Raw genomic sequence first — 45576 nt, 5'->3', positions numbered from 1 at the left:
CAGCGTTATCCAGCCAAAAGGACACTTGACGCATAACCTAAAATATGCATCCTCTCGATCAGTTCCGCGCCTTCCAGACCTTCCGGGACCAGGGCATGAGCGAGGAAGACATCGCCGCGCGCTTCTTCGTCTCGGTCAACACCGTCAAGCAGCGCCTCAAGCTCGCTTCGGTGTCGGAAAAGCTCCTCGACCTCTATGCCGAGGACGCCATGACGCTCGATCAGTTGATGGCCTTCACGGTTTCCACCGACCATGCCCGACAGGAACAGGTCTGGGAGGCCATCGAGCATAGCTGGTCGAAGGAACCCTATCAGATCCGTCGCATGCTAACCGAGAATACCGTTCGGGCCTCGGATCGGCGCGTGCGCTTCGTCACCATCGAAGCCTATGAAGAGGCCGGCGGCACCGTCCTGCGCGACCTCTTCCAGGACGATGACGGGGGCTGGATCGAGGACGTCGCTCTGCTCGAACGGCTGGTCAGCGCGAAGCTCACTTCCGAGGCGGAGACCATCGCCGAGGAGGGCTGGAAATGGATCTCGGTCGCAGCCGATTTCCCCTATGGCCATACCAACGGTTTGCGGGCGCTTACCGGCACGCCAGTCGATCTGACCGACGAGGAACGGGCCGCGCGCGAATCCCTGCGCGAGGAATTCGACCGTCTGGAAGCCGAATATGCCGAGGCCGACGAATTACCCGACGAAGTGGATGAACGGCTCGGCGAGATCGAGGTGGTGCTCGACGCCTTCGAGGATCGCCCGAAGCAATACGATCCTGCCGAGATCGGCCGCGCCGGTTCGTTCGTCAGCATCCGGCACGATGGCCAGCTTTCCGTCGAGCGCGGCTATGTCCGTCCCGAGGATGAAGTGCCCGAGGGCGACGATGACGCGGGAAGCGAAAGCGATGCGGCAACCGGTTCCGGCGCCGTGCAACGCACCGTCATTTCCGTGGGTGGTGAACCCGAGCCGCAGGACGACGAGGACGATGCGATCAAGCCGCTGCCCGAGCGGCTGGTGATCGAACTGACGGCGCATCGCTCCCTGGCGCTGCGTGATGCGCTGGCCGACAACCCCTCCGTCGCCATGACCGCGCTGATCCACAAGCTGGTACGTGACGCCTTCCAGCATGTCTCGTCACCGGGATGCCTGGAGGCATCGGTTCGGCAGGTCTATTTCCCGGTGCAGGGCGATGACCTGAAAGACAGCGCTGCCGCCAAGACCGTCGATGACCGGCATGAGGCCTGGAAGGCAGATTTGCCCCTCGAAGACGACGAGGCGCTCTGGGCCAAGATCGACGGTCTCGACGATGCGAGCCGCATGGCGCTCCTCGCCCATTGCGTCTCCTTCGGCGTCAACGCGCTCTACGAAAAGGCCAATCCCTATGGCGCGGGGCCGACCGCGGGTGGCGTTCGGCAGCGCATCCACGAGGCGGACCGGCTCGCCCGTGCCGTCGGGCTCGACATGGTGGAAACCGGATGGCGGCCGACGGTCGACAATTATTTCGGCCGGGTGACCAAGCCCCGCATCCTCGAAGCGGTGCGCGAAGCCAAGGGCGAGGAAACCGCGCAGCTCATCGACCATCTGAAGAAGCCGGACATGGCGAAGGAGGCCGAACGGCTGCTCGCCGACAGCGGCTGGTTGCCCGAACCGCTGCGCCTGCCCGTCATCGACGACGGCACCACCTCGGATGCACAGGGCGACGACGCCGAAGCCCTGCCAGCCTTCCTCTCCGACGAAGACGAAGACGAAGGTGAGGAAGACCCTGTCGACGCGCCGCAAACCGTACCCGCCGAATAGCACTCTGCGGGGCGGCCCAGGCCGCCCCGCATCTCCCACCATCAGTCTCATCTCGGCCCGGTCACCGCACCGGGCCGTTTCATTTCAGGAGCCCGACATGGCTGACTATTTCACGCGCTTCTCTTGCGTCCTCGACGTCGGAACACCCGAGAACGCGGCGCGCGCGCTCGATCTCTACAACCGCCTGTCCGAAGAAAACGGATCGGAAGACCCGCCATCGGAAGGCTTCGATCTTTCGATCGTGCCCGAGCACGGCGGCACCTGTCTTTGGATGCGCGATGATGGCACCGGTGATCCGGAACACGCTATCCAGTTCGTCAAACGATGCGCCGCAGCGTTCGCACTGACCGGCCGGTGGGGCTTTCAGTACGCCAATACCTGTTCGCGGCCACGTGTCGATGCGTTCGGTGGCGGCGCCCATGTCCTCGACCTTACCACCGGCGAGACCGTGGCGTGGACCTATACCGGCGAATGGCTCGCCGACACGCTGGCGGGAGGCCAGTCATGAGCATTCCCGAGCATGCCCGCGCCAATTTCCAGACGCTGTTGCGCGCCGCCGCCGACGGCAATCTCGCCCTGCTCGAATGCGCCGACACCGAGACCGGCGCGGCGCGCTATGTGATCTGCGCGGTCGGCCGGGATGGCGGCGAGTTCCTCTTCACGCCTTTCGGTCATCTTGCCGACGGCAATCCCTACGAGGCCTATCGGCCGCCCGAGCCATGAGAGGGAGAGGGTTGCCGGGACGGGTATGAGCCGGTGCGGTCCAGAGAGAGCGCTGCCCGGCTTGCCCCGTTCCTGCTCTCCCGAGGTTCTCCCCCATGACAGAGATCGTTCCCGGGGCGGCGCTCACCCGCGCCGCCCATCAACTCCTTCCGCTTCTCGAACAAGGCCACCGCATCGACGCGCCCGCGCTCCGGATCGTGATGGACGCCGCCTTCGGCGGCTCCGATACCGATGGCGCCTGGGACTGGAAGACCGCCTATGACGTCTGCGAAGGCGCCGTCGTCCTGTTTCTGCGCAAATACGGAAAAGCGCTTCTGCGCAAAGCCGGATCTCCGGCGGGCGCGTTGCCATTGCTCACCAGGATCGCAGGCCTTCAGCCCTCGCAGACCCGCCGCTCAGAAGAGAGCGAAGCCTTCCAGCAATTCTCGACACCGATCCCCCTGGGCTTCGCCGCGGCGACCGCCGCCGCGATCACCACGGATGACATCGTGCTGGAACCGTCGGCCGGCACCGGCCTGCTCGCAATATTCGCGGAGATTGCCGGAGGCCGGCTCCATCTCAACGAACTGGCCGAGGCGCGCGGCGCGTTTCTCTCTTCCCTCTTTCCGGCTCTTTCGGTCACACGCTTCGATGCTGCCCAGATCGACGACTATCTGGACACCAGTGCCGTTCCCAGCGTCGTGCTGATGAACCCGCCATTCTCGGTGATGGTCAATGTCTCCGGGCGCATGGCCGACGCCGCCTATCGTCATGTCAACTCCGCGCTGGCTCGCCTGGCGCCCGGTGGACGCTTCGTCACCATCACCGGCGCCAATTTCGCACCAGACACCCCAAAGTGGCGGGATTCCTTCGCACGCCTGCAAGAACATGGGCGCGTCGTCTTCACCGCTGCGATCGACGGCGCGGTCTATACGCGCCATGGCACCACCATCGACACCCGGGTGACGGTGATCGACAAGATCGCAGCCGATGATCCCAACGCATTTCCAGCATCGCGAGATATCGCCCCTGATGTCGCGACTTTGCTTGGCTGGATCGAGGCGGACCTGCCGCCCCGCCAGCCGGTCTCCCTGCCGGCGGTCTCCGCACAGCGGGTCACCCCGTCGCGTTCGACCTCAGCCGCGCCACGCAATCGCGGTGGTGTCAGCATCGCATCGTCCATTTCCGACCCGACCGGCGAAGAGCTCAGCTACGAGACGGTCGACTGGACCCCGCCGCCGGGCGGGCATCTCACCGATGCGATCTATGAGGAATACGCGCTTCAGTCGATCCGTATTCCCGGCTCTCGGGCGCATCCCACCAGGCTCGTCCAGTCCGCCGCCATGGCCTCTGTCGCGCCGCCGAAGCCGGACTATCGCCCGCATCTGCCAACGGCGCTCGTAGCCGATGGCACTCTCTCCGACGCCCAACTCGAAAGCGTGATCTATGCCGGCGAAGCCCATGCCCAGCATCTCGCCGGCGCCTGGACCGTCGATGAGACCTGCAATGTCGTCACCGCCGCAGCGGAAGACGCCGACGACGTTGTCCGTTTCCGGCGTGGCTGGTTTCTCGGCGACGGCACCGGCGCGGGCAAAGGCCGCCAGGTCGCCGGCATCCTCCTCGACAACTGGCTGAAAGGCCGCCGTCGCGCCGTCTGGGTCTCCAAATCCGACAAGCTGCTCGAGGACGCACAGCGCGACTGGTCAGCGCTCGGTCAGGAACGGCTGCTGGTCACGCCGCTGTCGCGTTTTCGCCAGGGCACGCCCATCCGTCTGCCGCAGGGCATCCTATTCACCACCTATGCCACGCTGCGCTCCGACGAGCGCGGATCGAAGGTTTCGCGTGTCCAACAGATCGTCGATTGGTTGGGGGAGGATTTCGATGGAGTGATCATTTTCGACGAAAGCCACGCCATGCAGAACGCCGCCGGATCGAAGGGCGAACGTGGCGACCAGGCCGCCTCGCAGCAGGGCCGCGCGGGACTGCGCCTGCAGCACGCGCTCCCCGACGCGCGCGTCGTCTACGTCTCGGCGACCGGCGCCACGACGGTCCACAATCTCGCCTATGCCCAGCGGCTTGGTCTCTGGGGTGGCGAGGATTTCCCCTTCGCCACCCGCGCCGAGTTCGTCGAGGCGATCGAGGATGGCGGGGTCGCCGCCATGGAGGTGCTGGCGCGTGACCTGAAAGCGCTCGGCCTCTATCAGGCCCGTTCGCTTTCCTATGAAGGTGTCGAATACGAGCTGGTCGAGCACCAACTCACCGACGAGCAGCGGCGCATCTACGACGCCTATGCCGGCGCCTTCGCGATCATTCACAACAATCTCGACGCCGCCATGCAGGCGACCAACGTCACCGGCAGCGAGGGCACTCTGAACCGGCAGGCCAAATCGGCCGCACGGTCCGCCTTCGAGAGCGCCAAGCAGCGCTTCTTCAACCACCTCATCACGGCGATGAAGACGCCGTCGCTGATCCGCGCCATCGATGCCGATCTCGAAGCCGGCCACGCCGCCGTCATCCAGATCGTCTCCACGGGCGAAGCCCTGATGGAGCGGCGGCTCGCAGACATCCCCACCGAAGAATGGAACGACGTCCAGGTCGACATCACGCCGCGCGAATATGTGCTCGACTACCTGGCTCACTCCTTCCCTGTGCAGCTCCACGAGCCCTTCACCGACTCCGAGGGCAATCTGTGTTCCCGCCCGGTAACTCGCGATGGTCAGCCCGTCGAAAGCCGCGAAGCCATCGCAAGGCGAGACAGGCTAATCGAAAAGCTCGCCTCTCTGCCGGCGGTTCCCGGCGCGCTCGACCAGATCATCCAGCGCTTCGGCACCGACATGGTGGCCGAGGTCACGGGCCGTTCGCGCCGCATCGTTCGCAAGCCGGGTGCCGGCGCCACCGCTGATCGCCTCGCCGTCGAAGGCCGTGCTATCTCGGCAAACCTCGCCGAAACCCAGGCGTTCATGGATGACCTCAAGCGCATTCTCGTCTTCTCGGACGCGGGTGGCACAGGACGCTCCTACCATGCCGACCTTGCGGCGAAGAACCGGCGGCTGCGCGTCCACTATCTGCTGGAACCGGGCTGGAAGGCGGACGCCGCGATCCAGGGCCTCGGGCGCACCAACCGCACCAATCAGGCGCAACCGCCGCTGTTCCGGCCGGTCGCAACCGACGTGAAGGCGGAAAAGCGCTTCCTTTCCACCATCGCCCGCCGCCTCGACACGCTCGGCGCGATCACCCGCGGCCAGCGCCAGACCGGCGGCCAGGGCCTGTTCCGCGCCGAGGACAATCTCGAAAGCGCCTATGCGCGCGATGCATTGCGCCGGCTCTATCTGATGATCGTCGGCGGCAAGGTCGAAGGTTGCCCGCTTCAGGCCTTCGAAACGTCGACGGGGCTGAAGCTCGTGGACGATACCGGCATCAAGGACGAGTTGCCGCCGATCACCACCTTCCTCAACCGGCTCCTGGCACTCACCATTGATCTGCAGAACATCCTGTTCACGCATTTCGAGCAGATCCTGACCGCCCGGATCGAGGGTGCCATCGCCAGCGGCACATATGATGTCGGGCTGGAAACGCTGAGGGGCGAGCAGTTCACGGTCACCGACCGGCAGGTGATCCACACCCATCCCGCGACCGGGGCGGAGACCACGCTCCTCACCGTCGCGCAGCGCGAACGCAACCATCCCGTCGCGCTGGACGAGGCGCTCGACCATCTCGCCGATCCGCGTGCCGCCCTGCTGGTCAACGAGCGGTCAGGCCGGGCCGCGGTGCGTGTCCCGACCACCAGCGTGATCGACGACGACGGTGTCGTCGAACGCCGTGTGCGCCTGATCCGGCCGATGGAATCCACCAAGGTGCCCGTTGCCATGATGGGCGACACGCACTGGGTCGAAACCGACCGCGATACCTTTGCGCGCATCTGGGACACCGAAGTGGCAGCGGTTCCGGAATACACAGACAGCACCGTCCACATCGTTTCCGGCTTGCTTTTGCCGATCTGGAAACGCCTGCCCAATGAATCGACGCGGGTCTACCGGCTTCAGACAGACGACGGAGAGCGGATCATCGGCCGCAAGGTTTCACCGGCCTGGGCCGCGAACGCGTCGACCACAGGCACCGCCAGCCTTTCGGCGGACGACGCCTTCACCGCGCTCACCGAGGGCCGCACGATCCTCGACCTCGCCGAAGGGCTTCAGCTTCGCCGCGCCCGCGTCATGGGCGCGAACCGCATCGAGCTCACCGGCTTCACCGACACAATGCGAGACCGCCTCAAGGCCTATGGCCTGTTCGGCGAGATCATCTCGTGGAAGTTCCGGCTGTTCGTCCCGACCGATGCATCCGGCGCTGCCGTCCTCGCCAGACTGCTGGAGCGGTTTCCGGTCGAGCGCATCGCCGAGCGGGAGGCTGCATGATGACCCGCGATGCTTCAGACCTTGCACATCGTCTCGGCCGGCAGGCCGAGGCCGTGTGCCGCGAATATCTCTCGAACGGGCGGCGCGAGGGCCGCTACTGGATGGTCGGCGATGCCCGCAACACCAAGGGTCGCTCGATGTTCGTGCGCCTGACCGGCCCTGAATCCGGCAAGGGCGCGGCGGGCAAATGGACCGACGCAGCGACCGGTGAGCATGGCGACTTGCTCGACGTCATCCGGGAAAGCTGCGGTTTGACCGAGTTCCGGGACGTCGCCGACGAGGCGCGGCGGTTTCTCAGCCTGCCGCATCCCGACCCGGAGCCGGCATCTTCATCCGGACGCAATTCGCCGGCGCCGACCGGTTCGCCACTCGCGGCCAAGCGCCTCTTCTCGATGGCGCAGCCGATTGCAGGCACACTGGCGGAATCGTATTTCCGTAGACGCGGCATTACGGCATTGCGCGGAACCGGATCGCTGCGGTTTCATCCGCGCTGCTACTACCGGCCCGACGAGCACAGCTCGACCGAGACCTGGCCCGCGCTGATTGCGTCGGTTACCGATCACAACGGACACCAGACCGGTGCCCATCGCACATGGCTCGATCCGAGCGGATTCAGCGAGGCGACACTCGGCAAGGCTCCGATCGAGACGCCGCGACGGGCATTGGGCGACCTGCTCGGCCATGCCGTCCGGTTCGGCGCGGCGGGCGAGGTCATGGCGGCAGGCGAAGGCATCGAAACCATGCTGTCGCTGCGATGTGTCTTGCCCGAGATGCCCATGGCAGCCGCGCTCTCCGCAGCTCATCTTGCCGCCATCCTGTTCCCCGACACGCTGCGTCGGCTCTATATCGTGCGCGATAACGATCCGGCGGGAGATGGCGCAAGGGATACGCTGGTCGAACGGGCCGATGCGCTCGGCATCGAAGCGCTGCCGCTCTCGCCGATGCTGGGCGATCTCAACGAGGATCTGCGCCTTCGTGGTCTCGACGCCTTCCGGGCCTCGATCCGGGTCCAGCTCGCCCCGCAGGATGTCGCCAGGTTCATGGAGACCGTCCTGTCCGCCTGAACGGGGCAGCGGTGCGGGCTATGGCGGTGACGTCGGAGCCTTCGTCAACGGCTCCCCATGGATGTCGGCGAGGGCCGCGCCCCGGCCTTCTTCAGAGGGCGACCGGACAGCAGGCGCCCCGGTCCGGCAATGGCTGCGGCCAACGATTTTCCGGCGGCCCTGCGGGCCTTTCCATCGCGAAACAAAATCGCCGGCCTCCGTCATCCTCCGCTGACGCTCCGGTCCTTGCGCTGACGCTCCAGGATGCAGGTCCGATCCGCCCGCCGTCTTGTCTGCCCATGAAGGCCGCGGCGGGCGCGGCCAACCGACAAAGGGAGCCACCCGATGACACTCGACGACGACACCTTCGAACCCCATCACGAATCCTCGCCGACCGAGCACGCGCTGAACGAACTGGAACTCCACGGCTACCGTCACGACGGGCACGGTCCGGATCCACGCCTCGTCCCGGAGGACAACGTCATCGCCGGCGCCGTCTCCGACATCTTCGACGCCCTGATCGCCACCATGGCGGATACCGCGCTCGATGGCGAACTCGAGGATCTGCTCTGGTCGACGGTCAACATGTTCCACCGCGCCGCCGACCGGCTCGAACGCAAGCTCGACGACAACGAGCAGGCCCAGAAGCGCGGGCAGCGCGAACAGGATGGTTCCGAAATCAAGGCCGTCGAGCTCGAACGCCTCATCGAGACCGGACAGGGCCTCATCGAACGACGCGACAGCCTGGAGGTCTTCCGCGACAGCGCCGCCGAGCACTATCTGCGCACCACAGGATCGCCGTGGTCACCGCGCACCGGCTCGCAGGTCAACCATCGTGCCCTGACATCGGCGATGATCGACAGCCGGGACTTCATCGCCGAGCGCAAACGCGCCAACCGCGAAGTGCTCCTTCCAGTAGGCCCGAAGGTCGCCGTCTCCGGAGGCGCCGACTACAACGATCACAAGCTGATCTGGGACAAGCTCGACCAGGTGCATGCAAAGCACCCCGACATGGTGCTGATGCATGGCAAGTCGCCTAAAGGCGCCGAGAAGATCGCCGCCCGCTGGGCCGATCACCGCAACGTCACCCAGATCGGCTTCGCGCCGGACTGGACGAAGCATGGCCGCGCCGCGCCATTCAAGCGCAACGACCAGATGCTCGATGTCCTGCCGATCGGGGTCATGGTGTTCCCTGGCACCGGCATTCAGGAGAACCTCACCGACAAGGCCAGGAAGCTCGGCATTCCGGTCTGGCGGTTCGAATGAACCGCCACGCCCCAAACGACAATGTTCGCGTCCGCATCAGTCGGTTTCACCGACGCGGCACGTTGACCTGCAAAGGTCCGAGCGATATGTATTTATACAACGTATAAATAAGGAGATCGAGATGATCACCGGACACGTTTTCATCGCGACCAGTCTGGATGGTTTCATCGCCCGCAAGGACGGCGACATTGTCTGGTTGCTGGAGCGCGACGATCCGGCAGAGGATCACGGATATGACGCCTTCATCGAGAAGATCGACATCATCCTGATGGGCCGCGGCACGTTCGAAAAAATGCGCGATGAACGCCCATGGTTCTACACACGCCCGGTACTTGTCCTCTCAGAGTCGCTGAAAGACCAGGACATACCGGCAGACCTTGCTGGCAAGGTCCGAATTTCAGACAAATCGCCTGGACAAGCGATGGAGATGCTCGAAGCCGAGGGGCATCGGCGCGTCTATGTGGACGGCGGAAAGGTGATCCAGTCGTTCCTGCGCGCGGGGCTAATCGCCGACATGACCATCACGCAGGTCCCGGTACTGCTTGGCGAGGGGCGCAGTCTTTTCGGCGCGACATCGTCGGACATACCGCTCACGCACCAGGACACGAAAAGCTTTGCCTCCGGTCTCGTCCAGTCACGCTACCGGATCGCCACATGACTCGTCCGCGAGGACGTCCGCATCGGGACAAGGCACCTGCCTCGCGCGATCAGATTCTGACGGCCGCGCTCGAACTATTGGATACCGGCGGTATCGAGGCCTTCACAATGCGGGCGCTTGCGGATCGCCTTCAGGTCAATCCGATGACCATCTACCATCATTTCGGGGATCGCGACGGGTTAATCGACGCCTTGTCTGAACACGTCTACGCTGAAGTGACCGCGCCAGCCTCGGGTACGTTTCAAGACCGGTTACGATCGCTTTTGAATGCCTATCATGACCGGGTGATAAGCCACCCTGGCCTTACATTGCTCATCTTCAGGCAGCCCGCAGTTTTTCCCCGGCAGGCACAGCGGATAACCGATGACATTGACCAACTCCTAGTTGAAGCGGGATTGCCGTCGGAACGATCCCATCATTGGCTAAATATTCTCGTCGATTTCACCCACGGCGCGGCGATCGCAGCCGCGATGGGCGATAGGTCAAACTCCGCCGTCTCCGGCGCGAAGAACGACTACGACAATACGCTCACGGAGTTGCTCAAAGGAATTGAGAACTGATTGTGACAAATGCAGCTCAACCGCGATGGCTGGGTGCTGGACATCCTGCCGACCGGCGTGATGGTCTTACTCGCACGGGGTTCAGGAGAACCTCGCCAACGTGGCAAGTAACTTGGCATTCCGAGCTGGGCTGCCCTGCCATCGACCGCGGCACGAACCAACCCAACGTCTTCTTCGACCCGAAGTCGTCGGAGAGCTTCACGCCGCATTTCTCGCGGGGATGGCGCGACGACGCGATCCAGCGCGCCTATCTCGAGGCGATCTATCTCTGGTGGGGTGAGGCCGCGAACAACCCGGTGTCATCGGTCTACGGCGGCCGGATGGTTCATGTGCCCGAATGCGCCGCCTGGACCTGGGACGCGCGGCCCTATCCGTTCTTTCCGGCGCTGACCGACGTCTGGGCGGACGGGGCGAACTGGCGGCTCGGCCACTGGCTGACCGGGCGGCTCGGCGCGGTGTCGCTGGCGGCCCTCGTGCGGCACCTCTGCCTGCGCGCCGAGATGCCCGAGTCGAGGATCGACGTCTCCGGCCTCTGGGGCGCGGTCGAGGGCTACGCCATCACCGCGCTCGAAAGCCCGCGCGCCTCGATCACGACGCTGGCGCGGCATTTCGGCTTCGACGCCGTCGAGACCGAGGGGGTGATCCGCTTCGTCATGCGCGGCCGAGCGTCGGTTGCCACCCTCGCATCCGACGATCTGGTGGCCGCCCGCGAGGGCGACGTGCTGGAACTGACGCGCGGCCAGGAGACCGAACTGCCGCAGGCGCTGAAATGGCAGGTCGCGCGTGCCGACGAGGATTACGACGCGGCCCTCGTCGAGGCGCGGCGCATCACCGTGGACACGACGCGCATCGCTTCCGAGTCCTTCCCCATGGCGGTGCCGCCCGAGGAAGCCGAGCGGCGCTGCCGCCGCGCGCTGATGGAGGCATGGGTGGGCCGCGAGACGGCGGCGTTCCGTCTGCCGCCCTCGCGGCTCGCGCTCGATCCTGCCGACGCGATCCGGCTGGAGCATGACGGGCGGCTGGTCGCCCTGCGGCTCGTCTCCATCGCCGATGCCGAGGCGCGCGGCATCGAGGCGGTCCGCCAGGACCGCGCGACCTACAACCTGCCGCCCGGCGATCCCCGCGCGGCGTCGCTGACGCGGGCTGTCGTGTTCGGCGCGCCGGACGCGGTGCTGATGGACCTGCCGCAGCTCACCGAGGACCAGCCCGCGCATCGGCCATTCGTGGCGGCACACGCCGTGCCCTGGCCAGGCGAGATGGGTGTTCCGCAGCCCGTCGACCGATGGCTTCGAGTTGTTGACCACGGCTCAGTCCCGCGCCCGGATCGGGGCGCTGGTCTCGGACTTCCACGCGGGCCCCAGCTCGCGCTTCGACTTCGGCAATGCGCTTGTGGTCGACTTGCTGACCGGCACGCTGGAAAGCGTCACCGACCTGACGCTGTTCGGCGGGGCGAACGCGCTCGCTATCGAGAGCACGTCCGGCGTCTGGGAGATCGTGCAGGCGGGCGCGGCCGAACTGCTTGCGCCCGGCCGGTATCGCCTGACCCGGCTCCTGCGCGGCCAGCGCGGCACCGAGGGTGCCATGGGCAATCCGGCGCCTGCGGGCGCGCGAGTGGTGGTGCTCGACGAAAGCCTCGCATCCCTCCCACTCGCCGAGGCCGATCTTGGCATCCCGTGGAACTGGCGCATCGGCCCCGCGAGCCGTCCGGTCAGCGACGAGACCTACGTCGGGCACGCCTTCACGCCTGCAGGCGTCGGGCTGCGGACGTTCTCCGTCGCTCATGTCGAGCAGCCGTGGCGTCGCCCACGCACGCCCGGCGACCTGACGATCCGCTGGACGCGCCGGTCGCGCGCACTTTCCGCCGACAGCTGGGGTGGGCTCGAGGTGCCGCTGGCCGAGGAACTGGAAGCCTACGAGGTGGAGATCCTCGACGGCGCCACTGTGAAGCGGGTGCTGAGCACGGCCACCACCAGCGCGGTCTACACCGCCGCCCAGCAGACCGCAGACTGGGGCGAGCTACTCGCCCCCGGCGACACGCTCGACATCCGCATCTACCAGCTCTCCGCCCTTGTCGGGCGGGGTGCGCCCAAGGCTGTAACGCTGAGCTTCTGAGGTAGCGCAATGAGTTCTGGCACTATGCGCGATCGGCGTCGTAGGCTCGGGCCATGCGCCCCGAGCACGAAGACCGGATTGCCGCCAAGCTTGCCAGAGTGATGGCCGTTGCCTGCGTGCGAAACACGCAGCTCGAGACCCTGCATGCCGGCCTTACGCCCGTTTCGCACACGGGTGATGGCAGCGACGTCATCGTGGAGGACGCCGTGGGCCGACGCATACCCTGGTCCGAGGTCTCGCGGATCAATGACGACGAGATGCGCGCGTTGATGCGCGAGATCGTGGATCGCCTCTACACCTTTCATCTGCGGATCGACGATCCGGCCTTCCGGGCCGAGATCGATCGCTGGGCCGCAATGACCGCGAAGTGGGACGCGCCCAAGCCCGATCCGGTTCTCTCGGCCATTCCGGCGGAGACGCCCGAGCGCGGGTAGCTCGCCATCGCCGATCACCGCGCCATTGTCCGCCGCCTGCCATGCAGGCGGCGTTCTTCGTTCTGGAGACCGCCCATGTCCGACGCCACGACCCATCTGCTGCTGCCCTACATCCTCGCGGCGCAGGCCCAGAAGCATGTCACCCACAATGAGGCGCTGCGGATCCTCGACGGGCTCGTCCAGCTCTCGGTTCTCGACCGCGATCTGGAAGCACCCCCGGCGAGCCCCGCCGACGGCGATCGCTACATCGTCGCTTCGGGCGCGACGGGCGACTGGGCGGGCTGGGACCTTAACGTGGCACTCTGGACGGACGGGGCATGGCTGCGCATGCCGCCGCGGACGGGGTGGCGCGCATGGGTCGAGGACGAGGGGCTGCTGCTGGTCTACGACGGCGCGGGCTGGGTCGGCACCACACCGGCGGCGCTGCAGAACATGGCGCTGCTCGGGGTCGGCACCACAGCGGATGCGTCGAACCCGTTCTCGGCCAAGCTGAACGCCGCGCTCTGGACCGCCAAGACGGTGGCCGAAGGCGGCACCGGCGATCTGTTCTACACCATGAACAAGGAGGCCGCCGGCGACGATCTCGGCCTGACGCTGCAGACCAACTTCGTGACCAAGGCGCTGGTGGGGCTCTTCGGCTCGGACCGGTTCCGGCTCGCAGTCTCGGCCGACGGCAGCACCTTCTTCGATGGGCTCAGCGTCGACAACGCCACCGGCATCGTGGACCAGCCCCGTCTGCCGCGCTTCAAGGCGTACACCAACTACGACAATTATGTCGGCGTCGGGACCTGGACGAAGATCGGCCTCAACAACACCGACACCAACGATCGTGGCGCGTTCGACGCCGCGAACAACCGGTTCGTGGCGCCCGTGGACGGCACGTACCTCTTCGGCGCGACGCTCATGTACAAGGTCAACGCCAGTACCACCGCGCGCATGCGGGGGCGGCTCGTCCTGAACGACACGACCGAAATCCGCGGCTCGCTCGGCGAGATCTCCGCCACTCATGTCTCGCTCGCCACCGCGATCTGGCTGCAGACGATGGTGCCGCTGACAGCCGGCGATACCGTCGAGCTGCAGGGGTATTTCCGGGTCGCGGACGGCTACTTCGCCGCCGATCACACGTCCTTCTGGGGCTGCAAGATCGGCTGAGCGGCGCAAGGAGGATCCGATGACACCACCCCGATCCGAGGGCTTCGTGCGCATGCCCGACGCCGAGTTCGAGGCGATCCTGACGCGGGCCGCAGAGGAAGGCGCGAAGCGCGCACTGGCCGACGTCGGGCTCGACGGCGACGAGGCCGCGCTCGACATCCGCGATCTGCGCTCCTTGGTGGACTGCATCCGGCTGGTGCGCCGCACCGCCATGCAGACCGCCGTCCGCATGATCACCACCGGCGTGATGCTGGCGCTGCTCGCGGGCATCGCCATCAAGCTCAAGATCTTCGGCGGCGGCCCGTAGCCGCTCCCCATCCCCATTCATCAGCCCGCAATGACCCGCCCTCGTGGCGGGGTGAGCCGTGGTCTGCCTGACAGGCAGACGGGAAGGTCCGGTGGACCTTCCCGAACGGCGAACGCGCCGAGCCCCTGCGAGGGGCCGGAAACTCGTTTCGGAGGACCCCATGACGAATACCTTCCACAGCCACTGGCGCGACGTGCCCGAGGGCACCTGGCACTGGCCGAATTTCAGCCCGGCCGAGATCGCCTGCCGGGGCACCGGCAAGCTGCTCATCAACGAACCCGCGCTCGACAAGCTGCAGGCGCTGCGCGACCGGCTCGGCAAGCCGCTGATCGTCCGCTCCGCCTATCGCAGCCCTGAGCACAATCGCGCCGTGGGCGGCGCGACCCGCTCCAAGCACCTCGACGGCGCCGCCTTTGATATCGCCATGGCGAACCACGACCCGGTGGTGTTCGAGGCCGCGGCGCGGGAGGTCGGGTTCCTCGGCTTGGGCTTCTACCCGAGATCGGGGTTCATCCATGTCGACCTCGGGCCCGCACGGCAGTGGGGCGAGCGGTTCCCGGTCCGGGCGACTGCCTTCACCGAAGAAACGCCACCAGCGCGCGAAGTTCTGGCCCACAGCCGCACCATGAGGGGCGGCGGGGCTGCCGGAGCGGCGACGCTGGGCGCAGCCGGGGTCGAGGTGGCGCAGAGTGTCCTCGCCGAGACCCAATCCGCCATCCTGCCGCTGGTGCCGTACCTCGACACCCTGCGCTGGGTGTTCATTGCGGTGGCACTCGGTGGCATCGCGGTCACCATCTATGCCCGCCTCGACGACTGGCGCCGGGGGCGGCGGTGATCGCCGCGCTTCTGACCGGGTTCGCCGCCAGCCCGTGGACGCGGGCGGCGCTGCGCTTCGGCGCCATCGTCCTCGCTGTGCTTCTGTTCCTGCTCACGCTCCGGCGCTCCGGCGCTCCGGCGAGCGCGCTGGCCGGCTCGCCGAACGCCTCGAAACCTCCGAGAAGGTCAATGACATCCAACGCCAGATGCTCGACGCGGCAGCTCGCCGTCCTCGTGATCGCAGCAATCTCGCTGATTGCCTGCGCGACGGCCAATTTCGATCCCCGCATGGCTACCGTCTGTCCGCCCTTTGTTGACCATAGCCGAGAGGTCCAGGCGCACGCAGCCGACGAGCTCGATCTGCTGCCGGATGGGTCGGCAATCGCCGAATTGCTTTCCGAAAGCGTCATGCGGGATCAGGCGTGGGCGTGCTGTCAGTAATCTGAGTAATATAGTTATATTGATGTTGACCCCACTAAACCTTTAGCCCCGCCCATCTGACCATGACACTCCCGGCCAGCATGCTCATGCCAATCGCGAGGAGTAAAGGACCAGCGAATTCCTCCGCAACACTGCCCGATGTCGAGGAAGCCGACAGCAGCATCAGGCTGAATTCTCCTCCGTGGGCCAGGATGATCCCAGTCCTCCATGCGGTCTGAAGCGACTCGCCGAATAGTCGGGCGACGACCAAAACGATCAGCGTCTTGCCCGCAAATATGATCGCGAGCCAGCTCAGCACGACTGGCCACGCATACGGGATGATCCAAAGTGGCAATTGCGTTCCGATGCTTACGAAGAAAATCCCGACAAACAAATCGCGGAAGGGCCGGATCTCGTTCTCGACGGCATGGCGCGCGTCACCCTCGCCGATGATCATGCCGGCCGCGAATGCGGCGAGTGCCGGAGAAAGGCCGGCGGTGGCCGCGACAATCGCAGACCCTAGTGCAATGGTGAGCGCGAGAAGCTGGGCAAGTTCCGGATCGCCACGCGACGCTACCCAACGGGCCAGCAACTGCAACGGGCCACGGGCAATGAACAGAGCTGCAACCAATGCCGTTGCACTGGCGACGACCGTTATCACGCCATACCCTTCTGCGGCTCCACTCATCGAATCGTGCAGAAGCAGGAATGCGACAGCTGCCAAGTCTTGAAACAGAAGCACCGCAATGGCCAGGCGTCCTTGGGCCGATCCCAGAGCGTTCGCGCTTGCGAGCACCTTGAGGCACATGGCCGTGGATGACATGGCAACGGCCCCGCCGATGAGGATTGCGGGGACGGGCGCGAGATCGAAGATCAGACTCGCTATCAACGACACCGTTATCGTCGTGACTGCAACCTGCACGGCTCCAAGACCGAAGACATGCTTCCTGAGTCTTACGAGCTTCTCGAACGAGAATTCCAGGCCGAGCGCGAACAGCAGCAGCACCACTCTGATCTCGCCGATGCTGCTCAGGGCAGCGTTTTCGGCAATTAGGCCGAGGCCGGCAGGTCCGATGACTATGCCGGCAAGAATGTAACCGACGATACTGGGCACGCCGATCCGTGAACATATCGTCACGAGCACGAACGCGGCAAAGACCAACAAGGCCGCACTTTCAACAAATCCGGTCACGCCATGCATGTTCTTCTCCTTCTTCTCCTGATGGCATGGCGCAGGTAAGGCCAATACCTGTAAACTCTAGACCTAGACGTGCGACCACGCCCACTGCGCTATCTGCGCGGCAGGCATTGCTCCGCTCGTTCTCGCGATTTCCTTCCCGCTACTGAACAGGATCATGGTGGGAATGCCGCGGATCCCGTAGCGGCCGGCAATCTGCTGTTCGGCCTCGGTGTCGAGCTTGCCCAGGCGGACATGGGGTTCGAGCGAGCGCGCCGCCGCCTCGAACTGGGGCGCCATCATCTTGCATGGCCCGCACCACTCGGCCCAGAAATCGACCAGCACTGGCAGTTCGGCATTCGCATGGCGGTCAAAATTAGCCGCGGTGAGCGTGACGGGCATGCCTTGAAAGAGAGGCGCGCCGCAGTGTCCGCAATTGGGGTTGTCGCTCAGGCGCTCTTGCGGCACCCTGTTGGTGGAATTGCACTGCAGGCAAGCGACCGTGGGCATCCTGTATCCTTTCGTTGACGATCCGGGCTCGGCGGCCGAATGATGCAAGCGTTCAGCGCGTGGATATGGCGCGGCGGGCCTCTCGCTGCCGCGGCGCGGGTAGGTATTCCACGCCACCGCCCTGGCGCCGAACCGGCTGCGGATAGAGCGTCATTAGCTCCAGTATTTCCTTGGGCATGTCCGTTCCGACGGGCAGGCCCATGTCGCGGGCCTCTTCGGCAAAGATGGGATAATCGTGGGTCCAGGTGCCCGTCGCCAGCTTCGCCGCCAGCGCCGCCGCGCGGTTCTCGTCCATCTTGTCGGACAAAAGACGCTTCGCGAATGCCTCGATCTGCGCAATGGCCTTGCGACCGACATCGGCCATGATCAGGGTCTGGTCGTCGATCTCGGCGATGGGTTTCTCCTCGACGACTTTGAGGAGCGAGGCGGCCGGCAACTGGCCAAGTTGCGGATCGACGGGTCCCAGCACGGAATGCTCGCACATCACGATCTCGTCGGCGGCAAGCGCGATCAACGTGCCGCCCGACATCGCGTAATGCGGCACGAACACGGTGACCTTGCCCTTGTGGCCCTGAATGGCCCGAGCGATCTGGGTTGCTGCCAGCACAAGGCCGCCCGGTGTGTGCAGCACGATGTCGAGCGGCACTTCGTCGTCGGTCATCTGGATCGCGCGCAGGACGTCCTCCGAGTCATTGACATCGATGTAGCGCATCAGGGGGAAACCCAGCAGGTTCATGGTCTCCTGCCGATGAATCAGCAGAATTACGCGACTGCCGCGCTTCTTCTCGATGTTGGCGATCTTGCGTGTGCGCATCGCCTCAAGATATCTGCGCTGCAGAACCGGCTGCAGCGCCGAAATGATGAAGAACAGCCAGAACAGCTGCATTATGTCCATGGACCTTGTCCTCCTTCCCGTCGGCCATCCGGCAGAAAGCCATAGATGCCCTCGTCGCGATAATAGTGGCGATAGGCGTCGGCGCGCCTTCGCAGGGGTGGCGTTACGAGCCAACCGGCGACAAACCCGCCGATATGCGCCCACCAGGCAATCCCGCCCGTGGCCTGATCGCTGCCGAGCGACAGAAAGCCGGGAATGACCTGCATGAAGAACCAGATCATCGCGAAAATGACCGCGCGCACTTCGAAGAAGACGGGAATGAACAGAATCGGCACGATCACCACCAGCCGAGCCGCCGGAAACATGCGTGCTTAGCAACCGATCACGCCCGCGATGGCCCCCGATGCGCCAAGCGCGGGAACGACTGAGTGGGGGTTCGCCAGCGCGTGAGCCAGTCCGGCCGCCACACCACAGAACAGATAGGACAGTGTGAATCTACCCGGTCCGAGCCGATCTTCGACGGCAGGGCCGAAGATCCAGAGCGTCCACATGTTCAAGATGAGATGCAGCCAGCCCCCGTGCAGGAAGATGTTGGTCAGGAACGGGGTCCAGTCGGACGGGGCGACGAGGCGGAACTGACCGAAGACGCGCGACGGCACCAGCGCGAAGTCGAACAGGAACCGGTTGAGCGCACGCGGCGGCAGGCCGCTCTGGTAGAGGAAAGCGAGAAGGCTGATCCCGACGACTGACCAGACGGCCACGGGGGGTATCTGCGCGCAACGGTATCGGCCCATGGAAACATCTCATTTCCCCGAGCGCATGCAGCTGGCCGTCATCACGTCGTCTTTCTTGCAATTGTCACACCCGTCCACGCCGGAGGATCAGAGGCGGGGAAGGATTCGAGCGAGGCTTCGAGGACCGGATCGAAACTCTCCCTGTCGCTGGTAGACGGGTCGGCCGTGCTCTCATGCTGGACGCCTCTTGAGAGGCGGCGATCGGGGCGGAACGGGACCCGGAAGGCTCCCGGGGCATCGACGCCCCTGTGCAGCCGGTGGCGCGTCTCACCCGCCCAAGGGTTCGCCATCCGGGCTCCCCCAGCGTCCTCGCGCACGACATAATGCCAGTCCTGCCGCTCTGCGAAGTCCACGGCGCTGTCGCGATCCGGAAACTTCAGCCGAATCGGACGATGGGGATCGCCGCTCGACGTGTATCCCATCAGCGGCTCGATCTGCGGCGGCCGCGACGGCTCGAACTCGAGGACCCAGTAGTTGCGCCGAGGCGCCGATGTCATCGCGGAACGGGCAGGACGGTAGATGATTGCCGTCGGCACGTCCCAGGATGGCAGATCGGTTCCGGGAATTTTCGGCGGGAATGGTGGGCGATTATGGCCGCGCATATCAGTTCTCCCGGGTGTTGGTGGATACGAGAAGGTGACGTTCGAGATCGTCGAGTTTTTCCATTCGCCTCGAATTCAGGCGAACGGCGCGTTCGGTGTTCTGCGAAGGAAAGGCAGCAGCGTGCAGGACGTCCGACCGCATCGCTATCGTGAGATCGGCGACGGCATTCATCACGCCCTCTCCGTCCCCGTCCGAGAGCGTGCCGTCAGCAAAACCGGACTGCAATCTCTCCAGTACCTGCTCGAAGCTGGAAACGACCCCTGCACTCGCGACTACAGCCAGCTTGTGGCTGAGAACACGCAGTTCATCGATCAGCTTGGCATCGTGCCTTGCGGTTTCCACGATCTCTGCGACCTTCTCGATACAGGCCATGTAAATGTCGCATTGCTGCTGGAGGATGATGACCCTTCCTTCCTTGCGAAGCTCGAGATCGGTCTGGCGATTGAGAAGCGCCGCGGTCAGAATGATCGTCACGACAGCGCCGAGGAAGATGAGCGTCATCTCCTGCGCGAAAGGCAGTATGTCTTCGGCAAGATACATCGAACGAAAAACGAAAACGATGCCGATGCCCAAGGCAGCGGCCGCAGCAGCAAATGCCAAGTCAGGCAGGCGGTTCGACATCAGCACCTCGCATTTTCGGTGTCAGGTGGCATGCACGGCTTTGCATCGGCGTCCGGCGCCTCTGCGTCCCGGTGCCGCAGGAAGATTGGCGTCGGACCGCTGCCGAACGGATTGAAACCGGTGCTCAGGCAACGGTCGAAGATCGTTTCGTCCCATCGGGTGAAATCGTGCTCCTCGCCGGCAAGTCGCCCGTCATCCACCACAGGGCACCTCACGCCTTTGCCGATGGGGGAGCGTTATCGAAGGCCGCACCGTCCGAACGATCCGCCTTGCGAAGCCGTAGCCCGAGGAGGATCATCATCACCCCGAAGACCGCGGCGTAGAAGCCGATCAGCCAGCCGAGCGCGAGGAAGCTTTCGACCGGGCGCGTCAGCAGCATCCAGGTCACGACGACACCGAGAACGACCGAGAGAAGGCCGCTCAGGATCAGCCAGATTTCGCCGTTGATTTCCTTTCGCAGGCGGATCGCTGCCGCGATCTCGAGGGCACCCGAGAACACGGACCAGAATGCGATGCTGGCCCAGAGGAATGTCGCAAGCACAAGCGTCGCGACAAAAGGCGAGACAACCACGACGACGCCCGTGGCGATGCCCAGAATGCCGCTGAACATCAGCCAGCCCCAGCGTTCGCCCTTGCGGATGTTACGTATCGCGGCGACGAGGCCGAACACGCCGTCGGCAAAGGCGAACGCGCCGAAGACCAGCGTGAGCGCCAGAAGCGCTTCCGCAGGCATGACGAAGGCTAGCACTGCGATGATCAATGCGAGCACGCCGCGTAACACGAATGCCCACCAATTCCGGGACAGGCTGCACAGCATGTCCTGCATCTTGTCGGTCGGGTTTTCAGAGGATGTGGTCATTGGTCGATCTCCTATTCAGTTCCATGTCAGGTGTCGGAGCCGGCCTCCTCGCCGGTTAGGGCGGCGGCCACGCGGCGGCGATCCTGGATCGGCTGAGGTAGACGCTGCGTGTGAGCGATTTCCCGTTCGATGGGCGCGCGGCCTGATGGATCTCTGACCAACCCGGTTTCGGCAAGCCTCGCGCGTAGTGTCGCGCCCGCATTTTCTGCGATCTCGGCGACCTCTGTCTCGGTCAGGCCGAAAAGGTCTGCCGTCTCCGCGATCGTGGCGTCTTCCAGGTACATCCGATACAGGACGCGGCGCTCGACCGGAGCAAGATCTGCGATAGCCCGGTGCAGTGCCATGGCGATCTTATGACGATCCACTTCGGTCTCGGGGTCTGTGCCGCCGTCGTCGGCGATGAGGTCCTCCAGCATCAGCACTTCGTCGGGCTGGTAGAACTCGATCATCGCCTGATCGGCCTCGGTCGGATCCTCCGCCGGGGCCTCGGGTTCCGCCTCGATGGAGGCGGCATCCTCAGGCACGGCGCGGCGGGCGGCGCGGGATTCTTCCTCGATGGTCTCAAAAGCCAGCCGTTTCAGCCAGTCGCCGACGGAAAACTCCGAAGGCCGATCCTCGAAGCGGGCCAGCCCCTTGAGGATCGTCGCATCGACGATATCGCCAACGCTCAGGTAGCCAGCCGGCACAGACCCGCTGCACTCGAGATAGGTCAACTCGCGCCTGACGGTATCGTAGACCGTATCGAGATGATCCTCGATCAGGTCGAAGAAGAGTTGGCGCCGGTCCGCTTCCGCCGCATTCCGCGCGGGCGGCAGCGGGGCGCCGATCCGGCGCCGGCGGGCGGGACGCTTGTATTCAGGCTCGTGCTTGAGGCGCGCCACATGCCGATCGACCTGGTGGCGCAGGTCGGCAAAGGCCTTGCGCAGGACAGGCTCGATCTCGAATCCCTCTTCCCGCGCCGCGATCACGCCCGACGGCAGCTGCAGGCGCAGGCTGACTTTGATGCGCTTCTTGCCCCTCGTCTGCGAGGCAACGTCTTCGAGCCGGACCAGATCCTCGCGAAAGCGCGCAAGGTGCGGTTCAAGTTGCCGCACCTCTTCCTCGATGACCTCAGGCGCGCGCTGTTGGCCGTGCCGGTCGAGATTGCGGAATGATCTAATGACGTTCATGCCGTGGACCTTCCTATAACTCTCCGAAGAGATGGCCCGGCGCGACCGATATCGCGCCGGGCCAGTCTTTTGCGCTGTCACTCGTCGGACTTGTCGTCCTTGGACTGCACCTCATCCCCAACGCTGGGCTTCGGAACGTCCGTCTTGTTTTCGGCAACTTCGCTGGGCTCCTCGATCCCGGCCTTGGCCTGATCGTCCGGGCTGTCGTCACCGGTGTCCTTTACGATCTTTTCGAACACGACCCTCTGTTCGTCTTCCGACCAGGCGACGCGGACCTTGTCGCCATCCTCGATCCGCCCCGAGAGCAGTTCGCGAGCCAACTCGGTCTCCAACTCCGACCGGATCAGCCGGCGCAGCTCGCGGGCACCGAATTCGGGACGGAAGCCGACCGCGCCGAAGTGATCCACGACGCTCACGTCGAATTCGAGTTCGACGCCCTGGGTAAGGGCGGTCCGCTTCACCCGGTTGAGCTGCAACTCGACGATCTGGCGGATCTCCGACTGATTCAGCGAATGAAAGACGATGATCTCGTCGATCCGGTTGATGAACTCTGGCCGGAAATGACCGCGCAACACCTCCATCAGTTCGGATTTCTGCTTGGCCTCGTCGAACTCACTGCTGCCGCGTTTCGTGAGGTTGCGCTGGATGATGTCCGAACCGAGGTTCGAGGTGGCGATGATGATGGTGTTAGTGAAGTCCACCACGCGGCCCTTGCCATCTGTCAGGCGGCCATCGTCGAACACCTGAAGCAGGATGTTGTAGACATCGGGATGCGCCTTTTCGATCTCGTCGAGGAGCACGACCGAGTAGGGCCGACGGCGCACCTTCTCCGTCAGCTGCCCGCCTTCGTCGTATCCGACGTAGCCCGGAGGTGCGCCAACCAACCGGGCAACCGAGTGGCGCTCGCCATACTCCGACATGTCGATACGGATCAGCGCATCCTGGTCGCCGAAGATCACCTCCGCGAGCGTCTTGGCCAGTTCCGTCTTGCCAACCCCGGTCGGCCCGAGGAACAGGAAGGTCGCGGTCGGACCGGAACCTTCGCGCAGACCCGCTCGCGCCAGGCGCACCGCATCGGCCACGGCGCGGATCGCTTCTTCCTGGCCGATGACGCGCTCGTGCAGCTTCTCCTCGAGCTTGAGGAGCTTGTCCTTCTCCTCGGTGGTCAGGTCCGTGACCGGAACGCCGGTGATCTTGGAGACGATCTGCGCGACGTGATCGGCGCGCACCTCGGCGGTCGCCGAAGCCTGATCGCGCTTCCAGATCTCCAGAAGCTCGTCCAGCTCCTTCTGCTTCTGCTCCAGCTCCTTCTTCAGTTCTGCTGCTCGGTCGAATTGCTTGCGGGCTGCGGCATAGTCCTGTTCGCGCTTGATCTGCGCGACCTCGGCTTCGAGTTCCTGCACGTCCACGGGCCGCGCAGTGGCCGAGATCTTCACCCGCGCCGCGGCCTGGTCGATCAGGTCGATCGCCTTGTCGGGCATGAAGCGACCGGTGATATAGCGATCCGAAAGCTCCGCGGCGGCGATGATCGCCTCGTCGGTGATCGTCACCTTGTGGTGGCTTTCGAGCGTGTCGCGCAGCCCGCGCAGAATCATGATGGTCTGTGCGACCGTGGGCTCGTCCACATAAACCGGCTGGAACCGTCGCTCGAGCGCCGCGTCCTTCTCGATGTATTTCTGGTACTCGTTGAGCGTCGTCGCGCCGATCAGGTTCAGCTCGCCCCGCGCCAGCGCCGGCTTGAAGGTGTTGGCGATGTCGAGACCACCTTCGCCACCGCCCTGGCCGGCGCCGACGATGGTGTGCATCTCGTCGATGAACAGGATCAGGCTGTCCTTCTCCTCGGTGATCTCCTTGAGGATCTTCTGGACTCGCTCCTCGAACTCGCCGCGATACTTCGACCCGGCCACCATCGAGTTGATGTTGAGCTCGACCAGCCGCTTGTCGCGCAGCGCCTCGGGCACTTCGCCCGCGACGATCCGTTGTGCAAGTCCCTCGACGATGGCGGTCTTGCCCACGCCGGGCTCGCCGATCAGCACCGGGTTGTTCTTTTTCCTGCGGGCCAGCACTTCGATCGTCGTCTCGATCTCGCGGGCGCGGCCGATGACGGGATCGAGCTTGCCCTCGCGGGCGAGCTTCGTCAGGTCACGGCTGAACTGGTCGAGATCGGGGGTGTTCGACGGAGTCTCGACGCGGCCTTCCTCGGCTCCCTTGCCGACCACCTTCGTCACCTGCTGACGCAGCGCCTGCGGCGTCAACCCCAGCTTGCGCAGCATCGCCGCGGCCAGGCCTTCACCTTCCTCGGCAAGTCCGATCAGAAGGTGCTCGGGACCGACATAGGAATGGCCGAGTTCGTTCGAGGCGATGAAGGCCCGGTTCAGCGCGTCCTTCAGGCGAGGGCTTACGCCGATTTCGCCTTCCGTCTTGGCGTCTCCACGCTTCGCTTCCTTCTCGATCTGGCGGCGCAGATCGTCCACATCGACCTTGAACTGTTCCAGGATCGTCTTGACGACGTCAGACGAGGTCAATGCCAGAAGCAGATGTTCGGTATCGACCTCGCTGCGCCCGAATTCCCCGGCCTTCTGTGCTGCATCCTGCAGCAGCTTGTTGCCCTGTTCGCTCAGCCGATCGGCGATGGTGCGTCCGCCGCCGCGCCGCGATCCGCGGCGCGGCGTTTCCTCCCCGAAGGTGGCATCCACGACGTCGTCCTCACCCGCGCCCGTGGCGCCCAGTGCACCACCCCGCAGCGGGCTGTCGCTGAACAGGCTGCCGAACCCGCTATCGCCGAAGAATTCGTCAAAAAGGGAATGTCGTCCGAACAGGGACTCCAGCGGCGATGCGCTGCGGCCCGACCGGCGCACCATTTCGCGGTAGTGCTGATCGCACAGCTCCATGTTCTGAACTTTGCCGTTCACCGAGGCGCGCACGCGCGCCGTCGCCGGGCGACCGCAAATATCGCAAGTTCCGTTTGCCATTTTTCCTCTCCGTTTCTTTATCCAGTCAGGGTTGTCCGCCGATCATCTGCGTCAGTGACGGTGTCACGCAGCGACTGCTTCCGTTCTTTTCACCTTGGACCCAATTACCACCAGATCGGGCTCGTCCAGTGTCTCCCGTTGCAGGAGATCCTGCGCCGATTGCTCGAGCAGCGCCCGGTTGGCTTCGAGAAGCGAGACGGTGCGCTTGAACACGCCATCCACGATGTCGCGCACCTTCGCGTCCATCCGCTCGGCAGTGGCCTCGCTGTAGCGGCGGTTCAGCCACGACGACTGGTCGCCGGTGCCGAGAAAGCCGGGCCGATCGGTGTCGTAGCTGACATGCCCGAGGTCTTCGTCCATCCCGTACCGCGCGACCATGGCGCGGGCGATATCGGTGGCCTTGACCAGATCGTCCGCCGCCCCGGTCGAGAGGTGGTCGTAGACAATCTTCTCGGCCGCGCGCCCGCCCAGCAGCACGGCGATCTTGTTCTCGAGTTCCTCCCGCGTCATCAGGAAGCGGTCCTCGGTCGGGCGCTGGATCGTGTAGCCGAGCGCGCCAATTCCGCGCGGTATGATCGAGACCTTGTGCACCGGGTCCACCCCCGGCAGAGCCATCGCCACCAGCGCGTGCCCCATCTCGTGGTGCGCCACGATCTCGCGTTCGCGCGGGTTCAGAACGCGGTTCTTCTTTTCCAACCCTGCGATGATGCGCTCGACGGCATTGTTGAAGTCGTCCATCGTCACCGCATCGGCCTTGCGGCGCGTGGCAAGCAGCGCAGCCTCGTTGACGAGATTGGCGAGGTCCGCCCCGGAAAAGCCGGGAGTAAGCGCTGCGACCTTCTCGGCATCGACGTCCGGGGCGAGCTTCACCTTTTTCATGTGAACGCCGAGAATCTGCACACGTCCCTTCTTATCCGGCCGATCCACCAGCACCTGCCGGTCGAAGCGTCCCGCACGCAGCAGCGCGGGGTCGAGGATCTCTGGTCGGTTGGTGGCGGCCAGGAGCACGATGCCCACCGAAGGGTCGAAGCCGTCGAGCTCGGTCAGAAGCTGGTTCAGCGTCTGCTCACGCTCATCGTGGCCGCCAGCGGTCTGGCCGGAGGAGCGCGCCCGCCCGAGAGCGTCCAGCTCGTCGATGAAGATGATCGCCGGGGCGGATTTCCGGGCCTGCTCGAACAGGTCGCGCACCCGTGCGGCGCCGACGCCCACGAACATCTCGACGAACTCGGAGCCCGAGATCGAAAAGAAGGTCACGCCCGCCTCGCCTGCCACTGCGCGCGCCAGAAGCGTCTTGCCGGTGCCCGGCGGCCCAACGAGCAATATGCCTTTGGGGATATGTGCGCCCAGCTTTCCGTATTCGGCGGGGTTCCTGAGGAACTCCACGACCTCCTCGAGCTCGGCCTTGGCCTCGTCCACGCCGGCCACGTCAGCGAAACTGACGCCGGTTTCCTTTTCCATGTAAACCTTGGCCTTGCTGCGGCCGACCTGCATGAAGCCTCCGAAGCCCTGCTTGTCGGCGAACTTGCGGAACAACAGCATCCAGATTCCGAAGAAGACAAGCGCTGGCGCCACCCAGGAAATCAGCGTGCCGAGAAAGGTGTTCTGAGGAACGCCCGTGATCTCGACGCCGGAGCGGTCGATCCGCTGCAGGATCGCGGGATCCACGACCGTGGTGACGAACTGGCTCTTGCCGTCGACGGGGTCGGTGAAGGTGCCGGTGATGGTGTCCGCGCCGACCGCGACGGACGCGACCCTGCCATCCTCGAGATAGCTCTCGAACTGGCTGTAGCTGATCGGTGCGACGAATTGCCAGCCGGCGATCAGGTTCTGGATGAAAAGCACGGCTATGAAAGCCACCACCCAGTACCAGATGTTATATTCGGTCTTCCTTTCCATGCCGCTTGTCCCTTTCACTGGCGCCCGAGCCGCGCCCTGATCCGCTCGAGTAGCGCCAGCAGGATGCGCCTTTCGTCTGCCGACAGATCCTGCAGGATTTCATGTTCGAGCGCCGATTGCCGCGGCGCGAGTTCCTCCAGCATCGCCCCGGCCTTCGACGTTGCGGTGACGATCTGCGACCGCCTGTCGTCGAGCGAGGGCGACCGCTCGACCCAGCCGCCCCGGACCATGCGATCGACGAGCTGGCCCGCAGTGGCCGGGCCGACCTCAAGTCGGTCGGCCAGATCGCCGATGGTCAGCCCGGGCGCATCCTCGACATGCGCCGCCGCCATCCAGGACAGGCGGGTCAGGCCGCTGTCACGGATGTCTTGGTCGATCCGCTGCTGGATGAGCTGCGCGACCCGGTGGATCGTCGTCCCGATCAGCGCGATGTCCGAAGAGATCATAGGTATCCTTCCTCCGGTTGCATGAGACACAGGATAGACCGCACTCCATCCAAAGTGCAATGCACGCATCACATATGCTTGCATAATAAATGGAACCGCCTATCTTGATGGGCGGTCTCCGAACCCACATCCGGCCGGCACCGTTGCCCGGTCCCTCCATGCCGACGGTTCGGGGGCATCGATCAGCAACAGGAGGCCAGTAATGCTCTACCCGACATATCTGCGCCGCAGCGATCCCTTTGCGCTGATGCGCTCCACGATGCGCGATCTCGACCGCGGTTTCTGGCCGCCGGCTCGCGCGGCGTTCCCGGCGGTGAATGTCTGGCAAGGCCCTGAGGCCGTTGCCATCGCCGCTGAACTTCCCGGCATCGAACCGGGCGACATTGAGATTTCGGTCAAGGACAACGTCCTGACGCTTTCGGGCGAACGCAAGGCGCCCGAGGTTCCCGACGGTGCGCGCTGGCACCGCAACGAACGCGGTTTCGGCAGGTTTTCCCGCACTATCCGCCTGCCGTTCGCGGCCTCGGATGACAAGGTCGAGGCGAGGATGACGAACGGCGTATTGCGGATCGTCATCTCCCGGCCCGAGGAAGAAAAGCCGAAGAAAATCGAGATCAAGGCAGCCTGAGAGGAGCTGGAACGATGAGCACCGACATCACGCAAGCCGCCGAAAAGACGCCGACCGACTCGCCCGAGACCACCGGCGGCGGACGCATCTACCGCCCGTTGACCGATATCGTCGAGACCGATCAGGGTGTCTCCATGATGCTTGAAATGCCTGGGGTCGCCGCCGATGCGGTCGAGATCACGCTCGAAAATCGTGTGTTGACGATCCGCGGCAAAGTTGACCCGGTGCGGCCGGAAAACCTCGAACTTGCCTATGCCGAATATGGCGAGGGCGATTTCGAGCGTGCCTTCACGCTTTCCGAGGACTTCGACCCCAACAGGATCGAAGCCGAGATGCGTGGAGGTGTCCTCACCCTGACGCTCCCCCGAGCCCCTGAAGCGCAGCCGAAAAAGATCGCCGTCAAGGGCGCCTGAAAACCGAAGGAGACCATATCATGCAGATCAAAGACCTCATCCCCTGGGCGCGCAAGGACGGCGCGCCAGATGCCAAGAGCAGCGAAGACAACCCGATCGCGACACTCCAGCGCGAAATGAACCATGTGTTCGAGAACTTCTGGAACCGTGTCGGTCATTTCGAATGGCCCTTTGGCAGCGGCGAAGCGAAATCCGACGTGGTCGAGACCGACAAGGCGATCGAAGTATCGATCGAGCTGCCGGGCATGGAGATGAAGGACATCGAGGTGACGGTCAACGATGACATGTTGACTGTGAAGGGGGAGAAGAAGATCGAGCGCCAGGAGGAGAAAAAGGGGTATTACCTGTCCGAGCGCAGCTACGGCGCGATCTACCGGACAATTCCGCTCCCTCCCGGTGTGGATGGCGAAAAGGCGCAGGCATCCTTCAAGAACGGGGTTCTGACGATCAAGCTGCCCCAGACTCCCGAGGCGCAGGCGAAGGTCAAGCGCATCGAGGTCAAGAACGGCTGATTTGCCACATTGGGTGTCGCCGGTTTGCGGCGTCCCCTCCGCTCCTTGCGATATCGCACCGTCTGGAGAAGCCCCGGGGAGCTTGTCTCTCCGGGGCGGCCTTCGAGAGGCAATCATGAAAGACTTGCAACGATCCGGGCTGACCCGTGAACAATGGTCGGCGATGACGCTCTACGAGAAGTTCGAGCAAGGTGTCATCTTCGTCCTCAGCGTCATCATTGCGGCGATCGTCGTGGCGTCGGTCTGGGCGCTGATGCGCGAAGTCGTGAACCGCCTGGTTCTGGGGGCATTCGACACTCTCGATTACGCCACCTTCCAGGTGGTGTTCGGCATGATCTTCACCGTGGTGATCGCGCTCGAGTTCAAGCGCTCCCTTCTTGTTGCGACCGAACGCAGCTTCGGGATCCTCCAGGTCCGCACGATCGTGCTGATCGCGCTCCTCGCCATCGCGCGCAAATTCATCATTCTGGACCTGAGCGAGACGGAATCATCCAAGATTGCAGCACTCGCGGGCGCGGCGCTTGCGCTCGGCGCTGTCCACTGGCTGGTGCGCGATCAGGACCGACGCGAACTCGGGGGCCACGAGACGCGATGACCACGCCCTCCGCCAACCACCGCCTGCTTAATTTCGTGCAATCGGCGCTGCTGCTCGGGCTCATCGCCTGGATCGCGGTGACAGCGATCGCCGGACCCGAAAATGGTCTCCTCATGGCGCTCGCGATGGGCGGGGGTCTCCTATTTGCGCCCGCGATGCCACGCCGGCTGCTCCTCTCGACCTATCAGGCGCAGCGGCTCACCGGTCGTGATGCCCCCGGTCTCGTCGCGGCCCTGGCCGAACTCGCCCGCAGGTCCGGGCTGCAGCGCGCACCGGCGCTTTATCGCGTGCCGAGCCGACTGCCGAACGCCTTCGGCCTGGGCAGGCCCGAGGACAGCGCCATCTGCGTCACCGACGGGCTGCTCGACCAGCTCGACGGCGAGAACTCGCCGGGGTTCTGGCGCATGAGATCGGGCATATCGCCAACCGCGACCTGTGGATTATGAGCCTCGCAGACATGATGTCGCGCCTCGTCTCGCTGACAAGCTGGCTCGGACAGCTGCTTCTGCTCCTCAACCTGCCTCTGGTCTTGGCAGGCATGGTCCATGTGCCTTGGCATGTCGCGATTCTCCTTGCCTTCGCGCCCACCCTCATGGCGCTGGTCCAACTCGGCCATTCGCGCACGCGCGAGTAAGACGCCGACCGCGCCGCAGCAGATTTGACCGGCGATCCGGAGGGGCTCGTGCGCGCGCTCGTTAAGCTCGAACGCCGGGTCGGTCGGTTCTGGGAGGAGATCCTTCTACCCGGCCGCCGCATTCCGGAGCCCTCGTTGCTCAGGACGCATCCCCCGACCGAAAGCCGAATCCGCCGCCTCCGGGACCTGGTCACGGGGCGCACGAGCCCGATCCCCGCCCTTGTCTGCTACCCGGCCGCAAGGATACCGCTGGGAGGGACACCGCCTCGGTTCCATCGCCTTGGGCTCTACTGGTAGGCCTGCAGGGAAGCTGGATCGCCCAGGAGAACGGCGACCTGTCAAAAGGCAGGTCTTTCGGAGAAGGTTGGATATCAGGCCCACCCTCTCCGCCATTTTCGAACAGAGTGGACTGAAATTTCGAAGCATCACGAGCGCACTAGGTTGTGTGGACGAATTTGATCAAGCATAGGCCGGCAGCGAAGCTGACGATGGATCGGAAATTGCGTGCGGTCTTTTCGCAGCGCAGGGCGACGCGTTTGAAGCGCTTGAGCCGCCCGAAGCCTTGCTCGATACGGGCGCGCGCCTTGTAGAGTGTCCTTGCGAAGAAGGCCGGCGTGTTCTCCTCGTTGGCCTTGTGGGGGATGACCGGGGCGATGCCGCGCGTTCGCGCGGCGGCGCGATTGGCCTTGCTGGAATAGCCCTTGTCGCCCAGCGCGGCGCGTGGGTTGATGTCGGGCCCTATGTCGCGCAGGGTCTCGAAGCGGGTTGTGTCCGCAACCTGGCCGCCGGTCAGATCGAACGCGATGATGTCGCCCGAATTGTCCGCCTTGGCATGGATTTTGGTCGTGAACCCGCCGCGCGAGCGGCCGAGCGCCTGGCCTTGCTGCCCCCCTTTGCGCCGGCCGCCGAGACATGCGCGCGCACGATGGTGGAATCGAACATCTGGATCAAATGGGCCGATGCGCTCATCTCGGCCAACGTGTCGAAAAAGGCTTCGAACACGCCGGCCTTGCTCAGCCGGTCAAAGCGCTTCCACACCGAGTTCCAGCGGCCGAAGCGTTCCGGCAGCGCGCGCCAGCGCACATTCTCCACCGTGAAGAAGTGCATCGCTTCCAGAAACAACCGGTCGTCCGCCGCCTTGCGGCCCCGCCGTGGCAGGCAGGCCTGGAACACCTCCAGCGCGTTCGCCCAATCCATATCCGTCATCTTCGTGGACATCGCCGATCTCCAAATCAGTCGGCAACCTATGAATCAGACTGGATTCCTCCCCGTAACCCAAAAATCTATACCTGAGTCAATTCGTCCACACGGCCTAGTGAGAGTTGCGAACGGAATAGTCCTTCCACGTCGCAGCTCAATCCTGAGTATGATACACTAACTTGCGCCGGGGTGGTGGTGGAGGCGCGACCGTTCGAACCTCATCTTACGGAGACGCCGCCATGATTGTTGCTATTCTCGGATCCATAACCGCAATTGCAGTCCTCTGCTGGTTGCTGTTCACGCTCGCCATCTACGCATTGCCCGCGCTCGGAGGCGTGGCGGCAGGCATGTGGGCCTATGAGACCGGCGCCGGCCTGCCGGGTAGCGTCCTTGTCGGTCTTGTCGGCGCGGGCCTTGTGTTCGGCCTTGCGCAGTTCCTCATCCTGTTCGCCCGGCCCATGTGGGTGAAACTCGCCGTCGCACTCGCCTTCGTGGCGCCGGCTGCCATTGCCGGCTTTTACGCCACCCACGGCATCGTCAAACATCTCATGCCGTCGGAGACCTGGCAGACCGTCTTCTCCGTGATCGGCGCGGTGGCGGTCGGGATCACGGCCTTCGTGCGCGTGACCTCCGTGGCCCCGCCCGGACCTGCCGAGCAGACCCCCGCCAGCATCTGAACGCACTTGCAGGCGAAGCCGGGACAGGGGTTGAGGTCTGTTGCCGCGTCCGTATCGACGGCTGAGAAATGTGGACGCGTGGTACAGGGCGGACCGACGATTTCGGTCGAGAGTTCGCCCCCCGATGACATGGCGTGATTTGCCCCGAAACGTACGACCGGTGCCGGACGCAGAGCGGCTTGCTTCCGCATCAGGTGGCATCGCCGGGTATGAAGCGGACTGGCCTGCAGGGCCAAAGACGATTTCCGTTGCTCTTGGCCGGACAAGAACCAAGGTGTTCGGCGTTGCCATTCTCTCCTTGAACGATCCCTGTGAGCCGACCGCTCCAAACGGCCTCTTCAATGGGCTGATCTGGCCGAAGACCGGCTGCGCCTCGATCGCCTATGGCGCAATGGCGCCCGTCAAGTTTCTTCCCCTTGCCGCTACGCGGCCATTCCTCGCGCATCAAGAAACCCGCCGGATCGCCATCCTCCGCTGACGCTGCGGTCGCAAGCGATGCGCCGTCGATCGCCTCCGGCCTCTCCGATCGCCATCGAGGCCGCGTGGTGCGGGCTCGAAACCAGTGATCAAGGAGAACTACCATGGCAACCATCGGCACCTTCAAGAAGTCCGGCAACGAATACACCGGCGAAATCGTCACCCTCAACGTGCAGGCCAAGAACGTCCGCATCGTCCCCGAAACCAACCAGACCAGCGAGAACGCTCCCAGCCACCGCGTCCTGGTCGGCCGCGCCGAGATCGGAGCCGCCTGGTCCAAGCAGTCGAACGAGGGTCGCGACTATCTCGGCCTCAAGCTCGACGATCCGAGCTTCACCGCTCCGATCTACGCCAACCTCTTCGACGACGAGGACGGCGGATACAGCCTCATCTGGTCCCGCCCCACCCGCCGCAACGGCGAGTGAAGCCGGACAGATTCCCGCCCGGCAGGTCCGGGCGGGGCCTCTTCTATCGCCAACCGAATCAGTTGCGCCGCCAACCACCGATTGCCCGTCTCAAAACAGTTTTTCTGCTTTCAAAATTGGAAGAGGCGACTATTATAGATGGGGTATTCGGGCACTCCCTAGCCAACAAAGTCGTGGATGTTCCTGAATTCCTCAGCGATTCAGGGGGCATCATGCGAGTTGGGTGAGTCAGCTAAAACTTCTATGATCCGGCACGATGCGACTTTCCCATTGTCGCACGATTTGATCATCCGAGTGAGCTCGCTCTTAAGTCCGAGAAGGCGTCGGATCCGCACCTCGACGGCTTCGAGCTGATCGGTGGCAATTCGGCTCACCTGCTCACAAGAGGACTCTGGCCTTTCCTGCAGAGCGAGCATCGTCTTAATAGCCGGGATGTCGAAGCCGAGATCCCTGGAATGGCGTATGAACGTCAGTCGCCGAACATCCTCTGCTTCATAGAGGCGCCGCCTGCTCTCTGTGCGGGGCGGCGGCGGGATGAGATTGATCCGCTCGTAGTAGCGGATTGTCTCGATATTGACGCCTGTCCGTTGTGACAAGGCTCCGATGGTGATCATGGCGAATTCATTCCGTAACGGTGGTTCGAGTAGGGATAACAACTGGGCGGAAGCGTCATCGGCATCCGTGCGCCGATTGCCGTTGGCCGCTGAGCGCCAACCCTCAGGGCACGTTCATTCCGACGGCGTGTGAGCGCGCAACTCCTCCAACCAGAGGCGGGCGTTGCCATCCGACGGAGCGCGCCAATCGCCGCGCGGCGACAGCGAGCCGCCAGCAGTGACTTTGGGGCCGTTCGGCGACGCCGAGCGCTTGAACTGGCTGATCGTGAAGAAGCGATAGAGGAACACCTCCATCCACGATCTGATTGTGGGCAGATCATATGCGCGACGGCGCTCTTCCGGATACTGTGGAGGCCAAGCTCCGGCGGTGGCGTCACGCCAGGCATGGAAGGCCAGGAAAGCGATCTTCGACGGCTTCAGGCCATAGCGCGTCAAATAAAACAGGGTAAAATCCTGCAGTTCATAAGGCCCAATCTTCTCCTCCGTACTTTGTAAGGCGCCGCCTTCGCCGGCCGGCACGAGTTCTGGCGAAATCACAGTGTCAAGAATGGAGAGCAACGTGCCGTTCGTTGCCTCATCGAAGGCGGCTGACTGTGCCACCCAGCGGATCAAATGCTGGATGAGTGTTTTCGGCACCGACGCGTTGACGTTGTAGTGGCTCATATGGTCGCCGACACCGTAGGTCGACCAGCCGAGCGCGATTTCGGACAGATCGCCAGTGCCAAGCACCATGGCGCCTCGCTGGTTGGCTGCACGGAACAAGATGTCCGTGCGCAGGCCCGCCTGCACGTTCTCGAACGTCACGTCGTAAACCGGCTCGCCTTGCGCGAACGGATGCTGAAGTGACGCCAGCATCTGCTGCGCCAACGGCTTGATGTCGATCTCCTCGGCGGTGACGCCGAGACTACGCATCAGCGTCCAGGCATTTGCCTTGGTGGCCTCCCCCGTCGCGAAGCCCGGCATCGTGAAGCCGAGAATGTCGGACCGGGGCCAGCCTAGCCGGTCGAACGCTTTCGCCGCCACGATCAGCGCGTGAGTGGAGTCCAGACCACCGGAGACCCCGATGCAGACGCGGCGGATGCCCGTCGCCTGAAGGCGCTTCATCAACCCCTGGACCTGGATGCTGTAGGCCTCATAACAGTCCTGGTCGAGGCGTGCCGGATCGGCTGGAGCATAGGGGAAGCGCGCGACGGCCCTGCGCAGCCCGAGGTCCGTCATCGACGGCTCGAACCGGAAGCCGATACGCCGGAACCTGTCTTCAGGCATAGCTTGTGCGATGGCCGCCTCGTTGAAGGTGCCGGTGCGCAGGCGCTCCAGTCTGAGCCTATCAACGTCGACATCGGCGATGGCCATTTGCGAGTCCTGCGGGAACCGTTCGGTCTCTGCCAGCAGCTGCCCGAGTTCATAAATGCAGGCTTGACCGTCCCAAGCGAGGTCCGTCGTCGACTCGCCCGGACCGGCCGCGGAATAGATGTATGCAGCCCAGCACCGCGCCGATTGGGTTGCGCAGAGCAGCCGGCGGGTTTCGGCCTTGCCGACAGTGATGTTGCTGGCCGAGAGGTTGGTAAGGATGAGAGCGCCAGCGAGCGCGGCAAAGTCGCTGGGCGGAGCCGGTCCCCATACGTCCTCGCACAGCTCGACGTGGAAGACGAAGCCTGGCAAATCCTCGGCCGCTAAAATCATATCCATTCCGAAGGGGACGGACTGACCAGCGATCTCGATGGTAGCGCCTTTCAAGTTTCGGCCCGAAGCGAACCAACGCTTTTCGTAGAATTCCCGATAATTCGGCAGATGTCCTTTGGGAACAACACCCAAAATGCGCCCACGATGGACGGCGACAGCGCAATTGTAGAGTCGTCCTTCCCGCACCAGCGGCGCGCCGATGAGCAGAACCGGCGAAAGCTCGCGGCTCGCGGCCGCGACTTCCTCGATCGCTTGTTCCACCCGCTGCAGCAACGCGGCTTGGCCGAGAAGATCGTCAATCGCGTAACCGCAGAGGCCCAATTCCGGGAACACCATCAGCGCAACACCCTGGCGCGCACCGTCGCGGGCGAGCGCGAGCGTCTCAGCGACATTGTAGCTGGGATCGGCGACTTCGCATTTCGGTGTACAGGCAGCCACGCGAACGAAACCCTGCTGATAAATCGAATAGAAGCTCATCCGCCGGTCTCATCTCGTGTTCTTGCGGTGCCCGATCTCGGCACCAAGTGGCCGTGACCGCTGTTACGGCGACCGGGTTCAGTCACGGCCTCGACCCCTCGCAAGGGTTGATTCTGTAGTTACTACAGGATTTATATACCTATGATCGGGGCGTGTGAACCCACGCGCGATGAGTGGTCGCCCCCGGTCTTTCATCACCACAGGCAGGCGGCGGAGGACGACAAGGAGCAAGGACAGTGTTCAAGAGGCTCAGTTCTGACCAGGTGGGCATTGTCCGAGCCTCAGCCGTCGCGCTCGCCTTCGCGGCGGTCGTCCTTGTGGTTGGCTATGCCTGGCTGCCTCCTGAATTGTTCGGCCTCAGCCCAGAGATGGACTTCGGTGAGCGGATCGCGTTCACGTTGAAGGCGAGTATTCTCATGTTTCTCTGGCTGGCCGGCTGCGTCGGCGCGGTGAGCAGAGGCAGGTTCTATTCGCCGGCGGATATACGGGGCTCGGCGTTCGGCAAACCCAGCCCGGCAATCGCCGTGCGTGCCGCGGTGCTGCAGAATTCATTGGAGCAGACAGTACTGGCTTTTGGCGCACATCTGACCCTAGCAGCGCTTCTGCGAGAAACCGAACTGGTGCTCATACCGCTGCTGGTTGCTCTGTTTCTGGTTGGCCGCATCACCTTTGCATTCGGCTACGCCAAACGAGTCTCAGGCCGGGCTTTTGGCATGGCGCTCACCGGCGCCTCAATAATCGCGAGCTATGGAATTGTGGTCGGGCTGATAGCCGCCGGACGCTGACGTCTGTCGCTCGCTTGGACGGCAAAAAACGATTGAAAGGCCTCTTGCTCCTGTAGCCACTACAGAATGTATGGTGCGTGAAAGGATTCGAGCCGGGCTCGAGAGAATAAGCAAATTTAGGAGACCGCAATGACTATTGAAGCCGAGGCTAGAAGCACCTTAGGCACGTTACGCTTCAAGGTTGAGGGCTTGGATTGTCAGAACGAAGTTCGGATGCTTCGTGCCGCGGTCGGTCCCGTCGTCGGTGGCGAGGACAAGTTGTCGTTCGACACCAAGGGCGGTGTCATGGAGGTCGCGGGCCTGACCGCTCCGGCACTCGATACCATTGAGCAGGCGGTCGCTACCACTGGAATGAGGGCACAATTGCTGGCTGAGCTGGATAAGTCCTCCGCGTCGGCGTGGCTGTTCAAGGTCGAGGGCCTCGATTGCAAAAACGAGGTCGCGATGCTCAAGCGCGAAATCGGCCCTCTGGTTGGCGGTGAGGACTGGCTCGCCTTCGACACAGCAAAGGGGTTGATGACGGTCGCGCCTCAGCACCGTGCCTCGATCGACGAACTCGTGAGCGGCATCTCAAGAACCGGGATGTCAGGCTCTCTCATCCAGGATGGTTCGGCCGAAACCATGCTCCTGCGTGTGCGCGGCCTCGACTGCAAGAATGAGGTGGCTGCTCTGACCAGGGAACTGGGACCGCTCGTTGGCGAGGATAAGCTCGCCTTCGACACTTCGCAGGGTGCGATGACCATTGCACCTCAGAGCGGGACAACCCTCCAAGAGATCGAACAGGCGGTCGCGCGAACCGGGATGCGGGCTGAGCTGTGGACAGCGCCGGCCGTTGCTGAGCAGGCAACCTGCGATGCCGCAGGATCCGCGTGCGGTTGCGCGACCAACGTGAAGGAAGCCCTCAGCCCGCCGCCGATCAATCTGCCTGGCGGCGTTGTCTATCGAATCCATGGCATGGATTGTGCCGACGAGATCGCCGCCCTGAAGCGCGAAGTCGGCCCGCTCGTTGGTGAGGACAAGCTCGCTTTCGACCTTCTTAACGGCCGCATGTCGATCGACATGGCGCCTGACGCCGCCTTGGAGGCCAAGATCGAGAAGGCCGTTGTACGCGCCGGCCTGCAGGCGGAGCCCTGGACCGAGGGCGCCACCAGCGAAGGGGCACGGGCAGAAGAGCGGCGCAGACGCATTCAATCATGGCTGACTGCTGCGAGCGGCCTGTTCGTCGCGATCGGATTTGCGGTTCACGCCTGGGTCGGAGGTGGAATCATCGCGGCCTTCGAGGCAGGCGAACATGGTGCAGGTGCAACGCCGCTGCTAAGCGTCATTCTCTATACGCTCGCCGCGCTTTGTGCTGTGCGTTACGTGGCCCCGAAGGCTTGGCTCGCGGCCAGGCGCCTGCGTCCCGACATGAACCTCCTGATGGTGATCGCCGTCGTGGGTGCGATCGGAATTGGCGCTTGGTTCGAAGCCGCAACGGTTTCGTTCTTCTTCGCGCTCGCCCTTGCTCTCGAGGCCTGGAGCCTCGGCCGAGCGCGGCGGGCCGTGGCGGCCCTGATGGAGCTCGCGCCGCCGACCGCGCGCATCATGCTTGAAGACGGCACGGAGAGAGACGTGCCGGCAGCCGAAGTCCGTGTCGGTTCGCACATCATTATTCGACCTGGCGATAAAGTACCGCTCGACGGCCGTGTGGCCGCCGGAGAGAGTGAGGTCAACCAGGCACCGATCACCGGCGAAAGCGTCCCGGTCTTCAAATCGGAAGGAGACGACGTTTTTGCAGGCACCATCAACGGCGAAGGCGCGCTGGACGTCGTGACCACCAAGGCGTCAAGCGATACCACGCTCGCGCAGATCATCCGCATGGTCGGCTCCGCGCAGGGCCGGCGGGCTCCCAGCGAGCAGTGGGTCGAGAAATTTGCACGCGTCTATACGCCCGTCGTTATGGCGCTCGCGATAGCCGTTTTTTTGGTGCCGCCGCTGTTGCTCGGTGGTGGCTGGGAGGTTTGGTTCTATCGCGCCCTCGTATTGCTCGTGATCGCCTGCCCCTGCGCCCTTGTCATCTCGACGCCCGTGACCATTGTGGCTGCCCTTGCGGGAGCTGCGAAGCAGGGCGTGTTGGTGAAAGGCGGCGTCCATCTCGAGACGCCGGCGCGCTTGAAAGCAATCGCCATGGACAAGACGGGGACGCTCACCGAAGGACGTCCTCAGGTCGTGGAGATCTTGGCGCTCGGCAGCCGAAACGAGGATGACCTTCTTCGGTTAGCAGCAGCCCTCGAGGCGCGCAGCGAGCACCCCATCGCCCGCGCTATTTTGGCGAGGGCAACAGAAAACGGCATTGCCGCACAACCGGCCGAGGCCGTCCAGGCCATCACGGGTCGCGGCATGACCGGCCGCGTCTCCGGTCGCGAAGTCTGGCTTGGGTCACGCCGCTACCTCGATGAACGCGCGGTCGGCTCACCGGCCATCCTGGAACGCGCCGACACACTTTCCGGCGCTGGCCGGACCATTGTCGCCGTTGGCGACGGCCAGGAAGTCTGGGGACTGATCGCTGTTGCCGATGCTGTGAGGGCTGAAGCCAAGGATATCGTCACCGCGCTGCATCGGGCGGGCGTGGAAAAAGTGGTGATGCTGACAGGCGACAATCGGGCCACCGCCGAGGCGATTGCCAAGCAGACCGGCATTGATGAAGTTCGCGCGGAACTTCTGCCCGGCGACAAGGTCACGGCCGTCGAGGACCTGGTTCGGCGCTATGGCGTCGTCGCCATGGTGGGTGACGGGGTCAATGACGCCCCTGCCATGGGCCGCGCCAATCTCGGCATTGCCATGGGCGCAATGGGGAGCGACGCAGCCATCGAAACGGCAGACGTCGCCCTGATGTCGGACGACCTCTCCAGACTTCCCTGGCTCGTGCGCCATTCACGAGCCACGCTCGCCGTCATTCGGCAGAATATCGCCTTCTCGATCGCCGTGAAGCTGTTGTTCACAGTGCTGACGGTGATCGGTCTCGCATCCCTTTGGGGCGCGATCGCCGCCGATGTTGGGGCCTCCCTGCTGGTCGTTCTCAACGGTTTGCGGCTCCTCAATCGGGAACAGCGCCAGAGAGATGGTGGCCCAGTCGGCGGCGCAAAGGTTCGAGCACAGGAGCGCCAGCATTCCACTGTGGCTCGCCCTGCAACTGCGCATTGAGCCAATAGCGGCCGCCCTGTATTGGGGCGGCCGCTGACGACAGAAATGCCGATCAGAACCCGAAGAACACAAGGAATCATCGTGGCCGAACGTCCCGCTAGAAATATCGCGATATGGGTTGGCGGCGCATTTGTGGCCGCGCTTCTTTTCGACGTTGCTACGAAGTGGTTGATCATAAATGCCGTCATGGTCCCGCCACGCGTGATCGAGGTTGTGCCCTTTTTCAACCTGACGCTCGGCTTCAACACCGGAGTCAGCTTCGGGATGTTCCAAGATGTCTTCCTCGAGCATCCGTTGGTGTTGGCCGGGATCAAAGTGGCGATCACGGTCGGTCTTCTCGTTTGGGCAATGCGGACCCGCAGGACCATTGAAGCAACGGCTCTCGGTTTGATCGCCGGCGGCGCCGCCGGCAACATCGTTGACCGCGTGCATCAAGGCGCGGTGACAGACTTTCTCGATTTTCACATAGGCAACTGGCATTGGCCGACCTTCAACATGGCGGATGTTGCAATCAGCATTGGCGTCGCGCTGCTCCTGGCTGGATCGCTTTTTTCGACCCAACCGGTGCTTCGCACGCAGGAGCCGCTTAGCAACGGGAAGCGCTGAGCATGGCGGCGCTGGAAATATCGTTGCTCGGGCTGGCGACAGCGGCCGCTGCCGGCGCTATCTCCTTCCTTTCACCCTGCGTCCTGCCGCTCGTGCCGGGCTACCTGTCCTATGTCGCTGGTGGCGCCGGCACGACCGGCAGCAGTGATGCGGTATCCCGGCTTCACATCTTCCGCCCTGCGCTGCTGTTCGTGCTCGGGTTCACGACCATATTCGTGCTGCTTGGAGTCAGCGCGATGGCCCTCGGCGGCCTTCTCCAACGCTTCCAGATGGAAACCAACCTGATCGGCGGAGCTCTGGTCATTGTCTTCGGTTTGGCGATGACGGGGCTCCTTCGCCTCCCGATACTCATGACCGACCGCCGATGGAACGGACCGCGCCAGGTCAATGGACCGGTCGGCGCCTTCCTGCTGGGTGTCGCCTTTGCCTTCGGCTGGACGCCCTGCATTGGCCCGGTATTGGGCTCCATCCTCACGGTAACCGCGACGTCATCAGGCAACGGCGCGATTCTTCTCGGAACTTACGGCCTCGGCCTCGGTGTGCCGTTTCTCCTCACGGCCCTCTTCATGGGAAACGCGGCAGCCGCATTGAAGCGCATGCGCCGCGTCGGTGCCGCGCTGAACATCGGCGGTGGTGCGGTCATGATCGGCGTCGGCGTTTTGATGATGACCGGGAGGTTGCAGGAGATCGCCATTTGGATGCTGATGACGTTTCCGATGCTGGGAGCGATCGGTTGAGGGACTCGCTGGCTGCCGCGAATTGCTGCGACTCGTCAGTCGGCTTCAGAACCCCCGCCGAACTTTGGCGCGTGATTCATCGGGGCGCGCCCGCGCCGCGCAACAACCGGGAGCCAGAATGACGGGAGCGTGTACTCAAGGCGTCGACACCGGATTCGTGGCGCTAGGCTATGGCAAGGTCGCCCTGCTCGGACTTGTCCAAGGCATCACCGAGTTGCTACCGATCTCTTCGACCGCCCATATGCGGATCGTGCCTGCGCTGCTCGGTTGGCAGGATCCTGGCTCAGCCTTTTCAGCCGCCATGCAGCTTGCAGCGCTTACTGCAGTCGTCAGTTATTTCTGGAGCGACGTGAGCCAACTAGCCACCAATTCGCTGCGTGCCGTCGCAAATCGGGATTTCCGAGATCGACACTTCCGCTTCTCGGTCGGAATTCTCCTTGCCACGATCCCGATCGGTATTGCCGGCCTTTCCTTGTCTGGAGCGTTGAACGCGTGCGGCTCGCCGCTTCGTACTCTCGAAGTCATCGGCTGGGCGTGCATCGTCATGGCTGTCCTCCTGGCGCTCGCGGAGATTTTTGCCCGGCACCGACGAACGCTTGAGAACACATCGGCCATCGATGCAATGATCGTGGGAATTGCTCAAATCGGAGCGCTGATTCCTGGCGTTTCGCGTTCAGGCTCGACTTTGACTGCGGCGCTCGCCCTCGGCCTGAAGCGAGATGAGGCGGCGCGGTTCTCATTCCTTCTTGGCCTGCCGGCAATCGCCCTGGCTGGCTTCAAGGAGCTCTGGGAACTCCACAAAGTGCAGCTTTCCGCCGACGGCTGGTCACTACTTCTTGTCGGGCTCGTCGTGGCTTCTATTTCCGCGTTCTGTGCGATTTGGGGGCTGATGCGCGTTCTCGAGCGTTTTTCCGCCTGGCCGTTTGTTATTTACCGAGGTGTTCTCGGTATCGTACTCATCTGGGCGGTTGCTTTGGGCTATTTCACTTGAGATGCAAAATATCGGAAACGTGTATGAGTGAAAAACAACAAGAAGAAGGTGAAATCGAGCTTGACGCGAGCAATGCCGCCGAACGCAGGACTCTTATCTGGGTTCTTGCCATAAACTTCTTGCAGGTGATCGTGGCCGGTGTCGTCGGCGTTATCGCAGACTCGACAGGTCTCTTGGGTGCCGCCCTGGATAATTTGGGAGATGCCGGCGTTTATGCCGTCAGCCTTTATGCCGTCGGCCGGACGATCGTGGCAAAGGTGCGAGTGGCGCGTCTTTCGGGTTTGCTTCTGATCGCCTTTGGACTTGCATTGTTCGTGGAGGTGCTTCGCCGTTTCTTCGTGGGTGCCGAGCCAATCGGCCTCGCCATGATCGTCACGGCTCTCGCCAATGCCGCGCTTAATGTAGTTTGCTTAAAACTGCTGCGGTCGCATCGGGATCGAGGTGTGCATCTCAAAGCGTCCTGGATCTTTACGACGAACGATATGCTGGCGAACGCCGGCATTGTCGCGTCGGGTGCCGCGGTCATGTTCTTCGCGTCCCCGCTGCCTGACCTAATCATCGGGTTGCTGGTTGGCGGCATCGTGCTCAAGGGTGGCTGGAATATCCTGAAGGAGGCGCACGATGCAATAGGTGATGGCTCGTCGCGGCCCAAGGGCCAGTCTAGTCCCGAGAACGACTGAAATAGTCGTAGTTTACAAAATGGTCTGTAGATTGGTTATGAGACGTGTCGACTCTTGATTCGGAGGAGTTCGGCATGTCTCAAAGCTATTATATTGGGCTGGATGTTTCCGCCCGAACAATCAATCTCTGCGTTGTCAACGCCGATGGGCAGGTAGCGCATGAACGAAAGCTTTCATCCAATCCGGAAGAGATTGCGCAGCATATCCTGTCGCTCCCGCTTCCAGTCGTCCGCGTCGGTCTCGAAGCAGGGATGCTGTCTCAGCACATTTATGGGCATTTAGCCGAAGCCGGCATTCCCATCGTGTGTGTAGAGACCCGGCACATGAAGGCGGCTCTCTCCGCGCAACTCAACAAGACCGACCGGCATGATGCGCGCGGAATCGCGCAGATGATGCGCGTCGGCCTCTTCAAACCCGTCCACGTCAAGACGCCGACAAGCCAGCGCCTTCGGACCGTCCTGACGGCCCGCCAACTCCTGCGAAACAAGCTCCAGGATGTTGAAAATGAAATCCGTGGTCTCATCCGAAACTTCGGATATCACCTCGGCAAAGTCACGGCGCGCGATTTCGAGCCGCGAGTACGGGAACTGATCGCAGGAAGCGACCTACACATAGTCGCTGATACGCTCCTGTTGGCGCGGCGATCGCTGCGGGAGCAGTTCGGTCGGTTGGACGATTTGCTTGTCCGTCTCGCGCGGGACGACACTGTTTCGCGCCGGTTTATGACGGTGCCGGGGGTCGGCCCGCTCGTAGCGCTCATCTTCCGGGCAACGGTCGATGTCCCATCTCGCTTCACTCGGTCGCGAACCGTTGGTGCCCATTTTGGTCTGACGCCGCGCAAGCACCAATCCGGCGAAGTGGATCGCACCGGCCGCATTTCGAGATGGGGTGACGCCATGACGCGCAGCGCGCTCTACGAGGCAGCACAGGTGCTACTGACTCGCGTAAAACGCTGGTCCACCCTAAAGGCTTGGGCTGCTCAGGTCTCGCGACGTCGAGGCCACAAGAAGGCGATCGTCGCCCTCGCTCGCCGCATCGGTGTCATACTGCATCGCATGTGGGTGGATGGAACTGAGTTCGACTGGGGTAAGCGGCCAGAGGCCGCCGCTCCTCTGACATAGGTTCGGTCAGGCGCAAGTCTGACTGAGGCGTCTCCCTGCGAGGGGACGAGGGACGGTGAGTTCGCAAATACGACTTGGCAGCGTCGGCATGTCCAACGCGAAGCCGCATTATAGATTGCTCCGCCGGCTCTTCTGATCCCATCCTGTGGCGGCCTCGTGCCGACCACGAAGAGAAGCATGATCCTCGCGGGAATACGGCTCAAAGCTGATCGTCGGGCCGGACCAATTCCATGTGGCTGACGCCGAGGGCCTGAGCCAATTCATAAAGCGTGATCACGGTCGGGTTCCTCCGGCCGCGTTCAAGGCTGCTGAGATACTGTTGACTGAAACCGGAGCGCGCTTCGACCTCTTCCTGGGTCAGGCCTTTCTCCCGACGCAGGCGGGCGAAGTTCCGGCCGACCAATTTGCGCATATCCATGCGCAGGAGGATCGTGATTTACATACTTTGAGTTTATCAACTATAGTATGTAAATGAGCCAGCGGAGCGCGCGGGAAGCCTCGCTATCCGATTGGCCCGAATAGAGAAGTCGTTTTAGTGGCGTGAATGCCGAGGTCTGTAGGAGGTGATCATGCATGATCACCGCCCGACAGGCACGGGCCGCGCGCGCATTGCTCGGTTGGACACAAGAGATGCTCGCAGAGAAGGCCCTGGTTTCGCTGACCGCGCTCAAGCGCCTCGAGTCCGTCAACGGACTCAAGGTGCATGAGAGCACATGCGACCAGATTCGCCGGGCGCTGGAAGCCGCGGGCATCGTCTTCCTGTCCTCTGACCGAGGCGAAGGAGTGATGATTGTCGATGCCGCGAGACCTAGTAAGTCAGGAGCGCTGGCCTGACGACGGAGGTGTCAGGCGCAATGCGCCACACCTTTCGCAGCGATTTTTCGGCGCGCCTCTACAAATTTTGTCAATTTACGTTAACCATATGAACCGAGGCCTCGCGCCAAGAGACTGGGGGACAGATGGGGCAAGCTGACTTTCTGGACGAGCCGCCGCATAGCGAAAACCTGACCGAATACGATCGTGCGCATTTCGCGACCTATCTTCGTTTGCTTGATGCGGAGGCCGACGCCGCGCATTGGGCTGAAGCTGTGCGCATCATCTTTGGTCTCGATCCTGACGTGCAGCCCGAGCGAGCTCAACACGTTCACCAGACACATCTCGACCGCGCGCATTGGATGACGGAGAACGGCTACCGCGATCTTCTTCGATCCGCCTATCACTGACAGGTGATGCGCAAAACGCATCTCTATATGCCGGTTGCCCGGCTATCCAAGTTTCAATTTTAACGCGATCTTCCAACGACCTGCGAACCACCGCGTAGAGTCGGGGAGGAAATCGGCATGGTGGCGGAAACGAACTGGCGCGACCCGACGGACTATCGATATCTGAACGGTCTTAATCCTTCCGAACTCGCCTGGGAGTTCCTCAGGCGCAACCCCGAATACGAAAAGGAAGTCTCGGCTTCCGATCCGGCGGACGATCGCGCCGCGACAGCGCTGGCGGCGCACTGGGGGTTGCGCTTTCCCGATAGCGCCGAACTTGTCCGCGCCCAATGCCGACATCTTCTGGAGCCCTGCCGTC

At 63.5% G+C, this 45576-nt stretch carries 46 protein-coding genes and 4 pseudogenes (1 of these 50 only partly in view); 34 read left to right on the top strand and 16 right to left on the bottom strand.

The features are described from left to right. Window positions 1–95: 95 nt before the first annotated feature. The 15 genes and pseudogenes from K7H91_RS17240 to K7H91_RS17170 all read left to right on the top strand — a co-directional run bounded on the left by K7H91_RS17240 (window position 96) and on the right by K7H91_RS17170 (window position 15696). The gene (locus tag K7H91_RS17240; RefSeq protein WP_230721463.1) at window positions 96–1793 is read left to right on the top strand and encodes a ParB/RepB/Spo0J family partition protein; all 1698 of its coding nucleotides are present in this window, start codon (window positions 96–98) and stop codon (window positions 1791–1793) included. 97 nt (window positions 1794–1890) lie between these two features. Next, window positions 1891–2301 (top strand): hypothetical protein, encoded by a 411-nt coding sequence (locus tag K7H91_RS17235; protein WP_230721462.1) that lies wholly within the window; start codon window positions 1891–1893, stop codon window positions 2299–2301. Beyond that, window positions 2298–2516, top strand: a complete 219-nt coding sequence (locus tag K7H91_RS17230; RefSeq protein WP_230721461.1) for a DUF6117 family protein — start codon at window positions 2298–2300, stop codon at window positions 2514–2516. Before K7H91_RS17235 ends, K7H91_RS17230 begins: the two co-directional genes overlap by 4 nt. Before the next feature lie 95 nt (window positions 2517–2611). Next, on the top strand, window positions 2612–6907 hold the full coding sequence (locus K7H91_RS17225) for a strawberry notch family protein (RefSeq protein ID WP_230721460.1): 4296 nt from the start codon (window positions 2612–2614) through the stop codon (window positions 6905–6907). Then, entirely contained in the window at window positions 6907–7971 is a 1065-nt protein-coding gene (locus K7H91_RS17220) for a DUF7146 domain-containing protein (RefSeq protein ID WP_230721465.1), read from the top strand. Before K7H91_RS17225 ends, K7H91_RS17220 begins: the two co-directional genes overlap by 1 nt. A 324-nt stretch (window positions 7972–8295) precedes the next feature. Continuing rightward, window positions 8296–9216 (top strand): DUF2493 domain-containing protein, encoded by a 921-nt coding sequence (locus tag K7H91_RS17215; RefSeq protein ID WP_230721459.1) that lies wholly within the window; start codon window positions 8296–8298, stop codon window positions 9214–9216. A 121-nt stretch (window positions 9217–9337) separates the two neighbouring features. Continuing rightward, window positions 9338–9874, top strand: a complete 537-nt coding sequence (locus K7H91_RS17210; RefSeq protein WP_230721458.1) for a dihydrofolate reductase family protein — start codon at window positions 9338–9340, stop codon at window positions 9872–9874. Next, complete coding sequence (locus K7H91_RS17205) at window positions 9871–10434, top strand: TetR/AcrR family transcriptional regulator (protein ID WP_230721457.1); 564 nt, start codon at window positions 9871–9873, stop codon at window positions 10432–10434. The genes K7H91_RS17210 and K7H91_RS17205 overlap by 4 nt, the downstream gene beginning before the upstream one ends. Window positions 10435–10436: 2 nt before the next feature. After that, window positions 10437–11420: pseudogene (locus tag K7H91_RS25870) on the top strand (baseplate megatron protein TIM-barrel domain-containing protein); the annotation flags it as partial. A 274-nt stretch (window positions 11421–11694) separates the two neighbouring features. After that, window positions 11695–12546 (top strand): hypothetical protein, encoded by an 852-nt coding sequence (locus tag K7H91_RS17195; RefSeq protein ID WP_230721455.1) that lies wholly within the window; start codon window positions 11695–11697, stop codon window positions 12544–12546. Between the two features lie 53 nt (window positions 12547–12599). Then, a complete protein-coding gene (locus K7H91_RS17190) occupies window positions 12600–12980 on the top strand; it encodes a hypothetical protein (RefSeq protein WP_230721454.1) in 381 nt (126 codons plus the stop codon). Window positions 12981–13055: 75 nt separating this feature from the next. Then, window positions 13056–14132 carry a DUF2793 domain-containing protein gene (locus tag K7H91_RS17185; protein WP_230721453.1) on the top strand — a complete coding sequence of 359 codons (1077 nt, stop codon included), beginning with the start codon at window positions 13056–13058 and terminating at the stop codon, window positions 14130–14132. 19 nt (window positions 14133–14151) lie between these two features. Then, window positions 14152–14439 carry a DUF6127 family protein gene (locus tag K7H91_RS17180; protein WP_023851444.1) on the top strand — a complete coding sequence of 96 codons (288 nt, stop codon included), beginning with the start codon at window positions 14152–14154 and terminating at the stop codon, window positions 14437–14439. 160 nt (window positions 14440–14599) lie between these two features. After that, a complete protein-coding gene (locus tag K7H91_RS17175) occupies window positions 14600–15274 on the top strand; it encodes a YcbK family protein (protein ID WP_230721452.1) in 675 nt (224 codons plus the stop codon). After that, complete coding sequence (locus K7H91_RS17170) at window positions 15271–15696, top strand: hypothetical protein (RefSeq protein ID WP_230721451.1); 426 nt, start codon at window positions 15271–15273, stop codon at window positions 15694–15696. The genes K7H91_RS17175 and K7H91_RS17170 overlap by 4 nt, the downstream gene beginning before the upstream one ends. 34 nt (window positions 15697–15730) lie before the next feature. Here the strand turns inward: K7H91_RS17170 and K7H91_RS17165 are convergent, their stop codons facing one another. The 11 genes and pseudogenes from K7H91_RS17165 to K7H91_RS17115 all read right to left on the bottom strand — a co-directional run bounded on the left by K7H91_RS17165 (window position 15731) and on the right by K7H91_RS17115 (window position 27557). Beyond that, complete coding sequence (locus K7H91_RS17165) at window positions 15731–16876, bottom strand: cation:proton antiporter (protein ID WP_230721450.1); 1146 nt, start codon at window positions 16874–16876, stop codon at window positions 15731–15733. Between the two features lie 63 nt (window positions 16877–16939). Beyond that, window positions 16940–17362 carry a thioredoxin TrxC gene (gene trxC / locus K7H91_RS17160; RefSeq protein ID WP_230721449.1) on the bottom strand — a complete coding sequence of 141 codons (423 nt, stop codon included), beginning with the start codon at window positions 17360–17362 and terminating at the stop codon, window positions 16940–16942. Window positions 17363–17414: 52 nt separating this feature from the next. Then, complete coding sequence (locus K7H91_RS17155; RefSeq protein WP_230721448.1) at window positions 17415–18257, bottom strand: SDH family Clp fold serine proteinase; 843 nt, start codon at window positions 18255–18257, stop codon at window positions 17415–17417. Then, a pseudogene (locus K7H91_RS17150) lies at window positions 18248–18991 on the bottom strand (rhomboid family intramembrane serine protease). The gene K7H91_RS17155 and the pseudogene K7H91_RS17150 overlap by 10 nt, the downstream one beginning before the upstream one ends. Before the next feature lie 41 nt (window positions 18992–19032). Continuing rightward, entirely contained in the window at window positions 19033–19593 is a 561-nt protein-coding gene (locus K7H91_RS17145) for an NADH dehydrogenase ubiquinone Fe-S protein 4 (RefSeq protein WP_230721447.1), read from the bottom strand. A 1-nt stretch (window position 19594) separates the two neighbouring features. Continuing rightward, window positions 19595–20215, bottom strand: a complete 621-nt coding sequence (locus K7H91_RS17140; RefSeq protein ID WP_115672674.1) for a hypothetical protein — start codon at window positions 20213–20215, stop codon at window positions 19595–19597. 211 nt (window positions 20216–20426) lie between these two features. Continuing rightward, entirely contained in the window at window positions 20427–21074 is a 648-nt protein-coding gene (locus K7H91_RS17135; RefSeq protein ID WP_230721446.1) for an HdeD family acid-resistance protein, read from the bottom strand. Between the two features lie 26 nt (window positions 21075–21100). Further along, window positions 21101–22243, bottom strand: coding sequence for a sigma-70 family RNA polymerase sigma factor (locus K7H91_RS17130; RefSeq protein ID WP_230721445.1), 1143 nt, complete (start codon window positions 22241–22243; stop codon window positions 21101–21103). A 77-nt stretch (window positions 22244–22320) separates the two neighbouring features. Continuing rightward, window positions 22321–25215 carry an ATP-dependent Clp protease ATP-binding subunit gene (locus tag K7H91_RS17125; RefSeq protein WP_230721444.1) on the bottom strand — a complete coding sequence of 965 codons (2895 nt, stop codon included), beginning with the start codon at window positions 25213–25215 and terminating at the stop codon, window positions 22321–22323. A 63-nt stretch (window positions 25216–25278) separates the two neighbouring features. Then, window positions 25279–27111, bottom strand: a complete 1833-nt coding sequence (gene ftsH / locus K7H91_RS17120) for an ATP-dependent zinc metalloprotease FtsH (protein WP_230721443.1) — start codon at window positions 27109–27111, stop codon at window positions 25279–25281. Between the two features lie 14 nt (window positions 27112–27125). Further along, a complete protein-coding gene (locus K7H91_RS17115) occupies window positions 27126–27557 on the bottom strand; it encodes a MarR family winged helix-turn-helix transcriptional regulator (RefSeq protein ID WP_230721442.1) in 432 nt (143 codons plus the stop codon). A gap of 202 nt (window positions 27558–27759) precedes the next feature. On the opposite strand from K7H91_RS17115, the gene K7H91_RS17110 reads away from it, so the two are divergent. The 6 genes and pseudogenes from K7H91_RS17110 (at window position 27760) to K7H91_RS17085 (ending at window position 30636) form a co-directional block, all read left to right on the top strand. Further along, the gene (locus tag K7H91_RS17110) at window positions 27760–28185 is read left to right on the top strand and encodes an Hsp20/alpha crystallin family protein (protein WP_230721441.1); all 426 of its coding nucleotides are present in this window, start codon (window positions 27760–27762) and stop codon (window positions 28183–28185) included. A gap of 14 nt (window positions 28186–28199) precedes the next feature. Then, entirely contained in the window at window positions 28200–28598 is a 399-nt protein-coding gene (locus K7H91_RS17105; RefSeq protein WP_028713488.1) for an Hsp20/alpha crystallin family protein, read from the top strand. A gap of 20 nt (window positions 28599–28618) precedes the next feature. Next, complete coding sequence (locus tag K7H91_RS17100) at window positions 28619–29110, top strand: Hsp20/alpha crystallin family protein (protein WP_086466662.1); 492 nt, start codon at window positions 28619–28621, stop codon at window positions 29108–29110. Window positions 29111–29225: 115 nt separating this feature from the next. Then, the gene (locus K7H91_RS17095) at window positions 29226–29705 is read left to right on the top strand and encodes a phosphate-starvation-inducible PsiE family protein (RefSeq protein WP_230721440.1); all 480 of its coding nucleotides are present in this window, start codon (window positions 29226–29228) and stop codon (window positions 29703–29705) included. Further along, window positions 29702–30151, top strand: a complete 450-nt coding sequence (locus tag K7H91_RS17090; protein WP_230721439.1) for a hypothetical protein — start codon at window positions 29702–29704, stop codon at window positions 30149–30151. Before K7H91_RS17095 ends, K7H91_RS17090 begins: the two co-directional genes overlap by 4 nt. Continuing rightward, a pseudogene (locus K7H91_RS17085) lies at window positions 30049–30636 on the top strand (M48 family metalloprotease). Before K7H91_RS17090 ends, K7H91_RS17085 begins: the two are co-directional and overlap by 103 nt. Before the next feature lie 139 nt (window positions 30637–30775). Here the strand turns inward: K7H91_RS17085 and K7H91_RS25865 are convergent. Beyond that, the gene (locus K7H91_RS25865; protein WP_419197491.1) at window positions 30776–31300 is read right to left on the bottom strand and encodes an IS5 family transposase; all 525 of its coding nucleotides are present in this window, start codon (window positions 31298–31300) and stop codon (window positions 30776–30778) included. Window positions 31301–31338: 38 nt separating this feature from the next. Continuing rightward, window positions 31339–31536 (bottom strand): annotated as a pseudogene (locus K7H91_RS25860) (transposase); the annotation flags it as partial. Between the two features lie 242 nt (window positions 31537–31778). Here K7H91_RS25860 and K7H91_RS17075 point away from each other — a divergent pair. The 3 genes from K7H91_RS17075 (at window position 31779) to K7H91_RS17065 (ending at window position 33118) form a co-directional block, all read left to right on the top strand. Beyond that, window positions 31779–32216, top strand: a complete 438-nt coding sequence (locus K7H91_RS17075; RefSeq protein ID WP_230721437.1) for a hypothetical protein — start codon at window positions 31779–31781, stop codon at window positions 32214–32216. 124 nt (window positions 32217–32340) lie between these two features. Further along, on the top strand, window positions 32341–32694 hold the full coding sequence (locus K7H91_RS17070) for a hypothetical protein (RefSeq protein WP_230721436.1): 354 nt from the start codon (window positions 32341–32343) through the stop codon (window positions 32692–32694). Between the two features lie 103 nt (window positions 32695–32797). Next, window positions 32798–33118, top strand: a complete 321-nt coding sequence (locus K7H91_RS17065; RefSeq protein WP_111344254.1) for a DUF736 domain-containing protein — start codon at window positions 32798–32800, stop codon at window positions 33116–33118. A gap of 200 nt (window positions 33119–33318) precedes the next feature. Here K7H91_RS17065 and K7H91_RS17060 read toward each other — a convergent pair whose 3' ends face one another. Continuing rightward, on the bottom strand, window positions 33319–33732 hold the full coding sequence (locus K7H91_RS17060; RefSeq protein ID WP_024338473.1) for a MerR family transcriptional regulator: 414 nt from the start codon (window positions 33730–33732) through the stop codon (window positions 33319–33321). Between the two features lie 114 nt (window positions 33733–33846). Further along, entirely contained in the window at window positions 33847–35892 is a 2046-nt protein-coding gene (locus K7H91_RS17055) for an NAD(+) synthase (protein WP_024338472.1), read from the bottom strand. A 236-nt stretch (window positions 35893–36128) separates the two neighbouring features. On the opposite strand from K7H91_RS17055, the gene K7H91_RS17050 reads away from it, so the two are divergent. The 7 genes from K7H91_RS17050 to K7H91_RS17020 all read left to right on the top strand — a co-directional run bounded on the left by K7H91_RS17050 (window position 36129) and on the right by K7H91_RS17020 (window position 43995). Then, complete coding sequence (locus K7H91_RS17050) at window positions 36129–36677, top strand: MAPEG family protein (RefSeq protein ID WP_024338471.1); 549 nt, start codon at window positions 36129–36131, stop codon at window positions 36675–36677. Between the two features lie 129 nt (window positions 36678–36806). Next, entirely contained in the window at window positions 36807–39860 is a 3054-nt protein-coding gene (locus K7H91_RS17045) for a heavy metal translocating P-type ATPase (protein WP_097142796.1), read from the top strand. Between the two features lie 81 nt (window positions 39861–39941). Then, window positions 39942–40466: a signal peptidase II gene (gene lspA / locus K7H91_RS17040; RefSeq protein ID WP_044411231.1), complete on the top strand. Its 525-nt coding sequence runs from the start codon at window positions 39942–39944 to the stop codon at window positions 40464–40466. 2 nt (window positions 40467–40468) lie between these two features. Then, window positions 40469–41203, top strand: coding sequence for a cytochrome c biogenesis CcdA family protein (locus K7H91_RS17035; RefSeq protein WP_024343497.1), 735 nt, complete (start codon window positions 40469–40471; stop codon window positions 41201–41203). Between the two features lie 118 nt (window positions 41204–41321). Beyond that, window positions 41322–42194 carry an undecaprenyl-diphosphatase UppP gene (uppP, locus tag K7H91_RS17030; protein ID WP_024343496.1) on the top strand — a complete coding sequence of 291 codons (873 nt, stop codon included), beginning with the start codon at window positions 41322–41324 and terminating at the stop codon, window positions 42192–42194. A 23-nt stretch (window positions 42195–42217) separates the two neighbouring features. Beyond that, complete coding sequence (locus K7H91_RS17025) at window positions 42218–42874, top strand: cation transporter (protein ID WP_024343495.1); 657 nt, start codon at window positions 42218–42220, stop codon at window positions 42872–42874. A 74-nt stretch (window positions 42875–42948) separates the two neighbouring features. Next, complete coding sequence (locus K7H91_RS17020) at window positions 42949–43995, top strand: IS110 family transposase (RefSeq protein WP_024343494.1); 1047 nt, start codon at window positions 42949–42951, stop codon at window positions 43993–43995. 199 nt (window positions 43996–44194) lie between these two features. Here the strand turns inward: K7H91_RS17020 and K7H91_RS17015 are convergent, their stop codons facing one another. Next, on the bottom strand, window positions 44195–44413 hold the full coding sequence (locus tag K7H91_RS17015; RefSeq protein ID WP_024343470.1) for a helix-turn-helix domain-containing protein: 219 nt from the start codon (window positions 44411–44413) through the stop codon (window positions 44195–44197). Window positions 44414–44568: 155 nt separating this feature from the next. Between K7H91_RS17015 and K7H91_RS17010 the strand changes: the two genes are divergently transcribed. From K7H91_RS17010 to K7H91_RS17000, 3 genes are all read left to right on the top strand, one after another. Continuing rightward, a complete protein-coding gene (locus tag K7H91_RS17010; protein WP_230721435.1) occupies window positions 44569–44829 on the top strand; it encodes a helix-turn-helix domain-containing protein in 261 nt (86 codons plus the stop codon). A 125-nt stretch (window positions 44830–44954) separates the two neighbouring features. After that, complete coding sequence (locus tag K7H91_RS17005; protein WP_230721434.1) at window positions 44955–45218, top strand: DNA -binding domain-containing protein; 264 nt, start codon at window positions 44955–44957, stop codon at window positions 45216–45218. 117 nt (window positions 45219–45335) lie between these two features. Next, window positions 45336–45576: the 5' portion of a transcriptional regulator domain-containing protein gene (locus K7H91_RS17000; RefSeq protein WP_230721433.1), read on the top strand. It continues 95 nt past the right edge of the window; the window shows 241 of its 336 coding nt (coding positions 1–241); the start codon lies at window positions 45336–45338; the stop codon falls past the right edge of the window.

It is taken from the genome of Martelella mediterranea (assembly GCF_021021415.1).
Classification (GTDB): Bacteria; Pseudomonadota; Alphaproteobacteria; order Rhizobiales; family Rhizobiaceae; genus Martelella; species Martelella mediterranea_C.
The sequence above is the reverse complement of the archived record's forward strand: the minus strand, read 5'-3'. Positions and strand labels throughout refer to the sequence as shown.

Bases quoted from the DNA above. Each gene is read 5' to 3' on its own strand.
- K7H91_RS17240 (WP_230721463.1), top strand. From the start codon at position 96: ATGAGCGAGGAAGACATCGCCGCGCGCTTCTTCGTCTCGGTCAACACC.
- K7H91_RS17235 (WP_230721462.1), top strand. From the start codon at position 1,891: ATGGCTGACTATTTCACGCGCTTCTCTTGCGTCCTCGACGTCGGAACA.
- K7H91_RS17230 (WP_230721461.1), top strand. From the start codon at position 2,298: ATGAGCATTCCCGAGCATGCCCGCGCCAATTTCCAGACGCTGTTGCGC.
- K7H91_RS17225 (WP_230721460.1), top strand. From the start codon at position 2,612: ATGACAGAGATCGTTCCCGGGGCGGCGCTCACCCGCGCCGCCCATCAA.
- K7H91_RS17220 (WP_230721465.1), top strand. From the start codon at position 6,907: ATGACCCGCGATGCTTCAGACCTTGCACATCGTCTCGGCCGGCAGGCC.
- K7H91_RS17215 (WP_230721459.1), top strand. From the start codon at position 8,296: ATGACACTCGACGACGACACCTTCGAACCCCATCACGAATCCTCGCCG.
- K7H91_RS17210 (WP_230721458.1), top strand. From the start codon at position 9,338: ATGATCACCGGACACGTTTTCATCGCGACCAGTCTGGATGGTTTCATC.
- K7H91_RS17205 (WP_230721457.1), top strand. From the start codon at position 9,871: ATGACTCGTCCGCGAGGACGTCCGCATCGGGACAAGGCACCTGCCTCG.
- K7H91_RS17190 (WP_230721454.1), top strand. From the start codon at position 12,600: ATGCGCCCCGAGCACGAAGACCGGATTGCCGCCAAGCTTGCCAGAGTG.
- K7H91_RS17185 (WP_230721453.1), top strand. From the start codon at position 13,056: ATGTCCGACGCCACGACCCATCTGCTGCTGCCCTACATCCTCGCGGCG.
- K7H91_RS17180 (WP_023851444.1), top strand. From the start codon at position 14,152: ATGACACCACCCCGATCCGAGGGCTTCGTGCGCATGCCCGACGCCGAG.
- K7H91_RS17175 (WP_230721452.1), top strand. From the start codon at position 14,600: ATGACGAATACCTTCCACAGCCACTGGCGCGACGTGCCCGAGGGCACC.
- K7H91_RS17165 (WP_230721450.1), bottom strand. From the start codon at position 16,876: ATGCATGGCGTGACCGGATTTGTTGAAAGTGCGGCCTTGTTGGTCTTT.
- trxC (WP_230721449.1), bottom strand. From the start codon at position 17,362: ATGCCCACGGTCGCTTGCCTGCAGTGCAATTCCACCAACAGGGTGCCG.
- K7H91_RS17155 (WP_230721448.1), bottom strand. From the start codon at position 18,257: ATGGACATAATGCAGCTGTTCTGGCTGTTCTTCATCATTTCGGCGCTG.
- K7H91_RS17145 (WP_230721447.1), bottom strand. From the start codon at position 19,593: ATGCGCGGCCATAATCGCCCACCATTCCCGCCGAAAATTCCCGGAACC.
- K7H91_RS17140 (WP_115672674.1), bottom strand. From the start codon at position 20,215: ATGTCGAACCGCCTGCCTGACTTGGCATTTGCTGCTGCGGCCGCTGCC.
- K7H91_RS17135 (WP_230721446.1), bottom strand. From the start codon at position 21,074: ATGACCACATCCTCTGAAAACCCGACCGACAAGATGCAGGACATGCTG.
- K7H91_RS17130 (WP_230721445.1), bottom strand. From the start codon at position 22,243: ATGAACGTCATTAGATCATTCCGCAATCTCGACCGGCACGGCCAACAG.
- K7H91_RS17125 (WP_230721444.1), bottom strand. From the start codon at position 25,215: ATGGCAAACGGAACTTGCGATATTTGCGGTCGCCCGGCGACGGCGCGC.
- ftsH (WP_230721443.1), bottom strand. From the start codon at position 27,111: ATGGAAAGGAAGACCGAATATAACATCTGGTACTGGGTGGTGGCTTTC.
- K7H91_RS17115 (WP_230721442.1), bottom strand. From the start codon at position 27,557: ATGATCTCTTCGGACATCGCGCTGATCGGGACGACGATCCACCGGGTC.
- K7H91_RS17110 (WP_230721441.1), top strand. From the start codon at position 27,760: ATGCTCTACCCGACATATCTGCGCCGCAGCGATCCCTTTGCGCTGATG.
- K7H91_RS17105 (WP_028713488.1), top strand. From the start codon at position 28,200: ATGAGCACCGACATCACGCAAGCCGCCGAAAAGACGCCGACCGACTCG.
- K7H91_RS17100 (WP_086466662.1), top strand. From the start codon at position 28,619: ATGCAGATCAAAGACCTCATCCCCTGGGCGCGCAAGGACGGCGCGCCA.
- K7H91_RS17095 (WP_230721440.1), top strand. From the start codon at position 29,226: ATGAAAGACTTGCAACGATCCGGGCTGACCCGTGAACAATGGTCGGCG.
- K7H91_RS17090 (WP_230721439.1), top strand. From the start codon at position 29,702: ATGACCACGCCCTCCGCCAACCACCGCCTGCTTAATTTCGTGCAATCG.
- K7H91_RS17075 (WP_230721437.1), top strand. From the start codon at position 31,779: ATGATTGTTGCTATTCTCGGATCCATAACCGCAATTGCAGTCCTCTGC.
- K7H91_RS17070 (WP_230721436.1), top strand. From the start codon at position 32,341: ATGACATGGCGTGATTTGCCCCGAAACGTACGACCGGTGCCGGACGCA.
- K7H91_RS17065 (WP_111344254.1), top strand. From the start codon at position 32,798: ATGGCAACCATCGGCACCTTCAAGAAGTCCGGCAACGAATACACCGGC.
- K7H91_RS17060 (WP_024338473.1), bottom strand. From the start codon at position 33,732: ATGATCACCATCGGAGCCTTGTCACAACGGACAGGCGTCAATATCGAG.
- K7H91_RS17055 (WP_024338472.1), bottom strand. From the start codon at position 35,892: ATGAGCTTCTATTCGATTTATCAGCAGGGTTTCGTTCGCGTGGCTGCC.
- K7H91_RS17045 (WP_097142796.1), top strand. From the start codon at position 36,807: ATGACTATTGAAGCCGAGGCTAGAAGCACCTTAGGCACGTTACGCTTC.
- K7H91_RS17035 (WP_024343497.1), top strand. From the start codon at position 40,469: ATGGCGGCGCTGGAAATATCGTTGCTCGGGCTGGCGACAGCGGCCGCT.
- uppP (WP_024343496.1), top strand. From the start codon at position 41,322: ATGACGGGAGCGTGTACTCAAGGCGTCGACACCGGATTCGTGGCGCTA.
- K7H91_RS17025 (WP_024343495.1), top strand. From the start codon at position 42,218: ATGAGTGAAAAACAACAAGAAGAAGGTGAAATCGAGCTTGACGCGAGC.
- K7H91_RS17020 (WP_024343494.1), top strand. From the start codon at position 42,949: ATGTCTCAAAGCTATTATATTGGGCTGGATGTTTCCGCCCGAACAATC.
- K7H91_RS17015 (WP_024343470.1), bottom strand. From the start codon at position 44,413: ATGGATATGCGCAAATTGGTCGGCCGGAACTTCGCCCGCCTGCGTCGG.
- K7H91_RS17010 (WP_230721435.1), top strand. From the start codon at position 44,569: ATGATCACCGCCCGACAGGCACGGGCCGCGCGCGCATTGCTCGGTTGG.
- K7H91_RS17005 (WP_230721434.1), top strand. From the start codon at position 44,955: ATGGGGCAAGCTGACTTTCTGGACGAGCCGCCGCATAGCGAAAACCTG.